The sequence below is a fragment of the Streptosporangium brasiliense genome (assembly GCF_030811595.1).
Lineage (GTDB): Bacteria > Actinomycetota > Actinomycetes > Streptosporangiales > Streptosporangiaceae > Streptosporangium > Streptosporangium brasiliense.
In genome coordinates this window covers 1,474,116-1,529,586 of record NZ_JAUSRB010000002.1, presented here as the reverse complement: position 1 = coordinate 1,529,586, position 55,471 = coordinate 1,474,116, and the positions used below count along the sequence as shown (strand labels likewise).

59 protein-coding genes, 1 tRNA gene and 1 pseudogene (2 of these 61 only partly in view) are annotated in these 55,471 nt (G+C 69.7%); 34 read left to right on the top strand and 27 right to left on the bottom strand.

The features are described 5' to 3' along the window. The 12 genes and pseudogenes from J2S55_RS15585 to J2S55_RS15530 all read left to right on the top strand — a co-directional run. Positions 1–314, top strand: the final stretch of a protein-coding gene (locus tag J2S55_RS15585; protein WP_306861177.1) for a DNA polymerase III subunit delta'. The gene continues 868 nt to the left of window position 1, outside the view; only the last 314 of its 1,182 coding nucleotides appear in the window; its start codon lies off the left edge, out of view; the stop codon is at positions 312–314. Between the two features lie 102 nt (positions 315–416). Then, positions 417–923, top strand: a complete 507-nt coding sequence (locus J2S55_RS15580; RefSeq protein ID WP_306861175.1) for a SigE family RNA polymerase sigma factor — start codon at positions 417–419, stop codon at positions 921–923. Then, positions 920–2,503 (top strand): WD40 repeat domain-containing protein, encoded by a 1,584-nt coding sequence (locus J2S55_RS15575; RefSeq protein WP_306861173.1) that lies wholly within the window; start codon positions 920–922, stop codon positions 2,501–2,503. The genes J2S55_RS15580 and J2S55_RS15575 overlap by 4 nt, the downstream gene beginning before the upstream one ends. Before the next feature lie 257 nt (positions 2,504–2,760). Beyond that, positions 2,761–3,450 carry a hypothetical protein gene (locus J2S55_RS15570; RefSeq protein ID WP_306861171.1) on the top strand — a complete coding sequence of 230 codons (690 nt, stop codon included), beginning with the start codon at positions 2,761–2,763 and terminating at the stop codon, positions 3,448–3,450. Continuing rightward, entirely contained in the window at positions 3,447–4,601 is a 1,155-nt protein-coding gene (locus tag J2S55_RS15565; protein WP_306861168.1) for a glycosyltransferase family 4 protein, read from the top strand. The genes J2S55_RS15570 and J2S55_RS15565 overlap by 4 nt, the downstream gene beginning before the upstream one ends. A 74-nt stretch (positions 4,602–4,675) precedes the next feature. Then, complete coding sequence (locus J2S55_RS15560) at positions 4,676–5,203, top strand: SigE family RNA polymerase sigma factor (protein ID WP_306861166.1); 528 nt, start codon at positions 4,676–4,678, stop codon at positions 5,201–5,203. Next, a complete protein-coding gene (locus J2S55_RS15555) occupies positions 5,200–5,862 on the top strand; it encodes a permease-like cell division protein FtsX (protein WP_306861164.1) in 663 nt (220 codons plus the stop codon). Before J2S55_RS15560 ends, J2S55_RS15555 begins: the two co-directional genes overlap by 4 nt. Before the next feature lie 279 nt (positions 5,863–6,141). Then, on the top strand, positions 6,142–7,002 hold the full coding sequence (locus J2S55_RS15550) for a PSP1 domain-containing protein (protein WP_306875435.1): 861 nt from the start codon (positions 6,142–6,144) through the stop codon (positions 7,000–7,002). A gap of 94 nt (positions 7,003–7,096) precedes the next feature. Next, a complete protein-coding gene (locus tag J2S55_RS15545; RefSeq protein ID WP_306861162.1) occupies positions 7,097–7,948 on the top strand; it encodes an alpha/beta fold hydrolase in 852 nt (283 codons plus the stop codon). A gap of 256 nt (positions 7,949–8,204) precedes the next feature. Beyond that, positions 8,205–9,647: an alpha/beta hydrolase gene (locus J2S55_RS15540; protein WP_306861160.1), complete on the top strand. Its 1,443-nt coding sequence runs from the start codon at positions 8,205–8,207 to the stop codon at positions 9,645–9,647. Positions 9,648–9,713: 66 nt separating this feature from the next. Continuing rightward, positions 9,714–9,790: transfer RNA gene (locus J2S55_RS15535), tRNA-Thr, on the top strand. 366 nt (positions 9,791–10,156) lie between these two features. Then, positions 10,157–10,414 (top strand): annotated as a pseudogene (locus tag J2S55_RS15530) (IS5-like element IS4811 family transposase); the annotation flags it as partial. A gap of 40 nt (positions 10,415–10,454) precedes the next feature. Here the strand turns inward: J2S55_RS15530 and J2S55_RS15525 are convergent. From J2S55_RS15525 to J2S55_RS15510, 4 genes are all read right to left on the bottom strand, one after another. Further along, on the bottom strand, positions 10,455–11,324 hold the full coding sequence (locus J2S55_RS15525) for a hypothetical protein (RefSeq protein WP_306861158.1): 870 nt from the start codon (positions 11,322–11,324) through the stop codon (positions 10,455–10,457). A 558-nt stretch (positions 11,325–11,882) separates the two neighbouring features. Beyond that, positions 11,883–12,482, bottom strand: a complete 600-nt coding sequence (locus J2S55_RS15520) for a hypothetical protein (RefSeq protein ID WP_306861156.1) — start codon at positions 12,480–12,482, stop codon at positions 11,883–11,885. 359 nt (positions 12,483–12,841) lie between these two features. Beyond that, a complete protein-coding gene (locus J2S55_RS15515; protein WP_306861154.1) occupies positions 12,842–13,483 on the bottom strand; it encodes an early set domain-containing protein in 642 nt (213 codons plus the stop codon). Positions 13,484–14,191: 708 nt separating this feature from the next. Then, positions 14,192–15,118 carry a hypothetical protein gene (locus J2S55_RS15510; RefSeq protein WP_306861152.1) on the bottom strand — a complete coding sequence of 309 codons (927 nt, stop codon included), beginning with the start codon at positions 15,116–15,118 and terminating at the stop codon, positions 14,192–14,194. 431 nt (positions 15,119–15,549) lie between these two features. On the opposite strand from J2S55_RS15510, the gene J2S55_RS15505 reads away from it, so the two are divergent. After that, a complete protein-coding gene (locus tag J2S55_RS15505; protein ID WP_306861150.1) occupies positions 15,550–16,761 on the top strand; it encodes a cytochrome P450 in 1,212 nt (403 codons plus the stop codon). A 176-nt stretch (positions 16,762–16,937) separates the two neighbouring features. On the opposite strand, the gene J2S55_RS15500 is transcribed toward J2S55_RS15505, so the two are convergent. Continuing rightward, positions 16,938–17,435 carry a hypothetical protein gene (locus J2S55_RS15500; RefSeq protein WP_306861148.1) on the bottom strand — a complete coding sequence of 166 codons (498 nt, stop codon included), beginning with the start codon at positions 17,433–17,435 and terminating at the stop codon, positions 16,938–16,940. 140 nt (positions 17,436–17,575) lie between these two features. Between J2S55_RS15500 and J2S55_RS15495 the strand changes: the two genes are divergently transcribed. The 6 genes from J2S55_RS15495 (at position 17,576) to J2S55_RS15470 (ending at position 23,023) form a co-directional block, all read left to right on the top strand. Next, on the top strand, positions 17,576–18,250 hold the full coding sequence (locus J2S55_RS15495; RefSeq protein WP_306861146.1) for a response regulator: 675 nt from the start codon (positions 17,576–17,578) through the stop codon (positions 18,248–18,250). Next, positions 18,247–19,626, top strand: coding sequence for a sensor histidine kinase (locus tag J2S55_RS15490; RefSeq protein ID WP_306861143.1), 1,380 nt, complete (start codon positions 18,247–18,249; stop codon positions 19,624–19,626). Before J2S55_RS15495 ends, J2S55_RS15490 begins: the two co-directional genes overlap by 4 nt. A 23-nt stretch (positions 19,627–19,649) precedes the next feature. Beyond that, on the top strand, positions 19,650–20,132 hold the full coding sequence (locus tag J2S55_RS15485; protein ID WP_306861141.1) for a hypothetical protein: 483 nt from the start codon (positions 19,650–19,652) through the stop codon (positions 20,130–20,132). A 129-nt stretch (positions 20,133–20,261) separates the two neighbouring features. Beyond that, positions 20,262–21,449 (top strand): RtcB family protein, encoded by a 1,188-nt coding sequence (locus J2S55_RS15480; protein ID WP_306861139.1) that lies wholly within the window; start codon positions 20,262–20,264, stop codon positions 21,447–21,449. A gap of 233 nt (positions 21,450–21,682) precedes the next feature. Then, the gene (locus tag J2S55_RS15475) at positions 21,683–22,408 is read left to right on the top strand and encodes a helix-turn-helix transcriptional regulator (RefSeq protein ID WP_306861137.1); all 726 of its coding nucleotides are present in this window, start codon (positions 21,683–21,685) and stop codon (positions 22,406–22,408) included. Between the two features lie 78 nt (positions 22,409–22,486). Beyond that, positions 22,487–23,023, top strand: coding sequence for a hypothetical protein (locus J2S55_RS15470; RefSeq protein ID WP_306861135.1), 537 nt, complete (start codon positions 22,487–22,489; stop codon positions 23,021–23,023). A gap of 385 nt (positions 23,024–23,408) precedes the next feature. On the opposite strand, the gene J2S55_RS15465 is transcribed toward J2S55_RS15470, so the two are convergent. From J2S55_RS15465 to J2S55_RS15450, 4 genes are all read right to left on the bottom strand, one after another. Further along, positions 23,409–23,864 carry a pyridoxamine 5'-phosphate oxidase family protein gene (locus J2S55_RS15465; protein ID WP_306861133.1) on the bottom strand — a complete coding sequence of 152 codons (456 nt, stop codon included), beginning with the start codon at positions 23,862–23,864 and terminating at the stop codon, positions 23,409–23,411. Positions 23,865–24,120: 256 nt separating this feature from the next. Next, positions 24,121–24,399, bottom strand: a complete 279-nt coding sequence (locus tag J2S55_RS15460) for a VOC family protein (RefSeq protein ID WP_306861131.1) — start codon at positions 24,397–24,399, stop codon at positions 24,121–24,123. A 5-nt stretch (positions 24,400–24,404) separates the two neighbouring features. Next, entirely contained in the window at positions 24,405–24,869 is a 465-nt protein-coding gene (locus tag J2S55_RS15455; protein ID WP_306861129.1) for a helix-turn-helix transcriptional regulator, read from the bottom strand. A 188-nt stretch (positions 24,870–25,057) separates the two neighbouring features. Next, a complete protein-coding gene (locus J2S55_RS15450; protein ID WP_306861127.1) occupies positions 25,058–25,468 on the bottom strand; it encodes a VOC family protein in 411 nt (136 codons plus the stop codon). Between the two features lie 255 nt (positions 25,469–25,723). Between J2S55_RS15450 and J2S55_RS15445 the strand changes: the two genes are divergently transcribed. The 4 genes from J2S55_RS15445 to J2S55_RS15425 all read left to right on the top strand — a co-directional run bounded on the left by J2S55_RS15445 (position 25,724) and on the right by J2S55_RS15425 (position 29,185). Then, positions 25,724–26,329 (top strand): RNA polymerase sigma factor, encoded by a 606-nt coding sequence (locus J2S55_RS15445; protein ID WP_306861124.1) that lies wholly within the window; start codon positions 25,724–25,726, stop codon positions 26,327–26,329. Then, positions 26,322–27,512: a CU044_5270 family protein gene (locus tag J2S55_RS15440; RefSeq protein ID WP_306861122.1), complete on the top strand. Its 1,191-nt coding sequence runs from the start codon at positions 26,322–26,324 to the stop codon at positions 27,510–27,512. The genes J2S55_RS15445 and J2S55_RS15440 overlap by 8 nt, the downstream gene beginning before the upstream one ends. A 255-nt stretch (positions 27,513–27,767) precedes the next feature. Then, a protein-coding gene (locus J2S55_RS48620; protein ID WP_442480352.1) for an IS630 family transposase occupies positions 27,768–28,837 on the top strand; the annotation gives its coding sequence in 2 pieces (ribosomal slippage) (positions 27,768–28,266 and positions 28,266–28,837; 1,071 coding nt in all). 57 nt (positions 28,838–28,894) lie between these two features. Continuing rightward, positions 28,895–29,185, top strand: a complete 291-nt coding sequence (locus tag J2S55_RS15425; protein ID WP_306861121.1) for a YiaA/YiaB family inner membrane protein — start codon at positions 28,895–28,897, stop codon at positions 29,183–29,185. 18 nt (positions 29,186–29,203) lie between these two features. Here J2S55_RS15425 and J2S55_RS15420 read toward each other — a convergent pair whose 3' ends face one another. From J2S55_RS15420 to J2S55_RS15400, 5 genes are all read right to left on the bottom strand, one after another. Next, entirely contained in the window at positions 29,204–29,854 is a 651-nt protein-coding gene (locus J2S55_RS15420; protein WP_306861119.1) for a response regulator, read from the bottom strand. 31 nt (positions 29,855–29,885) lie between these two features. Next, positions 29,886–31,040 carry a MacS family sensor histidine kinase gene (macS, locus tag J2S55_RS15415; protein WP_306861116.1) on the bottom strand — a complete coding sequence of 385 codons (1,155 nt, stop codon included), beginning with the start codon at positions 31,038–31,040 and terminating at the stop codon, positions 29,886–29,888. Between the two features lie 134 nt (positions 31,041–31,174). Then, complete coding sequence (locus J2S55_RS15410; RefSeq protein ID WP_306861114.1) at positions 31,175–32,380, bottom strand: 50S ribosomal protein L11 methyltransferase; 1,206 nt, start codon at positions 32,378–32,380, stop codon at positions 31,175–31,177. Continuing rightward, positions 32,374–32,982 (bottom strand): flavoprotein, encoded by a 609-nt coding sequence (locus J2S55_RS15405; RefSeq protein ID WP_306861113.1) that lies wholly within the window; start codon positions 32,980–32,982, stop codon positions 32,374–32,376. The genes J2S55_RS15410 and J2S55_RS15405 overlap by 7 nt, the downstream gene beginning before the upstream one ends. After that, entirely contained in the window at positions 32,979–33,788 is an 810-nt protein-coding gene (locus J2S55_RS15400; protein ID WP_306861111.1) for a protein kinase family protein, read from the bottom strand. Before J2S55_RS15400 ends, J2S55_RS15405 begins: the two co-directional genes overlap by 4 nt. A gap of 340 nt (positions 33,789–34,128) precedes the next feature. Here J2S55_RS15400 and tvaA point away from each other — a divergent pair, with 340 nt between their 5' ends. Genes tvaA through J2S55_RS15355 form a run of 9 tightly spaced genes read left to right on the top strand, consistent with a single transcriptional unit; the run spans position 34,129 to position 41,449 of the window. After that, positions 34,129–34,362 carry a thioviridamide family RiPP peptide gene (tvaA, locus tag J2S55_RS15395; protein ID WP_306861109.1) on the top strand — a complete coding sequence of 78 codons (234 nt, stop codon included), beginning with the start codon at positions 34,129–34,131 and terminating at the stop codon, positions 34,360–34,362. A gap of 25 nt (positions 34,363–34,387) precedes the next feature. Further along, positions 34,388–35,527, top strand: coding sequence for a phosphotransferase family protein (locus tag J2S55_RS15390; protein ID WP_306861108.1), 1,140 nt, complete (start codon positions 34,388–34,390; stop codon positions 35,525–35,527). Then, positions 35,524–36,543 carry a T3SS effector HopA1 family protein gene (locus J2S55_RS15385; RefSeq protein WP_306861105.1) on the top strand — a complete coding sequence of 340 codons (1,020 nt, stop codon included), beginning with the start codon at positions 35,524–35,526 and terminating at the stop codon, positions 36,541–36,543. Before J2S55_RS15390 ends, J2S55_RS15385 begins: the two co-directional genes overlap by 4 nt. 20 nt (positions 36,544–36,563) lie before the next feature. Next, complete coding sequence (locus J2S55_RS15380; RefSeq protein ID WP_306861104.1) at positions 36,564–37,910, top strand: YcaO-like family protein; 1,347 nt, start codon at positions 36,564–36,566, stop codon at positions 37,908–37,910. Positions 37,911–37,926: 16 nt separating this feature from the next. Then, positions 37,927–38,613: a TfuA-like protein gene (locus J2S55_RS15375; protein ID WP_306861102.1), complete on the top strand. Its 687-nt coding sequence runs from the start codon at positions 37,927–37,929 to the stop codon at positions 38,611–38,613. Further along, positions 38,610–39,479, top strand: coding sequence for a phytanoyl-CoA dioxygenase family protein (locus J2S55_RS15370; protein ID WP_306861100.1), 870 nt, complete (start codon positions 38,610–38,612; stop codon positions 39,477–39,479). The genes J2S55_RS15375 and J2S55_RS15370 overlap by 4 nt, the downstream gene beginning before the upstream one ends. A 6-nt stretch (positions 39,480–39,485) precedes the next feature. Next, the gene (locus J2S55_RS15365; RefSeq protein ID WP_306861098.1) at positions 39,486–40,268 is read left to right on the top strand and encodes a C1 family peptidase; all 783 of its coding nucleotides are present in this window, start codon (positions 39,486–39,488) and stop codon (positions 40,266–40,268) included. A 25-nt stretch (positions 40,269–40,293) separates the two neighbouring features. Beyond that, a complete protein-coding gene (locus J2S55_RS15360) occupies positions 40,294–41,130 on the top strand; it encodes a hypothetical protein (RefSeq protein ID WP_306861096.1) in 837 nt (278 codons plus the stop codon). Between the two features lie 16 nt (positions 41,131–41,146). Further along, a complete protein-coding gene (locus J2S55_RS15355; protein WP_306861093.1) occupies positions 41,147–41,449 on the top strand; it encodes a MoaD/ThiS family protein in 303 nt (100 codons plus the stop codon). A 121-nt stretch (positions 41,450–41,570) separates the two neighbouring features. Here the strand turns inward: J2S55_RS15355 and J2S55_RS15350 are convergent, their stop codons facing one another. The 8 genes from J2S55_RS15350 to J2S55_RS15315 all read right to left on the bottom strand — a co-directional run bounded on the left by J2S55_RS15350 (position 41,571) and on the right by J2S55_RS15315 (position 48,815). Further along, a complete protein-coding gene (locus J2S55_RS15350) occupies positions 41,571–42,092 on the bottom strand; it encodes a TetR/AcrR family transcriptional regulator (protein WP_306861091.1) in 522 nt (173 codons plus the stop codon). Positions 42,093–42,573: 481 nt separating this feature from the next. Continuing rightward, on the bottom strand, positions 42,574–44,286 hold the full coding sequence (locus tag J2S55_RS15345; protein ID WP_306861089.1) for a serine/threonine-protein kinase: 1,713 nt from the start codon (positions 44,284–44,286) through the stop codon (positions 42,574–42,576). 231 nt (positions 44,287–44,517) lie between these two features. After that, on the bottom strand, positions 44,518–44,871 hold the full coding sequence (gene frdD, locus J2S55_RS15340; protein ID WP_306861087.1) for a fumarate reductase subunit FrdD: 354 nt from the start codon (positions 44,869–44,871) through the stop codon (positions 44,518–44,520). Positions 44,872–44,874: 3 nt separating this feature from the next. Beyond that, positions 44,875–45,291 carry a succinate dehydrogenase/fumarate reductase transmembrane subunit gene (locus J2S55_RS15335; protein ID WP_306861085.1) on the bottom strand — a complete coding sequence of 139 codons (417 nt, stop codon included), beginning with the start codon at positions 45,289–45,291 and terminating at the stop codon, positions 44,875–44,877. Next, positions 45,291–46,031, bottom strand: a complete 741-nt coding sequence (locus tag J2S55_RS15330) for a succinate dehydrogenase/fumarate reductase iron-sulfur subunit (protein ID WP_306861083.1) — start codon at positions 46,029–46,031, stop codon at positions 45,291–45,293. Before J2S55_RS15330 ends, J2S55_RS15335 begins: the two co-directional genes overlap by 1 nt. Positions 46,032–46,036: 5 nt before the next feature. Then, positions 46,037–47,788 (bottom strand): fumarate reductase (quinol) flavoprotein subunit, encoded by a 1,752-nt coding sequence (gene frdA / locus J2S55_RS15325; protein WP_306861081.1) that lies wholly within the window; start codon positions 47,786–47,788, stop codon positions 46,037–46,039. 65 nt (positions 47,789–47,853) lie between these two features. Further along, complete coding sequence (locus J2S55_RS15320; RefSeq protein ID WP_306861079.1) at positions 47,854–48,087, bottom strand: hypothetical protein; 234 nt, start codon at positions 48,085–48,087, stop codon at positions 47,854–47,856. Positions 48,088–48,338: 251 nt separating this feature from the next. Further along, positions 48,339–48,815, bottom strand: a complete 477-nt coding sequence (locus J2S55_RS15315) for a DnaJ family domain-containing protein (RefSeq protein ID WP_306861077.1) — start codon at positions 48,813–48,815, stop codon at positions 48,339–48,341. Between the two features lie 129 nt (positions 48,816–48,944). Here J2S55_RS15315 and J2S55_RS15310 point away from each other — a divergent pair, with 129 nt between their 5' ends. Beyond that, positions 48,945–50,024 (top strand): DUF6745 domain-containing protein, encoded by a 1,080-nt coding sequence (locus tag J2S55_RS15310; protein ID WP_306861075.1) that lies wholly within the window; start codon positions 48,945–48,947, stop codon positions 50,022–50,024. Positions 50,025–50,034: 10 nt separating this feature from the next. Continuing rightward, the gene (locus J2S55_RS15305; RefSeq protein WP_306861073.1) at positions 50,035–50,493 is read left to right on the top strand and encodes a DUF8820 family protein; all 459 of its coding nucleotides are present in this window, start codon (positions 50,035–50,037) and stop codon (positions 50,491–50,493) included. A gap of 170 nt (positions 50,494–50,663) precedes the next feature. On the opposite strand, the gene J2S55_RS15300 is transcribed toward J2S55_RS15305, so the two are convergent. From J2S55_RS15300 to J2S55_RS15280, 5 genes are all read right to left on the bottom strand, one after another. Further along, positions 50,664–51,242, bottom strand: a complete 579-nt coding sequence (locus J2S55_RS15300; RefSeq protein ID WP_306861071.1) for a hypothetical protein — start codon at positions 51,240–51,242, stop codon at positions 50,664–50,666. A 185-nt stretch (positions 51,243–51,427) separates the two neighbouring features. After that, positions 51,428–51,700: a hypothetical protein gene (locus tag J2S55_RS15295; protein ID WP_306861069.1), complete on the bottom strand. Its 273-nt coding sequence runs from the start codon at positions 51,698–51,700 to the stop codon at positions 51,428–51,430. Between the two features lie 106 nt (positions 51,701–51,806). Beyond that, positions 51,807–52,319, bottom strand: a complete 513-nt coding sequence (locus tag J2S55_RS15290; protein ID WP_306861067.1) for a DinB family protein — start codon at positions 52,317–52,319, stop codon at positions 51,807–51,809. A gap of 152 nt (positions 52,320–52,471) precedes the next feature. Then, positions 52,472–53,626, bottom strand: a complete 1,155-nt coding sequence (locus tag J2S55_RS15285; protein WP_306861065.1) for a glycosyltransferase family 4 protein — start codon at positions 53,624–53,626, stop codon at positions 52,472–52,474. 271 nt (positions 53,627–53,897) lie between these two features. Then, positions 53,898–55,471: the 3' portion of an MMPL family transporter gene (locus J2S55_RS15280; RefSeq protein WP_306861063.1), read on the bottom strand. 649 nt of this gene lie beyond the right edge of the window; the window shows 1,574 of its 2,223 coding nt (coding positions 650–2,223); its start codon lies off the right edge, out of view; the stop codon is at positions 53,898–53,900.

Sequence of the window (55,471 nt, the reverse complement as noted above, 5' to 3'; positions counted from 1 at the left end):
GAGCGCTCAAGGAGCTGGAGGACCGGCAGAAGTCCCGGGCCACCCGGACCAAGCGCGACGTCATCGACGCGGCGCTGCTCGACCTGGTGGCGTTCTACCGCGACGTGCTGGCGGTGCAGTTCGGCGCGCACGTGGAGCTGGCCACCGAGGACCGCCGGGCCGACCTGGAGGGTCTGGCCCGCGCCTCCACCCCGGAAGACACCCTGCGCAGGATCGACGCGATCATGAACTGCCGCGAGCGGCTGGCGGCCAACGTCAACCCGCAGATGGCCGTCGAGGCGATGACCATCTCGCTGCACCGGCCCCGGCTCTGATCCGGCCGGTGACCCGGTCGGTGATCTGGCTGATGATCTGGTCGGTGTCTCCGAGCAACCTGGAGGCGGTTCTGGCGTCTCCTGGTCATGCAGGCCGAAACCTTGGACCTAGGGAGACCGGAGCCCGCTGAGACGATCAGCGGGCTCTATGCCGAGCACGCGCTCGGGCTGACCCGGCTGGCCCTGGTCATGATCGGGGACCGTGAGTCCGCCGAGGACGTGGTGCAGGAGGCGTTCCTCGGCCTCCACCGCCGGTTCGACCGGCTGAGGGACCCGGACCGGGCACTCGTCTACCTGCGCAGTTCCGTGCTGAACAACGCGCGCAGCGTGCTGCGGCGCAGGCGGCTGCCCTCATGGTTCGCCGGGACCTACGCGCCGCCCGTCTGGTCGGCCGAGTCCGAGGTGATGCTCGGGGCCGAGCGCCGGGCCGTCATGGAGGCCCTTCAGCGGCTGCCGAGGCGCCGCCGTGAGGTGCTGCTGCTGCGTTTCTACGCCGAACTGTCGGAGGAGGAGACCGCCCAGGCGATGGGGGTCAGCCGCGGCACCGTCAAGTCCACCACCCACCGGGCGCTGGACGCGCTCGGCCGTCTGCTGGGGGAGAACCAGTGAACGAGATCGTCAACCGGCTGCGGGACGCGGCCGGGGCCGTCGGGGAGACCGTCCGCGACGTCCCCGCCTTCCGGCCGGAGGCACGCCGTAGCCGTAGGAGAAGACCGTGGCTGGTGCCGCTGGTGGCCGCGGCGGCGGTGACCGGGGTGATCGCCGGAGGGGTCGTGGCCGTCAAGGGGGGACCGGGCGAGGACGTCGCCGGGTCGACGGCCGCGGGAGCGGCTCCGGAGTATTACGCGGTGACCGGCGGTGACGGGATCACCTTCTACCGGGCGGACACCGGCCGGACGGTGGGGAGCCTCCCGGGGAGGGACCCGGACAGGCGTTTCTCGCTGGTGGACTCCGCGCGGGGCGCGTTCTACGCCACGGTCAAGTTGGGCGCCTGCGAGGCGCTGTTCATGCGGGTGACGCTCGGCCGGGAGGGCGAGGTCCTGCGGGCCGACACGCTGCCGATCGCCGTGCCGGACGGCATGACGCCCACCTCGCTCGCGGTCAGCGCGGACGGCGTCAAGCTGGCCTACGGCCTGCAGACGTGCGAGGCCCCGGCCTCCGTCACCGGGCAGCTCGGGGTGACCGACCTGACCACCGGCAAGAGCCGGACGTTCGTCTCGCGCCACAACAGCGACGTCACGAGCGTGTCGATCACCGCGGACGGCCGGACGGTCGCCTTCCAGCGCGGTCCCGCCTGGTCCGACCCGGATGGGAGCGTCACGGTCACGGCCACGCGGGCCCCCGATCCGGTGGCCTCCCCCACGGGGCCGGTCCCCACGGCGACGGGGACGGAGCCGGTGTATGTGACCCCCTCGCGGATACCCACGGGGCCGGGGGCCGCGCAGCCCGATGCGCAGCCCGAGAGGAAGCCGTCACAGACGCCCACCGCGCCGATGACCGCGCCCCCCGACCAGCCGGCGGGCCCGGTGCCCACGGTGACCGTGACGGTCACGCCGGAAGCCCTCCCCCCGGGTAAGAAGGGGGCCGTCGCCTCCGCGGCTCCCACGGAGCCCGCCAAGCCGTGGCCCTCGGAGACCGTCAGGCCAGATCCGTCGGAGCTCGCCGAGCCGTGGCCCTCGGAGACCGTGACGGCCCTGCCGGTGCCGGTCCCCACGATGCCCGAGGAGCTCCCCTCCGCCACGTCCGGGCCGGTGCCGCCCGGAGCCGAACCGTTCGAGGTGTGGGTGCTCGACACCGAGGCGGCCGGGGAGGATCTGGACAGCGCGCGGAGGGTCGAGTTCAAGGCGGCTCCCGGCACGCCCACCGGCCTGCACGGGGTGCGGATCAGCGCGGACGGCCGGTCGTTCGTCGCCGCGCTGACCCGGACCGTCCAGGAGAACACCGATCAGTCCACGGGCGGGGCGGGGTCGGCCGCGATCGCGCTGTTCGACGCCGGGGACGGCCGTCAGACGGACGTGATCTACCAGGACGACCGGGGTGATCTGCGGCTCGTCGACGGGGACGCCTCGGGCGAGCACCTCGTCGTCCAGCGGGGGCCGGAGCTCGGGGTGATCAGCTCGGGCCATTATCGGGCGCTCCCCGGCGCTGCGGAGCTCGGTGACGCGGGAAATCTGAGAATCGGCTGGTGAGGAGATGGGGGCCGTCATGACCCCACGGCCCTCATCCCCCTTTTTCATCTCGAAGGGAACCAATCACAGCTAATGCCACTCAAAGGATGAGTGTGGATCGTTAGAATTCCCAGCGAATTTCCATACATTCGTTACGAATCTATTGGACAGTGTCCTGCTCTACGGGGATGAGCAGGAAGACCGGGGGACTTTTGAGGAGTATCGAAGCACGTCTAGAGGTGATGTCGCCGGGGGGCAGGCGGGCTGTCACCAGTCGAGTGGGCAACGACGACGTGCTGCGGATCGAGTGGCCGGAGCCGGTGGACGGAGAGACCGTCCTACGGCACGTGGAGACAGGGGAGGAGCGCGAGGGGACCGATCTCGCCGGGCTGCGGCCGGGCATCTGGATGGCGTCACACCAGGGCGGACCCCTCGCCACCGATGATCCGGGATTCTCGCTGGACGGGCTGCTCGCCTACGCCGAGACGCCCCGCGACCGGGAGATCCGGGCATTCAGAACATCCATCGGCACCCTCGCCCTCACCGTGCGCATGGTCGAACCGTACGTCGAGGTGGCCACCGTGGTCTCCGACGACGGTGTGATCGAGGTCGAGGGCACGATCGCCTACGGCGAGCCGATCGAGGGATCGGCCAGGCTCCTGGCCGTGGCCAGGAAGGGGCCGGAGCCGGTGGGCGGACCGGCGCTCTTCCGGGGACGGCGCTTCGAGGGGGTCCTCCAGGTCGCGCCGATGGCCGAGACGCAGACGCGGCGGCGGGTCTTCTGGGACCTGCATGCCGAGGTCGCCGGAGTACGGCTGCCGCTGGCGGCCCGCCTCGACGACGTCACCGACAAGAAGGCCAAGGTGCGCTTCCCCGCCCAGCGCGTGGGACAGATCAGGGCGCGGCCCTACTACACCGACACCGACAGCCTCGCCGTCGCGCTCACGGTCGAGGAGGAGACCTCGTGAAGATCTCCTTCCTGATCCTCAACGCCTACGGCATGGGGGGCACGATCCGGGCCACCTTCGACCTGGCCACCGAGCTGTCGGAGCGGCACGACGTCGAGGTGATCAGCGTCTTCCAGCACACCGACCTGCCCTTCCTGCCGCTGGGGTCCAGGGTCCGGCTGCGCTCGCTGGTGGACCTGCGGGAGGGGGCCAGGGTCCGCTGGCCGTACACCAAGCGGGCGGAGCGGCTGAGCGAGCAGCCGAGCGAGCTCATCCACCCCGAGGAGCGCGCCTACGCCTCCTTCAGCGCGTGGAGCGACGACGTGCTCAGGCGCGAACTGCGGCGGCTCCGCACCGACGTGCTGATCACCACCCGGGCCGGGCTGAACATCATGGCCGCCAGGTTCGCCCGGCGGCGGACCGTCACGATCGCCCAGGAGCACCTGCACTTCGCGGCCCACCAGCCCGGCATCTTCGAGGAGATCCGGCAGTGGTATCCGAAACTCGACGCGGTCGTCACCCTCACCGAGGCCGACGAGCACGACTACCGGACCATGCTCGACCGGGCTCGGACCCGGGTCTACACCATCGGCAACGGGCTGGCCGGAGGGCCGCGCCCCCGGTCCAGGCAGGACAACCGGATCGTGCTGGCCGCCGGGCGGCTGGTGCCGGTCAAGGGGTACGACCGGCTGCTGAGGGCGTTCGCCCAGGTGGTCCGGGAACGCCCGGACTGGAAGCTGCGGATCTACGGCGAGGGCCGGATCAGCGACAAGCTGGTCAGGCTGGCCGTCAAGCTGCGCCTGCACAACAACGTCACGTTCATGGGCCCCACCGGAGACATCGAGGGCGAGCTGGCCAAAGCCTCGATCCACGCGGTCAGCTCCCGGTTCGAGGGCTTCGGCATGACCATCATCGAGGCGTTCGCGTGCGGGGTGCCGGTGGTCAGCTTCGACTGCCCCCGGGGGCCCCGGGAGATCATCACCTCGGGCCACGACGGGCTGCTGGTCCCGCCCGACGACGTGGACGCCCTGGCCGGAGGGCTGCTCAAGATGATCGAAGACGAGGAGGGCCGGCACCGGATGGCCCGCAATGCCCTGGAGACGGCCAAGGGCTACGACATCTCCATGATCGCGGAACGCTGGGAGAGATCCTTCACCGAACTCGTCCGCTGAGCGGCCCCTGCGGGCCGCGCGGAATCGGTGGGCCGGGCGGAGCAGCAGACGGCTCCGTCCGGCGTCTCTGTGATGTGAAAGCCGAACTGCTCTCCCACAGAGAGCCTCTGGCCGGCGACCGCGTCGACATCGCGACGCTGTTCGCCGAGCACCATCTCGGGCTGGTACGGCTGGCGCTCCTCATGGTGGGCGACCAGGCCACGGCCGAAGACGTGGTGCAGGAGGCGTTCGCCCGTACCCACGCGGGACGGCGCCGCCTGCGCGATCCCGGGCGCGCGCTGACCTACATCCGCTCGGCGGTGCTCAACGGCGCCCGTTCGGTGCTGCGCCGCCGGGCGGTGGCCTTCCGGCGGGCCGTGCCGTACGAGCCGCCCGTCTGGTCGGCCGAGCACGCGGCGCTGCTCGGCGAGGAGCGCTGCGAGGTGCTGGTGGCGCTGCGTGGGCTGCCCAGACGGCAGCGGGAGGCGCTGACGCTGCGCTACTACTTCGACCTGTCCGATCTGGAGATCGCCGAGACCATGGGGATCGGTGCCGGTACGGCCCGGTCGACGATCGCGCGCGGGCTGGCCGCCCTCGCCCGAGTGCTGGGGGACCAATCATGACCGTCACCGAGAACCGCCTGCGCGAGGCCCTGTCCGCCGCCGCCGCGACCGCCGTCGACGTCCGCCCGCTGACCGCCCCGGCCCGCCGTCGGTCCCGGGCCCCGTTCCGGACCGCAGCCGCCGCCCTGGCCGTCGCCGTGATCGCCTTCGGAGCCGTACGGCTCAGCGCCCCCTCCCCGGCCCCGGACGGTGAGATCGCCGCCATGGCGATGAGCGCCGTCGAGCCGTCCGGAGCGCCCGAGGTCTCGGTCTTCCTCTGCAAGGACGGCGACCCCCTCCCGAACTGCGCGGGCAGGGGGATCACCGAGACGGAGCGCGAGGATCTCCGGCGGACGCTGGAGGGCCGGCCCGAGGTGGAGAGCGTCCTGTTCGAGGACCGGCAGCGGGCCTGGGAGAAGTTCCGGCGCCAGTACGAGGACGATCCGCAGATGCTCGCGGCGATAGTCCCCGCGGACATGCCGGAGTCGTTCCGCGCCCGGATCAGGCCGGAGGCGGGTTCCAGGGCCGTGGCGCGGGCCGCGAGCGGGCTCCCCGGCGTGTCCGTCGTCGTCGACAGCGCCTGCCTGCTCAGAAAGGCCTCCCTGGTGTCGCTCGCCAGGCGCATCCTCCTGGGAGCGGACGACGAGGAGAGGTGCTCCTTCACGGACAAGGGGAGGTGACCGCTTCACCGACTTCACCGATTTCGCGGACTTCATGGACAGGGGGAGATGGCAGCGCGCGGGCAGGAGAGGCCATCGTGCACGGGCACCATCATCGTGCACGGGCGGGAGAGACGACCGTGCATGGCAGGAGAGGTGGCCGGCTCCTGCCGGGGCGGTGAGGGTACGGCGCACCCCCCGACAGGTCCCGCTGCCGGAGCCCACGGGGACGGACTCGGCGCGTAGGGTGGCGGGGTGGGCGCTTAGCCGTACCCCCAGCAGCTTTGGAGCCACATGAGCATGATCATGGCCGTGAGCTTCACCCGTTACGGCCGTCTTTACTATCTCGATCCAGGCGAGCACAGTCCCAAGGTCGGCGACAAGGTGCTCGTGCCCACCGATACCGGGCCGGAGGTGGCCGAGTGCGTGTGGGCGCCGCAGTGGACCAGCGAGGAGGTCGGCGGCCTGCCGGTGTGCGCGGGCATCGCGGATGAGGAGCACCTGGCGCGCGACGAGGGCAACAGGCGGCGGCGGGCGGAGGCCCGGAGCGTCTCCAAGCGCCTGATCAAGCGGCACACGCTGCCCATGAAGGTCGTCGGCGTCGACTACCTCGACTCCGACAACGTCTACACCGTCTACTTCTCGGCCCCTCACCGCGTCGACTTCCGCGCCTTGGTACGTGATCTGGCCCGCAACCTCCGCGCCCGGGTGGAGCTGCGCCAGATCGGCCCCCGTGACGAGGCCCGCCTCCAGGGCGGCATCGGCCCCTGCGGCCGTGACCTGTGCTGCGCGACCTTCCTCAAGGACTTCGAGCCGGTCTCCGTACGCATGGCCAAGGACCAGGACCTGCCGGTCAACCCGCTGCGTATCGCGGGGGCGTGCGGGCGGCTGATGTGCTGCCTCAAATACGAGCATCCGCTCTACGTCGAGGCCAACGCCAGGATGCCCCGCCTCGGGCTGAAGGTGGACACCCCCGAGGGGCCGGGGACCGTGGTGGGACGCAACGTCCCCTCCGACTCGGTGACGGTCCGGCTGGAGGAGGGCGGACGGCGCTGCGCCTGCCCCTCCGCCTCGGTCTGCTCCCCGCGTAAGCAGCACGACGCGATGTACGGCGAGGCGGCACCGGAGGCCAGGGGCGGCCCCGGCGACCCGAGAGATTGATCGTGAAGTGCCCGTGCGGTAGACCGAGGTGCGGGAACGAGAGATCAGGTGCCGGGGCACGGGAACGGGTGATGCAGGTAATGGGGGCGCGGGCATGGCGGTGATCCGGATCGGCGGCACGGAGTTCGGCTACGACGAGGCCGGCAGCGGGCCGGCGGTCGTGCTGGTGCACGCCGGCTGCGCGGACCGGCGGATGTGGGATCACCAGTTCCGGGCGCTGTCCGAGCACTACCGGGTGATCCGCTACGACTGGCGCGGATACGGCGAGTCCGGTGACGCGACCGGCGAGTTCGCCTACCACGAGGACCTGCTGGCGCTGCTGGACGCCTCCGGAGTGGACCGGGCCACGCTGGTGGGCAGCTCCGACGGCGGCAGGACCGCGCTTGACGCCGTGCTCACCGCCCCGGAACGGATCACCGCGCTGGTCCTGGTCGCCCCCGGCCTGTCCGGGCACGAGTGGCCGCCGTCGATGCTCGCGCGCTACCGGGAGCGGGTGCACGACGTGATCGGGATCGACCGGCTCCGGAGCTACCGCGCGGGCGAGGTGGAGACCATCGACGTGGCGGAGCTGGAGGCCTACTCCGCGGCGGAGACGGAGTTCCTGGTGGCCGGGCCGGGCCGTACCCGCGACGACCTTGAGCCCCAGGTCTGGGAGCTGGCACTGAAGATGGACCGCCTGCTGAACGAGCGGTCCTGGACCGGGCCGCACGGCAGCGTGCGCGGCCTGCGGCCGCCGGCGAAGGAACGGCTCGCCGAAGTCGAGGCGCCGACCCTGGTGGTCACAGGGCTGGCCGACGTGCCGGAGATCCTGGAGGTGTCCGACCTACTGGCCCGGGAGATCAGGAAGGTCCGCCGGGTCGACCTCCCGCAGACCGGCCACCTGCCGCCGCTGGAGCGCCCGGAGGAGTTCACCGCCATCCTGACCGACTTCCTGGTGACCCTCTAGAGCTTCCTGGTGACCCTTTGGAGCTTCCTGGCGACCCTCTGGAGACCTCCGCCCTCGCGGGTGAGCGTGACCAGGCCGTGGGGGAGCGCTCCAGGCGGCTGCGGCGAGAACCTCGGGCGCGACCGTCGCGCGGGCCCTGCCCGGTGCGGTGGCGACTCCGTCGAGGGGCAGGCCACCGGGGGTGTGCACGTAGTATTTCTCCGGAATGCGACCTGTCGCCGTCCCCTCCGAAAGGCACAGCGTGAGATTCCGCCGCATGGTCGCCGCCCTCACGGCGGTAGTGCTCTCCGCGACAGCCTGCACCGGCGCCGACCGGCCGGAGTCCGCCCTCGACTGGGCGGGCTGCGGCGACGGATTCGAGTGCGCGGAGCTGAGCGTGCCCCTCGATCACGACAGCCCCGGCGGTGAGCGGATCAAGATCAGCGTGATCCGGCTCCCCGCCTCAGGTGACCGGATCGGCTCGATCCTCGTCAACCCGGGCGGACCCGGCGGCTCCGGGGTCGAATACGCGCGCAGCGCGCGATCGGTGCTGAGCGAGGCCGTACGGGCCCGGTTCGACGTGGTGGGGTTCGACCCGCGCGGGGTCGGCGGCTCCTCGCCGGTCCGCTGCCTGTCGTCGAGCGACCTGGACGCCTATCTCGCGCTCGACACCTCGCCCGACTCTCCGGCCGAGGTCACCGCGCTGGAGGAGGGCTCGCGGCGGTTCGCCGCCGGGTGCCAGGCCCGCTCGGGCAAGCTCCTGCCGCACGTCGGCACGGCCGACGCGGCCCGGGACATGGACCTGCTGCGCGCGGCCCTCGGAGACGAGGGCCTCACCTACCTCGGCAAGTCGTACGGCACGCAGCTCGGCGCGGTCTACGCCGACCTCTTCCCCGGCCGGGTCCGCGCCCTCGTCCTGGACGGCGCCGTGGACCCCTCGCTCTCCCCGCTGGAGCTGAACGCCACCCAGGCGCACGGGTTCGAGGTCGCCCTCGACGCGTTCCTCGAAAACTGCTTCACCGCCGGGGACTGCCCGTTCGACGGCCCGGTGAAGTCGGCCCGCGAGGAGATCGCCGGCCTGCTCCGCAAGGTGGACCAGGAGACCCTGGCCAACCAGAACGGCGACGGCCGTCAGATCGGCGAGGCCTGGACCACCCTCGGCCTGATCACCCCGCTCTACGACCGGCAGTCATGGCCGGCCCTCCGCCGGGCGCTCAACGAGGCGCTGGAGGGTGACGGGACCACGCTCCTGCGCATGGCCGACCTGTTGATCGACCGTCGCGAGGGCGGCACGTACTCCAACCAGACCGAGGCGAACATGGCCGTCAACTGCGTCGACGGCCGCTTCCCCCGTGACTCCTCCGCCTTCGCCGCGGCGGCACGCGACGCCGCCGGCGACGCGCCGCTGTTCGGCCCGTCCGTCATGTGGTCGTCGTTGCCCTGCGCCTACTGGCCGGTCGGGGGAGAGTCCCGCGGGAAGGTCGACGCGCCCGGCGCCGCCCCCATCATGGTCGTCGGCACCGAACGCGACCCGGCCACGCCGTACGCCTGGTCGGAGGCGCTGGCCGACCAGCTCTCCTCAGGCGTGCTGGTCGGCTTCGACGGCGACGGCCACACCGCCTACCTGACCGGCTCGTCCTGCGTGGACCGGCTCGTCGACGACTACCTGATCAACCTGGCCGTCCCCAAGGACGGAACCTACTGTCCCAAGATCGGTTGATCCGGGAGGCGCGGGAAGCCCACGAAAGCCTGTAGACTGCCGTAGGCCACGTGAAACACGCGGCACGCCGCCTTAGCTCAGTCGGCCAGAGCACTTCACTCGTAATGAAGGGGTCTGGGGTTCGATTCCCCAAGGCGGCTCCAGCTCAGAGGCCCTCCCGGATGATCCGGGAGGGCCTTTTGCATGCCGTACAGCAGCGAAATACAGCAACGGCGTCAGCCGCCATGGCCATAGCGTCGAGTCCACCGCAGGTCGCTGATCACGGAACTGTCATGTCTGTCTGGTTGGGTGGCCAGAAAGGGACGGACTCCTGTCCGAGGTGACGCGCTTCCTGATCGCAGAGGGCGGGTTTCCATGGCAGAGCTTCTTGCAAGCGTGGTGGACGGGGCGCGTGAAGCCTTCTACCTGTTGGACGGCGAGATCCTCGAAGGCAACCAGCCGGACGGACCTGGTCCGTGGGCCAGGAGTCCCGCCCGCCGGGGCAGGACTGGTTGGATGTCGGCTCCAGCCTCAATCTGACGATCAAGCCGGTCAGCCGTCCCACGGACGCCTCCGGCTCCGTCGTCCTGCCCCGCCGCTGGGTCGTCGAACGCAGCCTTGCGCGGATGATGCATGCACGCCGCCACGCCCGGGACTGTGAACGGCTCGTCCAGCACTCCGAGACCCTTATCACCTGGGCCGCCATCACCCTCATGACCAGACGCCTGGCCCGCGAAGGCGCCACCCCAGCCGGCCAAGGAAATCGGCCTGAAGGAGACGCTGATTCCCTACTGAGGTGTTCTCAATGAGAGATATGAAGCGGCGTGTTCAGCGCGCTCCTGGTTTGTCTGGCAATCGCACGACGGCGGTACCGGCCTGGGACTCGCCGAACCCCCAGCCTGCGACAAGAGAGCAGCCGACCGCTTCCAGGACATCGGTCCACGGCCAGTAGGCGGTGCCGCAGTAGAAGCCGCCCTCGCTGCGCGCGTCGTCCTCGGTGAGGCAGAGCATGCGGAGATGGTCGCGGAGCGCGGGATGCGTGACCGCGCTCAGCCTTTCTTCCCAGGGCTCGCCGGCGGAGCAGGCGTCATCCATGTCGTGAATCGACACCAGGTGTTCGGGGCCACGCTCGGTGAACGTGGCGGCCCGCATCGCATCGGTGAGAGTGCCATCGGTGGCGACGCGCAGCAGCACGGTCAGCCAGCCGTTCAGTTTCTTGGATTTCTCCTTGGTCAGGTCGACGCCATGGAGGCCCAGGAGCGGCCCCAACTCCGCGCCGTGCACCAGCACTCCACCGGCTTCATCGACCGAGGAGACGGTCCGCAGGTCGGCGACGAAGGTGTCGTCGAACGGCCGGGGGCCTTTGTGCCCGCCGTCGCCCCACGGCCCCGTTCCTGCCAGGAGTTCGGCGTCGAAGCGGAACAGCGACTCGCTCAGGTTGAACTGCCATGTCCAAGGGGAGAAGGGATATTCACCGTCCGAATCCGGAAGGTGCCTCGGCTCCCGACCTGACAGCGCGTCAGAGGTGGCCCAGGGATTCGGGAACAGGAACTCGTCGAGGGGGTCCGAGGCGTAATACACCCCGTATCTGGCGGCGGGGTCGACGGTCGGCTTTCCACCGAGCAGTATCTCGAAGGCACTGGCCAGCGCGGCATCCCACCCGCTGAGGTCAGTCACCGGGTCCGTCTCGGGGGTCACGATGAGCGCTCCTTCATGTCGTGTCGCGTGGGTTGACGCAAGGTATCGCCCCCACTGGCACTTCCCGGGGCCAACGGCGAAGTCCGCCGCAAAGGCGGACGTGATACTTCCAGACTCGTTGCATATCGGCATCAGTAAATTACGCAACACGGATCCCGGCTTCGAAACACCACTAAGCCCGACACTGGCCTGTTCGGGATCGCTGCTCGACGATCTTGTACGGCGAGCGCTGCCCGAGAGGCCGCGCTGCGGCTTGCGGGGGAGTGCTGTACAGCAGCGCCGTACAGCAACACCGTCTTACGCGATCACATCCCATCGAACCGCATCAACCCTCTGACCAGGATGTGAGCCTCCCGACCTGGCCCCTGCCGTTGACTCGTAATGAAGGGGGCTGGGGTTCGATTCCCCAAGGCGGCTCCAGCTCAGGGGCCCTCATCGGACACCGGTGGGGCCTTTGCCGACATCCTTGCCAACAGGGCCGCGGATCCGGTGGCTTCGCCTGCGGCAGGGCGAATGTTCGGGAATCGATCAGCATTCAACGCCCGAAGACTACGGTGCTCAGGGACACGGCCTGCCCGAGGTGATGTGCCGTCCGCACAGTGAGCACCAAACCTCCCCCGGCTGCAGGAGTTCGGTCACCTCGTCGAGCAACGATTCCTTGATCCGGTTCAGGGTCGCGGCGTCTTGGCTGAAGCAACGGGCCACCCAGATGTCATGATTCCTTGTCCACCAGTTGTTGAGGCAAAGGTGCACGGCGGACGCTCCGTCGAACCACCACAGGTCCGCCGGCCCTGAGGACTCATCGATCCGTGGTGGTAGGTCCGTGCCTACCAGGGGCGGGATCGTTCCCTGCGGGATGGCCAGTTCCAGCGTCAGATGTGGCCAGTGGCGTACGGCCAGGAGCAACGCGTGTGCCTCAAGTCGCTGGTCGACACTCCGATGGAGGACCCTGAGCGGCTTGCCGGCGAGGGCCATCCCGGCGCGGCCGTCCAGCAGGACCTTCACGCTATCCGTCCAGTCGCCGTCCACGATCCCGTAAAACGCCCATCCCTGGGCCGTCGAGTGGACCCTCGTATCGCCATCCAGCCCGTAGTCCATTCCGTTGGGTCCCAAAGCCGGGCACCGCAGTCCGCCGTATCGCTGCTCGAAGGCGATCATCGCCTCAACGGCTTCAGCGGGAGCCTCGGCCTCGATCCCGGCATGATCAACGGTGCGGGCAGTCCGTTCGATCCAGTCCGCGGGCGTCGGTTCATGCCAGTGTGCGTTTTCGTGAAGGAAGGCATGGAGACGAGGTGATATCGAGCGGTCAGTCCGTATGTGCACACCTCAACGTAAAGTCCCTGAGCCTGCACTGGGCATCGACGCGTAGGGTGATCGCCGGCCGAGGACGGGCTGGTTGAGCGATCATCCACGCATGGCCACTCGTACTGTCTGAAGGACCACTCCGCGACCCGGGAAGGTCTCCGCTACTGGATCAACGTCTACACAAATCGGAGCAACGCAAGGTCGGCCGTGCCTCATGATCGAGCAGAAGCGGCCCTGGCCCGGGTCGGCGGATCGCGTCTGGCGTGGATCAGCAGGCGATAGGCGATCCAGGCGGCCCAGAAGACGAACGTAAGCCGGCTGACCTCGTTGAGTCCGGCGAGAACTGAGAGGAGAGCATCCGATCGGTCGGCGTCACCCCATAGGGTGCGCGTGTAGAGAAGGATGCTCAGCAGGGACCTGGAGCCGGTCATCAGGATGGCGAGCGCGGCAATCTTGGAATGACGCCAGGTCATGCAGCCGATGACGACGAACCAGACGCCCATGCTGCTGGAGACCATCTTTATCGGCGACCAGGAGTCCATGTAGACATATGAGCCATAGAGCTGCAGGCAGACGAGGCTCGCCAGCGGCCAGAGCGCTCCTGACGCGAGAACACATCGCTGCCATCGTGCCTGGGGGTGGAGGACACGCAGGAGCGCAGGAGTGATCAGGATGAGGGCGCTGAAGTACGTGATCTGGTCGAGGTAACCCCAGGAGATCAGCAGGAACCTCGCGTCGACAACAGCTGCTATGGCCGCGCACGCAGCTAGAACGCCGGATGCGGTTATCGTTGCGCGCATTAAAGGGTTTTCGGCGTCGATGATGCCGTTCTCGGCGCTAGGTGTGCCGACCACGAAGTGATCATGATGGTCGCCTGGTCAAGGAGTCAACCCACACAGTCCTGCCATGGTGTGCGCACTGAGCTTGTCCAGCAATCCCCACCGAACCCGCAGGTCCTCCCTGATTTCAACCACATCGGGCTCGTGTCCTTGGCGTACTCAACATCTGTGGTCATTACACCAGGACCGGTGGGTCAAGCGTGTCGCAGCCAGGACGAGGGCGCCGCCTCTACCGGATGAGAGCTCTCTCTACGCCTTAAAGAGGCGATCCGCCTGCGGCGTCTCGGCGCGCGTCGGGCGGTCGCCGGCCGCGCTGCGGGTCTCAGGCATGATCCCTGCCCAGTGGCGTGATCGAGTAGTTTCCGCAGGTGGTCGGATCCGGGGCCGGAGATCATCCGGATCTACGAGGGCACCGACCAGATCCAGCGCCTCGTCATGGCCAGGCAGCTCCTCAAGTAGACCCCTGCCAAGCTCCTCAAGTAGACCCCTGCCAAGCTCCTCAAGTAGACCCCCGCCAGGGGAAACCTGTTCGCACCGGGGAGTCTCCGGCCCTTGTCTTCCGTGCGGCCTGCGATCGGTCGCGCACGCCTTCTGCACCCTGGAACGGCTCCTCAAAGCGTCAGATACCGCTGGCTTGCTGGGGTGGGTCCTGCCCTGTCTGCCGTTGCGCGCTACCCGGACACGCCCGGTCCGTCCCCACCCGGCCAAGCCTTACTGGCACGTTCATAAAGCCAGGACGCGGGCTGCGCCCTCGACGTCGATCTCGCCGGCCACGGAGAGGACCAGGTGGGCGAGAGCGGGGACCAGCCCGGCCAGCGCTTCCAAAGGGTCGCCGTCCGTCTCGTGTTCCTGGATCTGCAGGCTCTTGATCTTCAGGCTCTCCAGCTGGGGCAGGATCGGGGACCTGGCGAGCGCTTCGAGGGTGCCGAAGTCGCCGACGTCGAACTCCGCGCGGCTCAGGTCGAGGTGTCGCAGGGCGGGGTAGCCGGCCGGGTCGAGCTCGTCGAGCTGCTCGACCGGGCACTCGGTACCGAAGACGTCCGAGCGGATCTCCAGGGCCAGGGTGACGACGCTGGGCGCCTTGCGCGGGAAGACCGCGCCGTCGGCGAGCACCGCGCCGCGCAGCCGCAGCTCGGTCAGCGAGGTCAGCGCGTCGCCGTCGATCTCATCGAACAGCAGTCCGCCCTCGGCGGTCAGCTCCCGGAGCGCCGGCAGCGCATCCCACAGGCCGGTGCGAATGTCGTCCGTGAAGCCTTCGTGCAGTCGGCTCAGGGGGTCGATCGTGCCGCCGGTCGAGGTGGTGCTGTGCTCGTACAGATATGTGAAGTCGTGGCCGAAGTACAGGCTGGTCAGCCGCTCGCGCCGCTGCGTGGCGAGTGCCCGCGCGGCACGGTGCGCGGAGTGGTGGAAGTCGGTGAGGTGCAGCTCCAGCCGGCGCAGGTCGGCCGCGGCCGGGTCGGTGAGCAGCGCCTCGATCAGCGCGGCCTCCCACTGCTCCGGGTCGGTCGCATCCGCGCCGAGCCGCTCCGCCAGCGCGCGGCGGCCGGAGGCCGTGTCCGGCGTCAGCCGGAACACGGCCTCGTCGAGCCGGCCGCCGGACCAGGTGAGCTGCCAGGAGCGGTCGGCGCGCAGTCCGTCGAAGTCGATCACCACGGCATCGTAGGCAGCGGGTACGACACTTCAGCCGTCCCGGTCCTTCCCGCCCACGGCCCGAGCATGCCGATCGTGGCACAGAGCTCACGGTGCAGGGCTCGCGGCGCAGCGCGTCATAGTGCCGCACGTGGTCCGTACTTCCGTAGTGGACCACCCGTTCCGGGATCACCGCGACAGCATGTCCTGCCGGGATCACCGCGACAGCGTGGGGCACGGCGACTGGGTGACCCGTGAACGGGGGAGGCGTGGTGCCGGGGCTGGGTCCAGGGCCATTTCCGGGGCACGAAGGTGTCCGGAACAAGCTGTTGACCGTGGGCAGTCTCCTGCGTACGTTCCGCTTGGGCCGCCTGCGTGGCACCCGGACAGGAAGTGCGCCTGCGCGGTGCCAGGAACGGAACCTGCGCGGTGCCAGGAACGGAAGGGGTGCGATGACCGCCGAACTCGACCCGAAGAAGACCTGGCCCGACATCGTCCCCGGACCGCTGGGCACGCCGCCGCCGGAGTTCGCCCGCCGCCGCCAGGAGGGGCCGCTGGACCCGGCCGCGATGCCGAGCGGGGACCTGGTGCCGGTGGCCGTCAGGTACGAGGACGTGCGGACCCTGCTGGGTTCGGCGGCCTCCAGCCGCAACCTGCGTCTGCCGGGCCTGCCACGGCTGGTGAGCGGCATGGGCATCGACGACGACCCGGACGCGCTGATCAATCAGGATCCGCCGGAGCACACCCGCTACCGGCGGATCATGCACGGGGCCTTCACGCCCCGCCAGACCGAGCCGTGGCGGCCGTGGATCGCGGCGATCGCCGGTGAGCTGCTCGACGGGCTGGGGGAGGAGTTCGACCTGGTGGACGCGTTCGCGGTGCGGCTGCCGGGCCAGGTCATCTGCCGGCTGCTCGGCGTGCCGTACGACGACTACGGTCAGTTCGTGGCCTGGACGGACATGTTCCTCACCACCTCCACCGCGACCGAGCAGGTCCGCTACCAGGGCTACACCGAATTCATGGCCTACGCCCGCGACCTGGTGGCCCGTCATCGCGCGGAACCCGGCGACGACCTCATCGACCTGCTCGTGCAGGCCCGCGACGACGAGGACCGGCTGAGCGAGGGCGAACTGGTCAACACCGTGTTCTCGCTGATCACCGCGGGGCACGAGACGACCACCTCGATGGTGTCCAGGGGCGCCTTCCGCCTCATGCTCCATCGCGGGCAGTGGGACGAGCTGGTCGCTCAGCCGGATCTGGCGCCCGCCGCGGCCGAGGAGATCCTGCGCTACGACGGGCCGCCGGCCAGTGCGTTCATGCGCCGGATGACCAAGGACGTTGAGCTGTCGGGCGGCACCCTGAAAGCCGGGACGGTCGTGATGCCCAACCTCAACGCCGCCAACCACGACCCCAGCGCCTTCCCCGAGCCGGAGCGCTTCGACATCCACCGCTTCGGCGCGCAGCCGGCGCAGCCGCACCTGGCCTTCGGGTACGGCCCGCACCGCTGCCTGGCCGCCGCGCTGGCCAGGGTGGAGCTCACCGAAGCCGTCCGGGCGCTGGCGGTCAAACGGCCGGGGCTGCGGCTGGCCGTTCCGGCAGAGGAGGTCGAGTGGAGCGACGGTCTGACGCACCGTCCCGTCGCGCTTCCGGTCACCTCGGCCTGACCCACGGTCCCGTCGCGCTTCCGGTCACCTCGGTCTGACGCACCGTCCCGTCGGGCTGCCGGTCACCTCGGCCGGTCCCGGCTCCTGATGCGAGGAGCTGGGACCGGCCCGTGTCCCGCCAACCCTCCCCTTGTCCCCGCGGAGGGAAGGGCATGGCCTGGCGGGAGCGCCGGTGGCTAGTTCTCCTCGTACGGCGCGGGCGGCTCCAGGGAGGCGCACCCCTCGAAGACCCGCTTCTCGGCAGCCGAGCCAGGCTTGACCTGCTTGAATCCGGCCGGCTTCTCCTCCTTGCCGTTGGGCTGCCAGACACCGCCCGCGCGCAGGCACTCGGCCCACGCGGCGAACTTGGCCTCGTCCTCGGGCGAGGACGGTTCGGAGCTGCCGAGGATCACCGAGTCCCACTCCTTGCACGCCTTCATGGCGGCGTCGAGCCTGGCCTGGGTGACCTTGGTGACGGCACTGGTGTCGAGGTCCTGTCCCTTGACCGGGTCCGGGATGTCGATCCCGTTCTGCCGCATGCATTGGGCGAACTTCACCGCCGTCTCATGCCAACTGGGCTTGGCCGAGGCGGAAGGGCTCGACGCGCTGGCGAAGCTCTGGGCTCCGCACGCCGCGCTCAGCGCCAGGGTGGGAAGGGCGGCCAGGACGGCGAGACGCCGCTTGGTGATCAACACGGTCTCCTCCAACAGGTCGGGACTGACTGTCCAACACCCTGGCCCGCCCCTGTGAGCGGCCTGTCCGCGCCATGTCATGAACGTGTAATAGCTTTCGAGTCCGGGCAAACCGCATGTCAGGGCGGCAGATACTGGAACGCATGGCTCGCGTGTTGCTGATCGAGGACGACCCGAACGTCAGGGACGCTCTGACGCTCGCCCTCAAGGGCAGGGCCCACGAGGTCGAATCGGCGGCATCCGGGGAGGAAGGGCTGGAGCGGCTGGCGCGCTTCGCCGCCGACGTGGTGGTGCTCGACCTCATGCTGCCCGGCATCGACGGGTTCGAGGTCTGCCGCCGCATCCGCGCGACCACCGCTACCTCCATCGTGATGCTGAGCGCGCGGGGCGACGACTTCGACGTGGTCGGCGGGCTGGAGGCCGGCGCGGACGACTACGTGGTCAAGCCGGTGCGCCCGCAGGTGCTGGAGGCCCGGATCAGGGCGGTGCTGCGCCGTACCGACAGCGTGCCCTCGCCCGTGGAGACCTATGGCGCGCTGTGCGTGGACCGCGCCTCCCTGACCGTGAGCAGGGGCGGGCGGCAGGTCGCGCTGCCGCCGATGGAGCTGCGGCTGCTGCTGTATCTGTCGGCCGCGCCGGGACAGGTCTTCAACAGGCAGCAGTTGCTGGAGTCGGTGTGGGAGCACGACTACCTGGGCGACTCGCGGCTGGTGGACGCGTGCGTGCAGCGACTGCGCGCCAAGATCGAGGACGTGCCGGCCGAGCCGAGATACGTGCAGACCGTGCGCGGGTTCGGCTACCGCTTCGGGCCGGTATGACCTGGCTGCGGGGGTTGCGGGCCCGGCTGGTGATCACGTTCGTGCTGGTGGGTGGGCTGAGCGCGGTGGGGGCCGCCGGGCTGACCTACTACAAGGCACGGACCAACCTGCTGGCCGGGGTGCAGGACCGGTCGCTGAAGGACTTCAAGAACCGGGTGCTGCTGCTGTCGCGCGACGTCGCGCTGCCCGCCGCCGACGACGAGCTCGCCCGGCTCGCCGAGGACCTCGAGGTGGGCGACCGCGAGGTGTACGTGGTCAGGGACGGCGCCGTCCCCAGCGACGCCCGTATCACCGCCGAACTGCGCCGGACCGTCCTGCGGCGGCCGGAGCTGGCCTGGCAGCGGGTGACCCGCGACGGCGTGCCGTACCTCGTGGGCGGCAGCAGGGTCATGCTCCTCGCGGGCGGCGCGCCGTCGGGGATCACCGTCTATCTCGTCGAGTCGCTCGCGCAGGCCGCCGACGACGAGGCGGCCGTGCTGCGCGCCGCGCAGGCGGCGGCCCTGCCGGTCGTGCTGCTGGCGGTGCTGGCCGGGCTGCTGGCCGCGCGCGGCGTGCTGCGCCCGGTCGCCGATCTGGACCGCGCGGCCCGGCGGCTGGGCGAAGGGCGGCTGGAGACCCGCCTGCCCGTGCGCGGCGGCGACGAGCTGGCACGGCTGGCGGGACGGTTCAACGAGACCGCCGCCGCGCTGGAACGCTCGGTCGACGAACTGCGCGAGATGGAGGCCAGGTCGCGGCGGTTCGTCGCCGACGTCTCCCACGAACTGCGCACCCCGCTGGCCGCCGCCACCGCCGTCACCGACGTCCTCGAAGCCGGTGCCGACCGGCTGGACGCCGATGCCGGGACCGCCGCCCGGCTGGTCACCGCCGAGGTCGCCCGGCTCACCAAGCTCGTCGACGATCTGATGGAGATCTCCCGCTTCGACGCCGGAGCCGCCGTGCTCAACCTCAACGAGGTGGACGTCGGCGCCGCCGTCGCCGCCTGCCTGCGCTCGCGCGGCTGGAGCGACCGTGTCACCGCCGACCTGCCGCCGGACATCCGTGTCGCGCTCGACCCACGCCGCCTGGACGTCATCGTCGCCAACCTCGTCGGCAACGCGCTGCGGCACGGCGCGCCGCCCGTCACGGTCCGGGTGCGCGCCGGAGGCCAGGCCGTCGTCGTCGAGATCGCCGACCACGGGCCGGGTCTGCCCGCCGACGTCCTCCCGCACGTCTTCGAGCGCTTCTACAAGGCCGACGCCGCCCGCGCCCGCTCCGAAGGCAGCGGTCTGGGCCTGGCCATCGCCCGCGAGAACGCCCTGCTGCACGGCGGTGACCTCACCGTCGCCGCCGGTCCCGGAGCCGTCTTCACCCTCGCCCTGCCGAGGGAACGCCCGTGAGACGCCCTGCCGAGGGAGCGTCCGTGAGAACCTGGCTCCTCGTCCTGCTCCTGACAGCCTGTACGGCCTGCGGAGTCGGCCCCACCCCCGTGATCGGCGCCGGAGAGGCGGCCCGCGGCTTCGTCCAGGGCACCCGCCTGTACTTCGTGCAGCAGGACCGCCTCGTCTCCGTCGGCCGCCCCGAGGGCCCGCTGGAGGCCGCCGAAGCCGTCGAGCTGCTGACCGGTGGGCCCACCTCGAAGGAGAGCGAGCGCGCTCTGGACACCCGCCTGCCCAGGAACCTGGCCGTCCGGGCGAGCGAGGACGGGTTCACGATGGAAAAGGGCGCGCCGATGCTGGTGGGCGGCCGATGGCTGCCGCCGGTCTCCCGCCTGTCGCGGACGGCGACCGGGCAGCTCGTCTGCACGATCGCCGCCGCCACCGCCGCCAAACGCGGCATGGACGTGGACGACGTCCGGGTGACCGTACCGGACGGGGGGCGGGTCCGCTGTGGTGACTTCAGCTGAGCGCTGTGATGGCTTAAATGAGCTGTGACTTCAAATGAGCTGTGATGGCTTAAATGAGTTGCCCGGGACGGCCGGTGTCTGGCGTCATTGATCGCGTTCGGGATGTAGCCGGAAGGAGGCGACATAACAATGACGTACAACGAGGTGGCCGGCACCCGCCACCCGCTCAGGATGTGGACGGACCCGGAGACGGTCGAGCCGCAGGCGATGCAGCAACTGCGTAACGTGGCGGACCTGCCGTGGGTGCACGGTGTCGCCGTCATGCCGGACGTGCACCACGGCAAGGGCGCGACGGTGGGCTCGGTCATCGCGATGAAGGACGCCGTCTCCCCGGCGGCGGTCGGGGTGGACATCGGCTGCGGGATGACCGCGATCAAGACGTCCTACAAGAGCTCGCAGCTCCCGGACGATCTCGCCTACCTGCGCTCGAAGCTGGAGCAGGCGGTCCCGGTCGGGTTCGGCCACCACAAGCGGGCCGTGGACCCGTCCGAGATCCACGATTTCAAGATCACGGGCTGGGAGAAGTTCTGGAAGGGCTTCGACGAGCTGGCGCCGGCCGTGCACGCGCGGCGTGAGCGGGCCGAGGTGCAGATGGGCACCCTGGGCGGCGGCAACCACTTCCTGGAGATCTGCGCCGACGACGAGCAGAACGTGTGGGTCGTGCTGCACTCCGGGTCGCGCAACATCGGCAAGGAACTGGCCGAGCACCACATCGGGATCGCGCGCGGGCTCTCGCACAACCAGGGACTGGTCGACCGGGACCTGGCGGTCTTCCTCGGCAAGACGCCGGAGATGGACGCCTACCGGCGCGACCTGTTCTGGGCGCAGGACTACGCGCGGCGCAACCGGGCGGTCATGATGGGCCTGGTCTGCGACGTGCTGCGGCGCCATCTCCAGGGCATCGCCTTCGACGAGCCGATCTCCTGCCACCACAACTACGTCGCGGAGGAGCGTTACGACGGCGTGGACGTGCTCGTCACCCGCAAGGGCGCGATCCGCGCGGGATCCGGCGAGTTCGGCATCATCCCCGGCTCGATGGCGACCGGCACCTACATCGTGAAGGGCCTGGGGAACGCCGCCGCGTTCAACTCGGCCTCGCACGGCGCGGGCCGCAGGATGAGCCGGACCAAGGCGAAGAAGACCTTCACGCTGGCGGACCTCAAGGCGCAGACCGACGGCGTCGAGTGCCGCAAGGACACCGGGGTGATCGACGAGATCCCCGGCGCCTACAAGGACATCCGGTCGGTCATGGCGGCGCAGACCGACCTCGTCGAGGTGGTCGCCCACCTCCGGCAGCTCGTCTGCGTCAAGGGCTGACCCGCCGGGGCGGCCGTCCACCGTCCGCCGTCCACCGACCGCCGACCGCCGACCGCCGGCCCCACCGCATCCAGCCGATCCGCCGCCTCGGGGAGCATCTGCCGGGCGGCCGGCGAGCGGCTCGTGAAGGATACGGGCGTCATCCGCTGGCACTGTGCGGATCGCACCGGTCAGAATCTGCGAGTGGTACCCGCGTCGGCTGTGAGGGGTGACGCGGTCGGCGAAGGAGACGTGTGGACGAGAGCGTGTCGTTGGCTCAACTTGCCCATCGGCTGGAAGAGGTGGTCGGTGAGCTGCGCGGCATCCCCGTCGACGTCGAGCGGCTGGAGGACAGTGAGCTCGTCCGGCAGCAGATCGCGCAGGCCACCCGCTCGGCGAGGGAGCTGCGCGCCATGCACCCGGTGGGCTCGCCGGAGCAGGGCCGCCAGGAGCAGAAGAGCAGGCGCAGCGTGCTCGACGCCCTGCAGCACGGCATGGCGATGCGCACGATCGTCCACGCGAGTGTGTTGGACGACCCTCGCAAGGCGGCCCGGATCGGGGAGCTGCATGCCGCCGGTAACCTGCACCGGGTCATCGACGAGCCGATCCAGCAGCTGCTCGTCTTCGACCGCGCGGTGGCGTTCATCCGGATCACCCCCGTCGCCTACTCGCCGGGCGCCTTGATGATCAGGCAGCAGAGTCTGATCACCATCCTCATCGACCTGTTCGAGCAGACCTGGGCCAGGGCCAGGGAGGTCACCGAGCCGACGCACCGGCTGACCCCACGCGAGCGCGAGGTGCTCGCCCTGATCGCCGAAGGGCGCTCCAACAGCGCCATCGCCCGCGCGCTGTCGATCACGGAGGCGGCCGTCGGTAAGCACGTGGCCAGCGTGTTCGTCAAGCTTGAGCTACCCGCGACCCAGGACGACAACCGGCGGGTGCTGGCGGTGCTCGCCTATCTGCGCGGTGCGGCACGGTAGTGCCAGGCATACCCGGTCCTCGTCCCAGCCCCAATGCAGCCGGAATCCGTTACGGATTTCAATGACGTCATGCAACGAATGACTGGACTACTGGTTGGCGCGATCTTCGGCGCGGTCTTCATCGTCGTCAACGCGCAGAGCCCGCTGAACGCCGTGGCCGTGAATTTTCTGCGGGTGGCCGCCTTTTTGGGGGCCGCGAGCGTTGTCGCCATGTGGTTCGCCACGGCCCGGAAGGACCGGAAGGAACAGCCCACCGCGGGCCCGCGACGGAACATGTTCGGCCGCGGCTATCTGATCATCGTCGCCGCCGAGGTGATCCTGCTGTTCGGCGGAGTGCGGGTGCTCACCGCCTGGGAACGTCCTGAGCAGACCAACGTGGCCTGGGTGGCGTTCGTGGTCGGTGTGCACTTCGTCGCGTTGGCGCCTGTCTGGAAGGACTGGAGCATCGCCGTACCCGGTGTGGTCCTCACCCTGCTCGGCGCCGCCGGCCTCGTTCTGGCGTCGACGACCGCTGTCGCCTGGGTGCCGCTTGTCAGCGGTGTGCTGTCCGGGGTGGTGCTCCTGACCGGCACCGCCACCTTCGGCTGGCGTACTGTGACAGCTCGGACGGCCTAGCCAGATCGCGGCCGGGCTGCCCGGGTTGAAGGCGGTGATGGACGGGACCGGCCGAGGCCGTCGACATGAGCATCCGATTGGGTGATCTCGTCGGCGTGGGCGCCGGCGACAGTTCTGGACGGTCCCGGACGGCCACGGACCGAGACACCCCGTGGAGCCCGCCTCGCCAGGCCCGGAAGACAGCCGTGGACGGCCCCGGGCGGTCGTGTCCTGACTCGTGGCGGAGGGGGCTGGGGGCCGACCCCTCAAGGCGGCTCCGGGTCACAGGTCCTCCCGGAGGAAGGACCCTCCGCGTGGCTTCCGGTCCGTGGGCCTGGCGGCCCTGTGATACGGACCCGACCGGCGGCCGGCCGCCGGGTGGGGCGGGTGTGTTCCCGGGCGGCGGTCAGCCGAGCCAGCGGCCGTCGCGCATGAGGTCGCGTCCCCGCAGCTCGTTCTCCTCACGCCAGGCCTGGATGCGCCGTGGCCGGATCAGGAAGTACTGGTAGGGCTCGTCGAGCCCGCGCGGGTCGAAACCGGTCCTGGCCGCGAACGCGTCGCCCGTCTCGGGGGCGAGGGCGGCGATGTCCACCGGCTCGGCGGTGCCGTCGACGACGACGACGTCGCGGGTCGGCCCGAGGCTGAGTCGCACCCGGCCGTCCGCCAGGAGGTTGCGGCCGGTGATCGAGGCGCGCGGTGTCGAGATGAGGAACGCGGTCCCGTCCCAGAGGTACGAGAGCGGGATGAGGTGGACACCGGCCGGGGAGCCCGACGTCGCGATCCAGAGATCGACGCTGCTCTCCAGCCTCGCGCGAGTGTCCCGCAGCCTCTCCTCAAGCCCACGCGGCGGCGCGCCCGTCATGCTTCCTCCAGTCACTTCGTGGAGAGCCCTTCCTCCGGGGACGGGCTCCGTCGGTCATCGGTCGGTTCGCCGGGGCCGCGGGCTTGGCGGACGCCACGGCCTCCAGCGCCCTTGGCTTCGCGTGCACCGCTCTCTCGTGGGCCCTGGGGACCACGGAGCACGCGTATGTACGTATCCGCTCGGCGGCGACAGTACCCCACCCCCATGGCCGGCGAGGCGCGCGGTGCACCCGGTCCGGACGACGGCGGTGGTGTACTCAGTCCGGGCGACGGCGGTGGTCGGCCGCGGCGGGCGCGCCCGCTCGGCGCCCGGCACCGCCACAGATCATGAGCCGGTGCGATCCGGTGCCGTCGGGGGAGACGCCGGCGTCCTTGGCCAGGGCGCGGCGCCTGTGGAGCGCCGGCTTGACCGGACCCGGCCCGGCGGCGAACTCGACGTACATGCGGCTGAAGCTCTTCGCCACGGCAAGGCCGCGGTCGACGTAGAACTTCCTGCTCGCGGCCACGTCGAGGGTGACGGATTCGATGGATGTCATGGTCGTCACGCTGTTTGTGGCTCGGCGACCGGCGCTTCTCGATTCCTGACCGGTCGGGTCACCTGCTTGGCCACGCACGACGGCAGCCCCGCCGTCGCGCGCGCCGCCTGGCGCCGGTAGGCGCTGGGCGACATGCCGACCAGCTCGGTGAAGCGGGTGCTGAAGGTGCCCAGCGACGAGCAGCCGACCGCGAAGCAGACCTCGGTGACGCTCAGGTCGCCACGGCGCAGCAGCGCCATCGCGCGCTCGACACGCCGCGTCATCAGATAGGCGTACGGCGACTCGCCGTAGGCACGCCGGAACTCGCGGCTGAGGTGCCCGGCCGACATGTGCGCGCCGCGGGCGAGCGCCTCGACGTCCAGCGGCTGCGCGTACTCCCGGTCGATCCGGTCGCGGACACGGCGCAGCCGCGCCAGGTCGTTCAGGCGCTGCGCCGCGGTGAGTGCGCGCCCCCACGAGGGGTGACACATATGAGAACTCCTTTCGTCGATGTCCGCGAGCACCCGGGTCGCATGCCGGGTCAGGCGGCGAGGCGCTTCTGCGACGGTGCGGCCGCCGGAGGAGTGATCGAGGACAGCGGCCTGGAAGCGCCGGCCGCCGTATTCCTGGCGGGTGGTCGCGGATCCGGCCGCCATGGCCGGATCGATGACCGGACGGCTCAGCGGAGCTGCTGGATGCGGACCAGGTTGCCCGCGGGGTCGCGGAAGGCGCAGTCGCGGACGCCGTACGGCTGCTCGGTCGGCTCCTGGACGACCTCGGTGTCGCCGGCCTGCACCTTCTCGAAAGTGCCGTCGAGGTCGCGGGTGGCCAGCAGGATCCAGCCGTAGGTGCCCTTGGCCATCATCTCGGCGATGGTGCGGCGCTCGTCGTCGGTGATACCGGGGTCGACGGCCGGCGGCGCCAGGAGGATGGAGGTGTCGGGCTGCCCGGCGGGGCCGACCGTGATCCAGCGCATCTTGCCCTGCCCGACGTCGTTGCGGACCTCGAAGCCGAGGACGTCGCGGTAGAAGGCCAGGGAGGCGTCCGGGTCGTCGTGCGGGAGGAAGCTCGTGTGAATGGTGATTTCCATGGCAAGCAGGCTATGCGCGGCTCCGTGACCGGCGCTTCTCGATTCCTGACCGGTCTGGCCACTTCACGCCGGCGCGGGCCTTCGAGATCCGCACCGCCGCGAGTGCGCCGCCGGCGGCCGTGAAGGCGGGCGTGAAGGCGGGCGTGAAGAAGGATCCGTGGATCCGCCAAGTAGGGGTGTGACCTACCGAGAAGCGACCATGACCACCGTACGGCCGCGCGGAGCGTTCCCGCGGGGAGGGGTGGAAGAGATCACATGAGCGCGTTGCAGGATGTGAGCGATCTCCCGCGCGGAGCCGGGGACGCGGACCTGATCGAGGAGTCCCTCCGCTTCCCCGAACGGTTCGCGGTGCTCTACAACCGCTACGTCTCGGAGATCCACCGCTACGTCGCCGGACGGCTGGGCACGCAGATCGCCGACGACCTGACCGCGGAGATCTTCCTCGCGGCCTTCCACGGGCGGGCCGGCTTCGACGCGCGCCGCGGGGTCGTCCGGGGCTGGCTGTACGGCATCGCCGTCAACACCGTCGCGGGGCGCCGCAGGAGCGAGTTCCGGCGGCTGCAGGCTCTGCAGCGGGCACCGGTGGAGGGCGTGGCCGACGCTGGGCACGAGGACCTGGTGGCCCGCCGGCTGACGGCCGCGGGCGTGCAGGGAAGGCTCGCCTCGGCCCTGGCCACGATCCCGGACGCCGACCGTGACGTGTTGCTGCTCGTCGCGCTGGCGGAGCTCAGCTACGAGGAGATCGCCCAGGCCCTCGACATACCGGCGGGAACCGTCGGCTCCCGGCTCAACCGGGCCCGCAAGAAGCTGCGCGCCGCGCTCGGCGGCGTCAACCCCATGTTCGGAGGAGCAGATGGATGACCTGACCGCGATCCGGGAGCTGCTCTCGGAACCGCCCATCTCCCCGGAAGCGGCCGCGGCCGGCCGGGATCGGCTCGCCGCCGCCTTCTCCGATACTTCCCGGCAGACCCCTTTGAGGAGCGTTCAGATGACCGACGAGACGCCCCCCGGCCCCGTGCGCAAGGACAGACGTGCGGCGACGCGGACCGCGCGGCGGACCGCCCTCGGCGTGGGCCTGCTCGGCGCCGCGGCGGCCGTGACCCTGCTGATCACGTCGGGGACCTTGGCGGGGGGGCCGGGGACGGGGCCCGCCACCGTGGTGGCCTCCGACCGGCCCGTCAGGGCGCTGACCGCCCAGCAGGTGCTCCTGGCGGCCGCGACCTCGGCCGCGCGGACGCCCGCGGAGGGGGCGAACTGGGTCCGCGGTGCTGTCTCCGGAAACCAGAGAGTCGAACCCGGCGGCCGATACACCCTTGAACTGACCTCCTCGACCGAGATGTGGGTCTCGCCGGTGCCCGGCAAGCCCATCTGGTTCATCCGCCAGGACCTGGGGACCAGGCCGGCGACGCCGCGGGACGAGGAGGTGTGGCGCGCGGCCGGCTCCCCCACGAGCTGGGTCTACCCCGGTCCGGGCGGCAAGCCTGACAAGGCCGGGAGCGTGACGCTGCGGAGCGGGCCGGGCGAGCCCGTGGCCACCCGGGACGGCACCGGCAAGCTGTCGGTCGCGCTGCTCGGCAAGCCCATGTCCCGGGCCACGCTCAGCAAGCTGCCGACGACCCCGGACGGCCTGCGTGACTACCTGAAGCCGGTCATCACCAAGCGGTACGGCGCGGAGGCCGCCGACGTGGACATGGACGCCGAGCTCTACGAGACCGGCGTGCGCGTCATCATGGACCTCCCGGTCCCGCCCGAGGTGCGGGCGGCGGCGTACCGCATGCTCGCCTCGCTGCCCGGTGTGACCGCGGACGGCGAGGTCACCGACCCGCTCGGCCGCACCGGTCAGGCGGTCAGCCTCCGGCACTCCACCGGGGAGTACCGGCTCATCATGGACACGGTCACCGGGCAGCCGCTTGCGTCCGTGTCGACCATCAAGGACAAGGGCGGGGAGGCCCGTTCCTACACGGCGATCAAGAGGGCCGGCTGGACCGACGACGAGCCCGAGCTGCCCGCCCGCCGGCGCGGTTCGGAGGCCCCGCCGGCCTGACGCCTCAGGCCGCCTTGCCCGCCTCTCCGGGGCGAGGCGGGCAGGGCGGCCCGCTGCCGTCCTGATCATGGTTTGCCGTGCCGGCCGTGCTCTGCCGGCGGCCCTGTGGTCCGGGTCCGCTTGCCGTCGGACGCCGACGAGGGCTCACTCCGGTCCGTTTACTCAGGCGGAGTAGGTACGCGTACTCACTGATCTTTAATTCGTGGTGTTAAGCGATCATGTGACACTGCCGGTTTCTGGCGGTATGTCCAGGTCATGCGGTACGCGCAAGGCGGCGGGCTGACCGCCGCACAACGAGCCAAGCGCGAACAGGTACGGCTGTGCGCGGCCGAACTGTTCGCCCGCGGATACACCGACCTGCAGATAGCCAAGGAACTGCGCGTCAGCCGGATGTCGGCCAACCGATGGCGCCGCGCCTGGGCGCACGGCGGCGGCGCGGCCCTGACCTCCAGGGGACCGGCGTCCCTGCCGCGGCTGAGCGAGGCGCAGTTCGCCCGGCTGGAGGCCGCGCTGCTGCGAGGCCCGGCCGCGCACGGCTGGAACGACCAGTACTGGACGCTGACCCGGGTCCGGCGGGTGATCGGCCGGATGTTCCACGTGTCGTACTCCCTGCCCGGGGTGTGGAAACTGCTGACCCGCCATGGCTGGTCGTGCCAGGTGCCCGCGCGCCGGGCCCGCGAACGCGACGAGAAGGCGATCGAGGTATGGAAGGAGCAGGTGTGGCCGGCCGTGGAAAGACCGCGGCGGACCTGGGCGCGTGGGTCTGCTTCGAAGACGAGTGCGGGCGCACTTTGAGGCCGCCGATCGCCCGCACCTGGGCGGTGCGCGGCGCCACCCCGGTGGTGCGGGTACCGGGCCACCGCACGGGCAGGGTCTCCGTCGCGGCACTGGCCTGCTATCGGCCCGGCCGGCGCTCCCGGCTGATCTACCGGGTGCACGTTTACCGGCGGCGCAAGAACGAGGCAGCGAGCTTCACCTGGCGCGACTACCGGGACCTGATCACCATGGCGCATCTGCAGCTCGGCGCGCCGATCGTGCTCATCTGGGACAACCTCAACCGGCACACCTGCCCGCAGATGCGGCAATTCATCGCCGACAACGCCGACTGGCTACGGGTTGTCCGGTTGCCGGCCTATGCTCCCGATCTCAATCCGGTGGAGGGCCTGTGGTCGCTGCTGAACCGTGACGGGCTGGCCAACCTCGCCGCCACGGGCCTGGACCACCTAACGCGCGTGATCAAGCGAGGCCTGAAGAAGATCCAGTATCGGCCGTATCTGATCGACGGCTGCCTGGCCGGGACCGGCCTGCTTCTCAAGCCGCCGTAACTTCACGCATTAAAGATCAGCAGGCGTCCGGCTGACCGGTGCCAGACCCTTGATGGCATGGACAAACCACTCCAGCCTGTCATGACCGCCGCCTACTTCGCGCAGTGCGTCATCTCCTTCGGCATGGCGATCGGCAGCGTGGCGGTCGGCATCGTCTTCCTGCCGATCGACCCCTGGATCCGCGCGTTCCTCGCGGTCGCCGTGCTGTACACGGTGACGTCGGCCTTCAGCCTGGCCAAGTGCGTGCGCGACCGGCAGGAACTCGTCAGCGTGTCAAGCCGCGTCGACCAGGCGCGCCTCGACAAACTGCTCGCCGAGCACGACCCCTACAAGGTCGACAATCTCTGAGCCGTCCCTCCGGCCGCCCTACTCCTCGTCGAGTCCCCGCTCGATCGCGTAACGGACGAGCTCGACCCGGTTGTGGAGCTGGAGCTTGTTCAAGGTGTTCTGCACGTGGTTCTGCACGGTCCGGTGGCTGAGCACCAGCCGTTCGGCGATCTGCCTGTAGGAGAGGCCCTTGGCGACCAGGCGCAGCACCTCGGTCTCCCGGTCGGTGAGGCGTGGCCCGTCGTCGGAGGGGCGCTGCGTGGCGAGGCGGCGATACTCGCCGAGCACCAGCCCGGCCAGGCCGGGGGTGAAGACCGGTTCCCCTTCGGCGGTGCGCCGGACGGCGTCGAGGAACTCCTCCCGGCCGGTCGACTTGACCAGGTAGCCGGAGGCCCCGGCCTTGACCGCCTCAAGGACGTCCTCGTGCTCGCCGCTCGCCGACAGCACCAGTACGCGGGGCGGGTGGTCGGACGCGGCCAGCCCTCTGGCCACCTCCACACCGGGCAGATCGGGAAGCCGCAGGTCGAGGATGACCACATCGGGGCGTATGGTGGCGGCGACGCGGAGCGCCTGGCGGCCCTCGCCCAGGGCCGCCACCACCTCGTACATGGCGTTCTCCAGGTCGCGGGCGACCGCGTCCCGCCACATCGGGTGGTCGTCCACCACCATCACCCGCAGCGCGCTGGTCATGCCGCAACTGTAAACCGGTCCGTGTCCCCGCCTAAGGCGTGCGGGGCCGCCCGCCGGCGGGAGGCCGTGCGAGGACGGGGATGACCAGCTCGACCTCGGTCCCCTGGCCGGGCACGGAGGTGAGACCGACGGTACCGCCGAGGCCGGCGATCCGGCCCCGGATGGACTGCGCGATGCCGAGCCTGCCCTCCGCCTCCGCCTCGGAGAGGCGCCCCGCGGGGATGCCGGGGCCCTCGTCGCGCACCGTGATGGTCATCGAGACGCCGTCGTCCTCGGCGAAGACCCAGGCCCTCGTGTCCTCGCCGCAGTGCCGGCGGACGTTGTCGAGCGCCGCGCCCACGGCCGCGACGACCTCGCGAGCCTGACCGGCGGGGAGCGGCAGAGGGGTCGCGGGCGTCGACACGGTGACCGTCGCCGTGGTGTACCGGCGTAAATGGGCCCCCACGTCGACGAGGCCCGAGCCGTCCTGCTCCGCCACGGCCGGCCCGCCGCGGATCAGCTCGCGCACCGCCGCCTCCTGCTCTCCGGCGAGCCGTCCCAGTTCGGCGGCCTCCCCGCCGATCTCCAGCCCGCGGCGCTGCACCAGCGCCAGCACCTGAAGAACGGAGTCATGGATGCCGCGAGCGAGCCGCTCGCGTTCCCGGCCGGCCGCCTCTATCTCGACGGCCCGTTGCAGCCGTTCTTCCGCCTGTTCGGTGAGCCGGGCCACGTGGCCGACGACGGTTCCGGCGAGGATCATCAGCACGGTTCCGGTGGCGGGGACGGGCACGGGGTGATCGAATCCGCGCAGACCGCGCAGCCACAGGTCACCGAGCGACAGCACGACCGCCGCGACCGCGCCCGCCCGCCGCCCGCCGTACACGGCCCAGGCGAGGACAGGCCCTCCGATCCAGGTCGCCGTGACCGGCATGACACCTGCCGGTCCGGCGTCAGGCCCCTGGACGTACGGCGAAGCCAGCAGGCAGCCGAGGGTGACGAGAACGTCCATCACCAGCAGCCGGCGGCTCCTCGCGGTCGAGTAGGCGACGGTGGTGGCCACGGTCCAGGCCGTCATCACGCCGAGGACGAGCCAGCCCGCGACGGGGCGCTGGTAGCCGCCGGCGCCCGCCAGCAACAGTGCGGCGTAGCCCAGGGAGGCGACGCGGTAGACCGCGACAGCGCGCCAGAACGACCCCTCGATCCCCATACGGCCCCATCACGCTCGATCGGCGCTGCTCCCGGTGACCCGACTATATGGCGGCCCGCGCCGGAGGCGCGTTCCGCCGGGTGGACCGGCGGCGGAGCGGCTCATGAATCCTCCTGTCGCGGTCAACGGTCGAGTCAGTCGCCGGCCGGCGCCAGGCTCGCGCGCCCATCGCCCTCGTAGCGGTAACGGAGACGGACCTCGTCGCCCGGGACGACCTCGATCTCGGAGTCCAGGGCCCAGCAGGCGGTGAACCAGTGGCTCAGCTCGTCCCCGTCCCAGGGAGCGGTCGACATCGACACGCCGGGAGACATCCGCGCCTCGAAATAGAGCACGGCTCCTGACACGGTCCCGTGCCGGGAGGCGGCGAGGGTGACCTCGCCTTCGAACACCCGGGCGTCCTGCCGGAGGTCGATCCTGCTCAGCGGCTGCGCGGTCGACATCCGCCGCCACCGCTGGACGGTCTCCGGCCTCTCGTAGAACCCCGCCACTCGCCCCCGGTCGGCGTCCAGCATGGGGGAGAAGTCGATGCCGTAGCGGCTCTGCCACCGCTTGATCTGCTGGGGGAGGATGCGCTGCTGACCCACGGCGCTCTCGGGCATGTCCACGAGGTAGAGGTAGGTCTCGAACGACGAGGGGATGAGCCGGGCATCCGGGGTGAGCAGTCTCTTCCGGGCGTCCTGCACCGACTCCCAGATGACCATGTCCAGAGCGTCGTTGCCGACGATGTCGGTTGTCAGGACGGTGGCGAGCTCGGGCAGCTCGGTCGTGCTGGACCAGCCCTTGACGAAGCTGATGCGGTCCGCCACCCCGTTGGCCTTGGCCACCTCCGCGGCGAGGTCACCGCTTCTCGCCGGTTCCACGGCGTAGACGTGCCTGGCGCCGGCCTTGGCGGCGGCGACGGCCAGGATCCCCGAGCCGGTGCCGAGGTCGAGCACGACATCGTCAGGGGTCACCACCTCGTTGATCGCCCGGATGAAGGTGGCCTTCCTGATCGGGTCTTCCAGGATGCGGATGTTCAAGTGGGCCAGCCCGTACCCCCCGGTCGGGAACATCAGATCGGTGAAGCCCGTCGGCGGTTCCTCGGTGAGGATGCCCGCGCTCACCAGCATGCTCAGTGTCGTCAGTGCCTCCTCCATCGCACGCCGGCCCTTGAGCCGTGGTCCGAGGCGTTGCAGGCATTCGGCGATGGAGGTGGGGGTGTAGAAAGCGTCGAGCAACGCGAGCGTGTGCTGACCGAATTCCCACACGCGTCGATCGTGATGGATCCGGACCAGATTGGCGCTCTCCAACTCCATGAAGAGTTCGGGGACACGCCGCAGTGAGGTGTCGGCCTTCAACATGACTCGGCTCCTTGTTCGGATGATGTTCTGTCGCGATTGGCCAGCGCCTGCGCGACCGCCGTGACCAGCGGGCGCCGGAAGTCCCCGAGGGACCCGGGCTCCGCCTCACCGGTCGCGAAGGCGACGCCGTTGCCGGGTTCCACGACCTGGTAGCCGTCGTCGCGCAGTCGTGCGACGTTCCTTCTGACAGCGGGCTTCTCCCACATGGCCCTGCTCGTGGCCGGGACGAGGATGACCGGGCAGGAGGCCGCCAGGAGGATCGAGGTGAGCAGGTCGTCGGCGATGCCGTTGGCCACCTTCCCGAGGAAGTTCGCGGTGGCGGGGAGGACGGCGATGACCTCCGCCCAGTTGGCCATCGTCACGTGCGAATCCCGGCCGGGAGGCAGGTCGTCCCAGCCGGAGAACGTCTCGCACGCCGCGACCGCTCTCAGCGACTCCTCGGTGACGAACCGCCGAGCCATCGTGGTCAGCACCACGCGGACGTCGGTCACGCCCAGTTTCAGACCGAGCCAGGGAAGAAGGTGCGGGACGGTCAAGGACGAAACCGATCCACAGACGCCGAGCAGCAGCCTCAACCGTTCCGGCTCCGCGGGAGATGTCATGAGCCCGTCACCTCGCTGAGGACCAGCCATTGTCTTTCCACCTCCGGCAGCACCTCACGCAAGGTGTCGTCCGGCCCGAGGGCCCATGTCGCCTGCGCGTAGTGATCGATCACCCTCCGGGCCGTGAGCACGCCCAGCCAGTCACCCTCGGCGGTGTTCAGCGGGCGGCCCAACGAGGTCTCGTACCGGGTGAGGAACGTCTCGATGCGGAGACGGAGCGCCCGGGGCGCGACTCCCGTCAGGGCGGCCGCCTCAAGGACCTCTCCCATGAGATACGCGACGTCGCCCAGTGGATCGCCGATGCCCGCCTCGCGCCATCCGAGGATCGCCACCGGTGAGGTCGGGGCGCATACTCCCGTCGAGAACCTGCCGTGGACGAGGGCGATGTTCCGGGGCGGTGTCCCGGGCCACCGCGCCTGCTCCGCCATCGAGGGCGCCAGGTGCGACGGCAGCAGGTCTCTGGCACGCCGTATGCCGGCCGCGGCTCCGTCGTCCGAGGCGAGCCAGGCGCTCCCGGAGCTCCGGTCCGGAAGGACGTCCACGAGGTCGTCCACCGGGAGCCGGTGCAGAGCGCCCAGGAAACGGGCCAGGCCGCCGAGGACGCCGTGCCACCAGCCGTCGTCCCCGACGGACGCCGCGTCGAAGACCCGGTCGCACAGCAGCGCGGGGGTGGGCACGGGGTTCCAGGCCGCCAGGACGTGATTCCGAACGCGGACAGGAACGGCGACCGCGCCGGCTTCCGGCATGACGCGGAAGACATCGGCGAGACGGGCGTTGTCCAGATATATCCCGCCGGGTCGCTGCAAGTGCTCGATCCATCGATATCCGTGCGCCGTCCGTATGCAGATCCTGTTCACGAAAGGGCCGCGCATCGATCGCACCACGCTTCTGTCGGCCGTATCCATCAGGGTTTCGACCGGGGATTTCGATGAGATATCCGGATCCCGGTCAACTTCTGACGGCACTGCGCCTCGCTCTTTCCGCCTTCGACATGGCGCCAGGCTAAATGGACTGCGACGACGTGATCAAGCGACATGTTCCGAAAAGTGTTGCATATGCGACTGGCCCGGCTTAATGCCTGTTGTGGGCTCTTTCATGGCTAATTAACCTGGCTCCGAGTCCGTACACCGAAAGAGGAGGAAAGCAATGCAAGAAGCGCCAGTCGACGACGCTCTCATCGCGGAGCTCATGGACCGGGTCAAGGAGGACGACTTCCAGGACGTCGACCTGGGATCGATCGACGTCTCCTTCTCCGAGCTCGCCGGGATCAGCGCCGAGGAGCTGCAGCAGTTCCTCGAGGAGAAGGTCGGGGTCTCTCCCGACGAGAGCATCCAAGGCACCTTCACCGGTGTCCTCGTCACACCCGCGACGCACTGCTGAGTCGAGTGCGACGGTTGAACGCGCGATGAGACATTCGCCAGAAGATCTACTGCGTGCCCGGACGCTGGGATTCCTGATCCCGCGTCCGGGCGCGCGCCCCTCCCCGCGTGCGGAGGACGAGGAGCTGGTCTCCAGCGAGTCGGTCGGCCGGATCCTCCGCGCCGTGGGACACCGCGTTCACGAGGTGATCTCCGTGACGCGGTGCGTCTCCCGGCGACGCGTGGTCCTGGTGCGGCTGGTGGACGGCTCCTTCGTTCTCCTCAAGTGGCCGGATGAAGACATCGATGTCGAGAACAACTATGAGATCGCCATGCTCGGGCTGCTCGACGGAGTAGCGCTCCCTCCCGAGATCAGAGCGGCCATACCGCGCATCCTGGCGGTGGACCCGGAGACACGCGTGGTCGTCGTCGACGCGATCCCTCCGTGTCTCAGCCTGCACGACCTGCTCAAGAACGAAAGGCTGGTCCCGGAGCCCCACCTGCGGGCACTGGCCCGGATCCTCGCGGCGCTGCACGGTGTCCCGGTGGAGGGGATCAGGGACAGGCACCCCGACCGGATGTTGGGGCCCCCGGTGCCGCGGGACACGCTGGTGAGCACGAGGGAATACGCCAACGGCTGCGGTCTGGACTTCGACGACTACCTGCGGTCCATGCAGGAGCTGGAACCGAGGTTCCGGGAGCTCCATGAGCGGTGGGCCCCGGACAGCCTGATCCACTTCGACCTGGGAGGAGACAACGTCCTCTTCCCGGTGGCACCGCCGGCCGGCGCCTTGCCGGTCAGGCTCATCGACTGGGAGCTGGCGGGGTTCGGCGACCCGATGTACGACGTCGGTTTCCTGGTCGGCCAGCTGTTCCTCGGCGAGATGCGGCGGGTGCGGTCCGCCGTCGGGGCCACCGACTGGATGTCGCAGCTACAGGCCAATGCGCACAATTTCATGAACGCTTATTCGGAGGCCAGACCCGTCTCCGAAGAGGATACGAGGCGGTTGGTGCAGTACGCCGGTATAGCGCTTCTCGTCCATTCCACCGTCCGGCTTCAGCAGATCGGGGCACTGGGCAGGATCGGTCACCTCTGCCTGCATTTCGGCAAGCGCTTCGTTCAGCGTCCCGACATCGTGTCCACGCTCCTCCTGGGCGGGCACCGGAGAGAGGGGCGGGCCGGTTGAACAGCTACGAAAGAATCTTCTGGCGGATCGCGGAAGAGATCGAGATCCTGGACTCCGCCACTTTCCGCCACCCGGAGCTCGGCACCCTGGAGCCGCCGAGGGACCTGGACGTCGATCCGGAGCGTCCAGTCCTGGCGTATCTGCACCGCGTGCTCTACCTCACTTACTACGCCGGAGACTACTTCGCCGCGGAGCTCTTCCTCCGTGGCGGCCGCCGCGCGGCGTCCCTGCAAGGGCACGAGGACTTCGACCTGGTCAACCGCATCCAGGCGGCCGGCGTGGGGCGGGGACAGCTGAGGCACGGCTGGATCATCCAGGGGAAACGGGATGACGACTACCTCGTCACCAAGGACGGCCTGACCCTGCGGGCCTCGGAGGAGGAGCTGTCCGCCGACGGGCCGCTGGTCAAGGGGAGGGCGGTGGCACTACGCCTGCCACCCGACCGGCCCTACCTCCTGCTGGGCTGGTACACGATCTTCGGTGATCATGGCGTGCTGGACGGGGGGGACGGTGGGCTCGTCCGCCTCTATCTCACGCTGGCCGGCGCCGACGCGGCGCCTGGGCTGGTCCGCTCCACCACTCGGGCACTGAACGCGTTGAAGGTCCCCTTCCAGCTCAAAGTCGTCAACCATCCGGAGGCGTTCAAGCGCCGGGACGCCTTTGTGATCTACATGAGCGCCGGGGCGTGGGAACGGCACCGCGCGGTGCTGGAGGCGATCCACCGCGGTCAGGCGGACCGGTTCAGGGACGACCATCCCTGCTTCGCGCTCAGGTTGGCGCCGGGTCTCTCCTTCGCGCAGGAACCCGAGATCAAGGGGCAGCGTACGAGCTTCGGCCTGCACCGGTGCCAGCTCGTGGCCGAAGGCCTCGTGCGTGCTCACGAAGCAGGGGCCGACTCGCCACGCGAACGGTTTCTGGCGATCAGGAGCAGATACCGCGAGGAGGGCCTCGACATCCGTCACCCCTACCTGAACGCGCCGGCGGGGTGGACGTCATCCGGCCTCGTCGGCACGTAGGACGACTCAGAGGAGGAACCATGCACCTTCGGCAGCACGTTCCGAAGATCAACGGGACAGGCGCTCACCGTGAAGTGAGTTCGGAAGTCACGTGGGAGCGCGTACGGCCGCACCTTCGGCGGGCCGGCATCACGCGAGTGGCGGACATCACGTGGCTGGACCGCATAGGGATACCGGTCTACAACGCCATCTCCCCGCGCTCGCATGACGTGATCTCGGTGTACAACGGGAAGGGCGCCCGGCCGATCGACGCCATGACGTCAGCGGTCATGGAGGGCATCGAGCGGTTCTCCGGCTGGCTGCCGGTCCGTCCCGCGGCCATCGCCTCCTACGAGGAGCTCCTGTCCCAGGGGCGGACGGTGCTCAACCCGCGGGACTACAACCTGGAGCTCTCCCGCCATTACCGGGACGACGCGCCCATCTCCTGGGTGGAGGGCTTCGACCTCCTCAACGAGGAACCGATCCTCGTGGCGCAGGACTGCGCGGTCTACAACATCAAGATGCATGAGCCGCCCACCTACGAAATCTCCACCACCAACGGTCTGGCGTCGGGCAACAGCCTGGAGGAGGCCATCTGCCACGCGCTCTGCGAAGTGATCGAACGGGATTCGATCACCATCGCCGAGCTGCTGAGCAGCCAGCTGTCCCAGGTGCTGGAGAAGGGCCTGCACGTCGAACGCCAGCCGGTGGCGCTCTCCGAGCGGCTCAAGGAACTGCATCCCCACATCGATCTGGAGAGCCTGCCGCAGCGCGCGCAGGCCCTCGTCCAGCAGGTCCGTACGGCCGGCATCGAAATGCGGGTGATCAACATCACCACCGACCTCGGCGTCCCCAGTTTCATGGCGGCGACCGCCGAAGACCTTGGACCGACCGTTTCGAAGGGGCACGGTGGGTTCGGGACGCACCCCGACGCGGAGGTCGCGCTGCTGAGAGCCATCTCGGAGTGCGCGCAGGGAAGGGCCGTGGACATCCAGGCCATGCGGGAGGACATCAGCCTCCCCGGCGAGGACGTCCCGAAGAACCAGTACCACGTGCGGAGATCCTCAACCCTTGACAAGGGAGGCTGGGCCTGGCGGCCGGTCGGCAAGCTGACCCGGATGTCCGAGGTCTCCTCCCGGCAGAGCGACGACATCGTCGCGGACATCCGGTTCATGCTGGACCGGCTCCGTTCCCGCGGGATCCAGCGCGCGGTGGCGGTGGACCTCTCACCGCCGGGCATTCCGGTGAACGTGGTCCGCGTGGTGGTGCCGCACCTTGAGTCGTGGGGAGTCGACTACAGCAAGCTCGGGCCCCGGGGCGCGCAGGCGTGGACGCGGGCGCTGACAGACCTGACGGCGAGAAAACGTGAGTCCGAGATTCCAGCCTGATGTGAGGAGCGATCCTGTGACAGCCGTGGTGTTCGCCGGCCCCAGCCTCGACCGGGAGTCGGTACCGCGCCGGCCGGACATCGAAGTCCTGCCGCCGATTCAGCGAGGTGACATCAACGCACTCATCGCCCGCGACAGACCCCCCACCGTGATCGGCATCATCGACGGCCGCTTCATGCAGAGCCTGTCGATCTCTCCGAAGGAGGTGCTGAAAGCCATCGATCTGGGGATCAAGGTGTTCGGTTCGTCGAGCATGGGCGCGCTCCGGGCCGTGGAGTGCGCACCGTACGGCATGGAGGGCGTCGGAAAGATCTTCGATGAATACCTGTCGGGGCGCATCGACGCCGATGACGAGGTGGCCATGGTCTATTCGGACGAGGACTTCCAGCCGATCTCCGAGCCTCTGGTCAACATGAGGTTCGCCGTCGCCGCGGGGCTGTCCGCCGGGGCGTTCGAAGAGTGCACGGGAGAATCCTTCCTGCGGACGGCCAAGCGGCTCTACTTCCCCGAGCGGACGGTCGCCCGAGTGCTCCGGCTGCTCACCGGGGAGGTCGCCGAGGCGGAACGCCGTCGCGTCGAGGAGTTCTTCGCCGCCTCCGCGCCCGACACCAAACGTGATGACGCGACCGAGCTGATGTCCAGGGTCGTGGCCTGCCTGGCCTCGGCCGGGCCGGTGACCCCGGGGGAGGGGCCCGCGGCATGACAGGTCTGCATCGTGAGGAGCTCTCGCGGCTCCACGGGGAAGGGTTCTGCTTCCCCGTGGAGCTCCTCAGCCGGGAGGAGGCCGCGGAAGTCCTCAGGGACGTGCGCCGGTACGAGGAGATCGCCACCAGGGTCGGCGGGGTCCTCGGCCATCACTGGACATACCCGAAAAGCCATCTGGTCGCCGGCTGGGCTGATCGCCTGGTGCACGACAGCCGCGTTCTGACCGTCGCGGAGAACGTGCTGGGACCCGACCTGCTCGTCTGGGCGACGAATCTGTTCTTCAGGAAGGCGGGGAGCCCCGGGGAACTCGCCTGGCACCAGGACGCTCCGTACTTCGGGTGGGAAGATTTCCACGGCAGGACCGTGCGCATGTGGATAGCGCTGACCGACACCGATCGGGACAACGGCACGATGCGCTATGCCCCGGGAACGCACCACGGCGGCATCATGCCGCACCGTTACCGGGGGTCCGGTGTCTCAGCCCTCCTGCGCGGGGAGGAGGTCGAGTTCGACGTGGACGACGAGACCGCCGTCGACGTCACGCTGGCCGCGGGGCAGTGCTCGCTGCATTTCCCCACGACGATTCACAGCTCCGGCCCCAGCGTGAGCCTGGCGGACCGCGTGTGTTTCGCCATCGATTTCATCCAGCCCGGGGTGCGGCCGCTGGCCGGTCCGGACAGTGCCCTCCTGGTGCGGGGCACCGACGGCTCCGGCCACTACGACCTCGAACCCCGGCTCGGCGAGGAGTTCGATCCGGCGGCGCTCAGGGCGTTCTCCCGGGCGACGAAAATCCGGCACGAGCGGTTGATGAACGTCATGCGCGCCGGTCGCACGGCCGGCGCCGCCGCGGGACAGGCGGTGTGACACGCCGTGATCCACCCCCGGACACCCTGGGCGGCCGAGCCCGTCGATGAACTCGGAGCGCCGGCCTCCTGGGATCTCACCCCCTGGTTCCCCCCGGTGGTGGACCAGGGAAACATTCCGCTGTGTACGGCCGCCGTCGTCGCCGGCATCGCCGGCTACTACGCGCGCCGGGGTGGGGAAGATGATTTCGCCGCCTCCGTTCTCTTCAACTACCGCACCTCCCGCCTGATAGCCGGGGAAAGGGACAGGGCCGGATCAAACCTGTTCCGGAGCTTCGAGGCCTGGGACACCTACGGGATGGTCGGAGAGGAGGACTGGCCGTTTACGGCAGGCCGGGAGAACAGAGATCCGCCGCCTTTCTGTTTCGCTCGGGCGGCGGACCGCAAAGGGATAATCTACGGCCGTATAATGCGCGGGGAAGGTAACATCGCAGCCCGCCTCCGTGCACTACGGCAGCACATTCTCAATGGAATTCCGGTGGCCGTCGACATACCGCTCCACCCCGTTCAGCTGTCCTCGTTCCGGAGTCATGTCCTCTCCCTCCCGCCGGTCGGTGCGGCGACATTCGGACGGCATGTGGTGATCATCGCCGGATACGACGATGATCGGACATGCGGTGAAGGGCAGGCGGCCGGCGCGTTTCTGGTGCGCAACAGCTGGGGATCCAGGTGGGCCGCGCAGGGTTACGGGTGGTTGCCGTACTCCTATTTTGAGAACCGCCTGATCCGGGAGGCCTGGATCGTGTTCGAGAAAAAATGGAAGGAGCGGGCCCTTGAGCCCCGGGGGTAAGCCCTTCGCCAGAAGGATCGCTTCAGTGGGGAGATGGCTGATCCCGGCCGTCATCGTGCTCGAACTGGCGCTTCTGGCGACCGGCGTCATCGATCTCGGCACCGGCGTTCAGATCGTGCTGGTCATCGAGCTGCTGCTCTTCGTGCTCGTGCTCGTGCAGGCGAGAGCGGCATGGGCCACCTACCGTGACGCACGCGCGGACGGTGACGACGAGGTCAGCGCGGCCGGAACCGCCCTGGACGCGGTCCTCCCCGCGCCGGCCGCCGCCGTCTTCAAGCAGGACCTGCTCCTGTGGCGTGCGCTTTTCCTGGCAGTCCGCCGTAAGAAGGACGCCAGCGCGGACGAGGCCGCCATCGCCTACGGCAAGGATGTCCGGCTGACCATGTGGCTGGTCCTCATCGCCGACGGTGTGCTGCTGGTGGTCGTCCACGCCGCGCTGCCCTGGCCCACGGCCCGGACGGTCATGTTGGTCCTGGGCGTCCTCGGGGTGCTCTGGCTGGCCGGCTTCGTGGCGACGCTCTACGTCTACCCCCACTGCGTCAGCCCGCGGAGGCTCCGGCTGCGCTTCGCTTCGTTCTACGACATCTCCATACCGACCTCCCTCATCAAATCCGCGCGGATCGAGAAGAAGAGCAGAGGGATGCGCAGGTCGGCAGAGGTGGTCGGGGACAACCTGGTGATGGAGGTCTCCAGCTCCACGAACGTGATCGTCGAACTCAGCGAGACGCACAGTGTGAAGCTGCGGAGGGCCGAGCACCCGATCACGACGATCCACTGGTACGCGGACGAACCCGCTCAAGCGGTCGAGCTCGTCCGCAGCTTCATCGGGAGACCGAACGACTCGGCGTCCATGGGCGTCTGACAGAGGAGGACAGCACATGGCACGCGTGGTCCTCGCCACCGCCCTGCGGCCGGTGGCGGCTGATGCGAAAGAGATTCAGGTTTCCCCGGGCACGCTGGAGGAGGTCCTCTCGGAAGTCGGGGCGACCTACCCTCAGCTCTACGAGCGGATCGTGGACTCGGCCGGGGTCAGGAGGTTCGTGAACATCTACCTCAATGATGAGGACATCAGGTCGATCAGTGGCCTGGCGACCGAGGTGGGGGAGGACGACGTTCTGATGGTCATCCCCGCCGTGGCCGGAGGATCGACCGATGACGGGAGCCCCCACCCCGAGTTCTAGGGGTTCCGGGGCCGTCTCCGGCCCGCCGGCCGTGACCAGCTCCGGGGCCGTCTCCGGTCCGCCGGCCGTGACCAGCCCGTCCCGCCGGCGGACCGGCCGCGATCGAGGATCCGGCGTGACGCTAGTGGGCGCCGGACGGGCAGGACATGGTGGTCCGGGCGAACCCGTTCAGCATGTGTCTCGCGTACCAGCACGCCAGCTGCTCGGCGGTCAGCGAGCAGTCACCCTGAACCCACCACTTCAGTGTGGCCAGGGAGGTCTCAACGGTGATCCGGGTCCTGAGCTCGACGAGGGCGCCGCTGGTCCCGGGCGGGGCCGACGGGGACGGGCCGTTGTACAGCTGGTGGATCGATTCGGTCCAGCGTGCATGGAGCCACTGTTCGAACCAGGTGCTTCTCCTGTGCACCAGGAGCGCATGATAAAGACGCTTGTACGCGGCGAAGTGCTCCAGTATCTCGACGAGGGCCGCTACGTACCGGTAGGGGGCGACCGGATGGCCTGTGGCCACGAGAAGCGAACTCAGGCCCTTTCGGGTGCCGTCCGCATGAAGAGTCTCGATCATATGGAACTTGTCGCGATAGTGCCGGTAGAAGGTGGAGCGGTGGACATCGGCTAGTTTCGTGATGTCCGACACCGTGATCATGTCGAATCCTACGGAGCAGCTGAGCTGCTCAAGTGACATATGAAGAGCTCTCAAGGAGCGGTTGGTCCGACGATCGCGAGAGTATCGAATCTCAACGTCTGATCGACTGGAATCCAGCGTCAACTTTTGGGCCTTCCGTTTAAATGAGCCGGCGGTCGGCGGATGCAGATGGTTCCGCGGGCCGGGGCGGGCAGGCCTTGACGCAGGCCGGGACGGCGTCGGAAGCGGACGTGCCGGCGTCCGGGCGGTGAGCTTTTTTCACCCCTGAGAACTTTCCGCCGCGTCTCCCATTTAAGGGGATTACGGCGTGCATGTATAAGGGGTTCGAACAGTGTCGCACGGTCCCGAACGGCGCCGAACAGCGCCGAACGGCGAGCGCTGATCGAGAGGCCGCGCCGCGGCTCGCAAGGGGAGTGCCGTACAGCAGCGCCGTCCGGCGACACCGGCTGGATCCTGCCGCCGAGCGGACCTGGGCGGAAGGTTATCCAGGTGCTCGGTAGTGGCGGAAATCGAAAGATCGAGAGATCTGATCGACCGTCGAGTTGTGACTGCGAGGAATCGCCGTCGTCGTCAGGGCGACGCTCGTCCGGGGGAGCCACCAGACGCGGGGACTGAATGTGTAGCCGGTCGGGCAACGGACGCTGAATTCGCGATACAGGGCGGTCTTGTTTCCGAAACTCCGGGTAGCGGTGCTGACCGTCCTGGTTGTGACATCGTCCTCTCCCCCCTGGGTCGATGTGAAGCATGCCTCCAGCTGCCCCATGTCCCCGTAAAGCGCCCAGGTGCTTCCAAAGTTCTGGGCGTCTTCCCCCAGGCCCTGGATGATGGCTATCCCGGACTCCATGCAGGTCGCATTGCCCAGCGATTTCGGCTGTACGCAGGTGCTGCCCGAACTGTCGGACTCGTCATATGAGACCTGCCATCCGGCGGGAAGTGTGAAACGGAGTCCGCTTTTCAGCGTGATGAGCTTACCTTTGAGGGCCGCCGGCTCCGGCTCCGGGGTCGGGGTCGGGGTCGGTTTTGGAGCAGGGGTTGGAGAGGTCTGCGGCGGAGACTCCGGACGGTCGCTCACCGAAGGCACGGCCTGCTTCATCGTTGATGATCCGTCCGGCAGCCCCTGCGCAGGCGAGGAGGTGGACTGGAAATAGTTCAACCACAGTGCGGCCGCCGCCCCCAGCGTCGCCACGCCGAAAGCAGCGATGGCCGATATGCGTTTCCGGCGGGTTCTGGCCAGTGATTCATCGTGTCGCTTCCACGCCGGATCTTCTCCGACCGGCATCCGCCAGGTGCCATCGATGAACGAGGTTATCGATGAGACGGCATCGGCCTCCGAAGGCGATCCTGCCGATTCCCCGTCGGTGGTACCGCGTAGCACCGATCCGATGATCTGGTCCACCGGCGGGCGCTCTTCCGGGTTCTTGGAGACCGCGCGCCCCACCAGGCCCGCCAGGCTCCGTGGAACCGATTCCGTATTTACTCGATTGTTTAGTATGCGGTGGGCCAGGAGCTCGGGACGCGCATTCCCGAAAGGGAGCTCTCCCGAAGAGGCGTATATCACTATCAGCCCCCAGGCATAAACATCGGTGGCCGGTCCCGCCTCGCCTCCCCCATACTGCTCGGGGCTCATCCACATCGGGGAACCGATCAGCACCCCGCTGCGCGTCAATTTGGTGCCGTCCACGGCGCGGGCTATGCCCAGGTCCACTATCCGTGGCCCCAGCGGAGACAGGATGATGTTGCCGGGCTTCAGGTCTCGATGGACCACTCCGGCGCGGTGCATGGCGTGAATGCCTTCGGCGAGTCCCGCCGCGAGACCGATCAGTCCGCCTCCGGACAGCGGCCCTCCGGCACTGATCCGCTGTTCCAGCGTCGGACCGGGAACATACTCGGTCGCGAGCCAGGGCCGGGCGTCATCGGTGTCCGCGCCGAGGATTTTCACGGTGCCCCGGCCCTGTATCCGCGAAAGCAGCTTTACTTCCCGGGCGAATCGCACGATGAATTCTGGATCGTGGGCGAGTTCGGGATGAACTGTTTTTACCGCGACTCGATGGTTGCTCTTGTCGGTGCCCGCGTAGACGATCCCCATCCCGCCGACTCCCAGCCGGCCCGCCAGCCGGTAGGGGCCGATCTGCTGCGGATCGTGCGGAAGGAGCGGCTGGATCCCGCCGTCGACCGTGTCAATTTCACCGGACATCGAAAATCCCCGCCTCGGCGACGTGGTCCACCACGTGCGTCTCCGTGTCGATCTGAACGGCAGGTGGAAATCCTATGGACGTGGACCGGAGAACTGTCAGAAAGATTCAAACATGTGACCCGGATGACCCCGGCTGGACGGGCCCGCGGGCCGTCGTAGGCGTCCGCCGCGCAGCTCTCACCAGGTGGACAGGCCGTGCAGCTCTCAGCAGGCGGACCTGCCGTGCAGCTCTCACCAGGCGGACAGCAGGAGATAGCCGGCCACCGCCGACCCGGCCAGCGCTCCGCCGTAGCAGGCCAGGCTGATCGCCCTTTCGAGGTGCCTGAGCTGCAGCCCGTGATGGAGGGCGTAGCGGAAGCGGTGGGCCCAGTGGAAGAGCGCGAGCACGCAGAGACCGAGAAGAACGACCCGCGTGACCGGATGGCCCAGCACGGCGGTCAGCCGTCCGTGATCGGGCGGCGACATCCAGCCCAGCGGGAACGCGACGCCGAAGAGGAACAGCAGGGCCGGGATCAGCAGCGCCGACAGCACGCCGCCGGCGCTGAACAGCAGCCACAGGAACGGCTCCACCGGACGCCTGGCCATCGTTCACCCCAGGACCAGGAGAGCCACGAGCGCCGACGCGAGCATCCACGCCACGAGGTTGCCCACGCCGATCACGGCCGGCGGCAGGCGCCTGCCGCGCAGCCGTACGGCCATCGCGTGCGGCGAGAGCGTGAACAGCCAGGTGACGGCGTGGAGCAGGACGAAGCACAGCGCGACCACGTTCAGCAGGACCATCCCCGGTGCGGCGCTCCAGGCCAGGAACCGCCCGTAGCGCTCCGGCCCCTGGGCGACCGCGTTCACCAGCAGCAACAGGAACACCACCGACCACGCCACCCAGACGCTGCTCAGCTCGCGGAGCACGAACAGCAGATACGAGCGGCGTCGCAGCCACCAGAAGACCGGCACGCGGGGCCGGTACCACCGGGGGTGGAACCGCGTGTAGTGGACCTTCTCGCTCATCACGCCCCCCGTGGTAAGAGGAAGGACCTGAGCGACTCCATGGCCGCCGTGAACTTGTAGCGCTGGATGGCCCCCGCCGGATCGACGTCCTTCGGGCAGACCGCGCTGCACTCGCCCACGAAAGTGCAGGCCCAGATGCCTTCGGCCGCCGACAGGACGTCCATCCGTTCCGAGGCGCCTTGGTCACGCGAGTCGAGGTTGTAGCGCTGGGCGAGGGCGATGGCCGCCGGGCCGAGGAACTCCTGGTCGAGCCCGTAGACGGGGCAGGCGGCGTAACAGAGCATGCAGTTGATGCACATGCTGAACTGCTCGTACTCCGCGCGCTCCGCCGGTAGCTGGGGATACTCTCCCTCGGCCGGCGGTTCCTGCTCCGAGCGGATGAGCCACGGTCTGACCTGCGGCAGCTTGCGCATGAAGTCGCCGATGTCCACAACGAGATCGCGCACGACGGGGAAGTTGGACAGCGGCTCGACGCGTACCGGGCCCGGCGCGTAGTCCTCCAGGAAGGTGGCGCAGGTCAGCTTCGGCTCGCTGTTGACGGTCATGCCGCAGCTCCCGCAGACGCCCATCCGGCAGGACCAGCGGTAGGAGAGCGTGCCGTCCAGGTGGTCCTTGATGTGGTTCAGGCCGTCGAGGACCGACCACTCCTTGCGCAGCGGTATCTCGTACTCCTGAGCCACCGGCTCGGTGTCGCTCTCCGGCCGGTAGCGGGTCACCCGCAGGGTGATGTGATCCGCCATGAGCGTCACCTCCCGTACACCCGCTCCCCCGGGGGCCACCGGGTGATCGTCACCGGTAGATACTCCACCCGCCGTGTCCCGTCGGCGTCGCGGTAGATCAGCGTGTTGGCGAGGAACCTGTGGTCGTCGCGGGCCGGGAAGTCGACGCGCTGGTGCGCTCCACGCGACTCCTCACGCCGCAGCGCGCAGTGGACGATGCTCTCGGCCACGTCCAGCATGAACGACAGTTCGAGGGCGGCGACCAGCTCGGTGTTGAAGGTCCGGCTGCGGTCCTCGAGGCGGGCGGAGCGGAAGCGGTCCTGCAGGACGCTCAGCCGGTCGGCGGCCCTGGCCAGCGAGCCGCCCGAACGGTAGATCCCCGTGCTCTCCTCCATGGTCGCCCGCATCTCCTCGCGGATGGCGGAGATCGGTTCCTTCCCGTCGTCGCGGTTGAGCAGCCCGTGTTCCAGCCGCCGCCGCTCGTCCTCCACCTGCGCCCGTACGGCCGGCCGTACGGCGGTGCGGGCGTCTTGCGCGCCTGAGGCGAACGAGGCGGCGGCCCGCCCGGCGCGGGCGCCGAACACGAGCAGCTCGGGCAGCGAGTTGGAACCCAGGCGGTTCGCGCCGTTGATGCTGACGCAGGCGGCCTCGCCGGCGGCGAACAGCCCCTCCAGGGGGGTGGCGCCGTGGATGTCGGTGTGGATCCCGCCCATCATGTAGTGCACGACCGGCCGCACCGGGATCAGCTCGCGGACCGGGTCGATGTTCTCGTAGCTCCGGCAGAGCTCGCGCACGAAGGGGAGCCTGGCGTCGATGACCGCCTTCCCGAGGTGGCGCAGGTCCAGGTGCACGATGGGCCCGTACGGGGTGTCGACGGTCCGGCCCTTGTCGACCTCCTTGACGAACGCCTGCGACAGGCGGTCACGTGGCCCCAGCTCCATGCTGCGCAGCACGGGCCCGGGCGAGGGCGTGCCGAGGTCGTAGTCCTGCAGGTAGCGGTAGCCGTCCTTGTTGACCAGCCAGCCGCCCTCGGCCCGGGCCGCCTCGGTGATGAGGATGCCGGTGAACGGCAGGCCGGTCGGGTGGTACTGGACGAACTCCATGTCCTTGAGCGGAGCCCCCGCCCGGTAGGCCAGGCCCATGCCGTCGCCGGTCTTGATGGCGGCGTTGGTGGTGAACGGGTAGACCTGGCCGCACCCGCCGGTGCACAGGACGACCGCCCTGGCGGTGATGGCCTCGATCCGGCCCGACATCAGCTCGATGGCGACGACGCCGGCCACCCGGCCGTCGTCGACCAGCAGCTTCGTCACGTACCACTCGTCGTAGCGGATGATGCGTCCGTATCGGAGGGAGGTCTGGAACAGCGTGTGGAGCAGGTGGAAGCCCGTCTTGTCGGCGGCGAACCACGTGCGCATCTTCTTCATCCCGCCGAACGGCCGCACGGCCACGCGCCCGTCGGGCTCGCGGCTCCACGGGCAGCCCCAGTGCTCCAGCCGGAGCAGCTCCTCGGGGGCCTCCTTGACGAAGACCTCGACGGCGTCCTGGGCGCACAGCCAGTCCCCGCCGGAGACGGTGTCGTAGGCGTGCTCGTCGAAGCTGTCATCGGACCGGACGACCCCCGCGGCCCCACCCTCGGCCGAGACCGTGTGGCTGCGCATCGGATACACCTTGGAGACGATCGCCACGCTCAGCCGTGGATCGCGCTCCGCGACGGCGATCGCGGCGCGCACCCCGGCGCCACCGCCGCCCACGATCAGGACGTCATGCGGGAGCGTCATGCCGCGCGGCCAACTCACGGGCGACGCCGTCCCCGGCTCCGTGCGCCGGCCGCGGGTCCACGCCCTCAGGTCCCATGGTCGGCTCCGAACTCCTCCCGGACCACCTTCCCGTCGTGCCGGACGGCCGTCACCTGGATGCTGCCGTCGTGATATTCATGACGGATCCGGCGGCAGCCGCAGGAAAAGTATTCGTCCCTGATGACCAGGCCCTGTCCGTCGTCGTCCAGGTAGTGCTCGCCGTCCACGGTCCTCCCGCACGGGGCCTTCGCACCTGTGAAACGGATCTTCGTGCCAACCATCGTCCGCTCCCCTGCAGACGGCCGGGCGTCGCAGACAGCCGGGAGCTCCCGGCTCCGCACGCCGCGGTGGACCGGGACACGGCCCCGGACCGCACCGCGGACGCGTCTGGTCCGCCCTATACAACCCCAGCCTCTCACCCCCCAGACGCTGGGAGAAGACCCGCGATCAAGATTCCCGGGCCGGGCGGCGCCACGGGGGAACCCCGGGTTCTCCCGTGACGGTTCAGCCGTGTCCGAGCCGCTGGAGGGGGTCAGCCGCGTCTGAGCCGCTGGAAGAACGAGCGCTTCTCGCGGGGCGGCGGCCCGGCGGCGGCGGGCTTCTCCTCGGCGGGATGGCGGGCCCGCCAGTCGCCGACGACCTCCTCCACGTCGATGAGCGGTTGGAGGAGCGGCGGGCCGGACAGGGGCTTCCCGTAGCTCTCACGGATCTTGTCGTTGATGGCGCCGATGATCCTGCGGGCCTCGGCCTCCGTCCGCGCGCCCACCGCCACCGCCCGGGACTCCTCGGCCTCCTTGCGCAGCGCGAGCGTCCCCGGCAGCGGGAACGACAGGTTCTCCGCCTGCATCTTCTGCCTGATCCACCACATCTCGTCGTACGGCCTGCCCTCGCCGGGGAGGGGTCTGCCCGCGCCCGGCAGGTCGTCGAACTCCCCGCGCTCGGTGGCCTCACGGATCTGCCGGTCGATCCACGTCTCGAAGCTGACTCCGGGTGGTTTGCGTTCCGTCACACTTTCACCTCCCATGCCGCGATCAGCATCACTTTCGAGGATAGCCAGGGCACATGGTGGACATCCGTCGCGTCGATCTGTCACTATTCCGGACATGATCGTAGGAAAGGACAGCGCCACCTTCATCCGGTGAGCGTTCTCGTGCAGCGGGAAGCTGCCGAAATCCGCGAAGAATGGCTGGGCTGGGCGTCGTCGACGCTGCCCGCCGACCGTCCGGCCGCAGAGGCCGCCATCTCCGGGCTCTACCGCCTGATCGGGCTCCCTCCGCCACGTTTCCACTGGGTCTCCTCGCCGGCCGCGGCCCTGGCCACCGTCCCCCCCGGCGTGCGCCTACGGCCTTCGGAGGCCGTCGAGCGCATGTCCGAATGGCCACTGCCACCGCGGCTCGCCGCTGTGATGAGAGAGCTGTGCCGCGGACTCGACGCCCAGGTCAGATGGGTTCATCAGCCGATGGACCAGCTGATCCGCCGGGAGGTCCGCGGCTCGCTCTCGCAGTCCACCAGATCGCTCCGCATGCCGCTCCAGGCGGCGCACGGCTCGCAGCCCCATCCGGGGAGCGGCTGGCACGACGTGCGGTGCGTCTCCTGGGTCGCCCACTACGACGCCCTCCGCCGGGCGGCCGGCGTGGTCTTCACCCCCGAGCAGACCCGGCAGTTCGACCTGTGGGCGGCGGTGGCCCGGTCATGCGGCTGGTGGTGGCCCCGCGAAGGCGTGTGCGTCGTCTCCGAGCGGCCCGTCGCCATGCACACGGAGGTGTGGGGCGATGACGGCGAAGTGCGGCTGCACCGCGCGGACGGCCCCGCGGCACGTTACGCGGACGGGTGGGAGGTGTACGCCTGGCACGGGACGCAGGTGCCCTCCTGGGTGATCACGGATCCGAGCGTCCCGCGGATCGCGCGGGAGGCCAACGTCGAGGTCAGGCGGTGCGCGATCGAGCACATCGGCTGGGCGTCCTACATCGACCGGGCCGGGCTGCGGCTGGTCGCCTCCGCGCCTGACCCCGGCAACCCCGGCTCGGAACTGCGGCTCTACGACATGCGGAAGGAGACCAGGGTGCTCCTCGCGGTCAACGGGTCCGTCGAACGCGACGGACACCGCCGCCGGTACGGGCTGACCGTGCCGGGCTCCCTCGACGATCCGATCGCCGCCGCCGGCTGGACCTACGGGCTGTCCGCCGAGCAGTACTCCCTTCTCGTCCGCCGAACCTGAGGTGACCTCCATGACTGTGACTCTCGCTTCGCTCTCCCGGCAGACCGGACTCGCCGTGCTCGACCACCTTGAGCAGTCGGTGAGCATCCCCGTCGTCGACGGGCTCCAGGCCCAGGGCGACCTCATCGTCATCCCGCTCCCCGTCGTCGCACCGTCCGTGCGGCCCTGGTGCGACGCCGACCGGCCCTGGCGTGCCGCCGGCTGGACGGACGTGCCTCCCGAGGGGGTCGAACTGCTCCGCGGCGCGGCCGGGGGCAACCCGCACACGCTCGTCGCCGACCCCGGCACCTGCCGGTGGACGACCGACGTGCTGGACTCCGACGGGCTGGCGATCGGCATCTTCGAGACCTCGGCCGTCGCCTACCTGCTGCATCCCGAGCACGGAGCCACGGGCTGCACACCGGGCGCCTATGCCGTCCGGCGGCAGCGCGAGTACGAAGGGCGCCGGGCGCGCCTCGTCGCGGACTGATCCCGGCGCCTGCCTCCTCCGGACGCGCGCCGGGCGTGTGCAGGATCTTCTCGACCGCACAGGGCGCAAGCCCAGGTCGTCATCACGACGGCCTGGGCTTCCCCGGTGTCCGCGGCGCGGCCTCCGGCCTGCTCGGTCCCACCCGGCGCAGCGCCCGCCACCGTCAGGGGCTAGGCGCCGCTAGCGGGAGTGCTCCCTGAGCGGTCCGTCGACTGCCAGTGGTGCGGGTAGGGCGGCTGCTGCTGCACCGGATAGGGCTGCTGCACCGGGTAAGGCTGCTGCACCGGGTAGGGGGGCCGCCACTGCCCCGGGTAACCTCCCGGGTGGTAGGGGGGCCGCCACTGGCCGGGGTAGCCGCCCGGGTAAGGGGGCCGCCAGCCCGGATAGGGGGGCCGCCAGCCCGGGTAGGGCGGATGCCAGCCCGGGTAGGGTGGCCGCCACTGGCCCGGGTAGGGAGGCCAGTGGCCCTGGCCGGGCACCGACGACGCGGGCACGCAGTCGTACTGCGGGCAGGGCGTGGTGAAGCACTGCTTGGGCGAGGGCACGCAGACGCGGCCCGGACCGCAGTTGACCGCCGCGCACGGAGATCCGGGACTGCACGAACCGGCCGCCTGCACGGCCGGCGCGGCGGCGGCGACCGTCCGTACCGCCGCGGTGGCCGACGACCCGTCCGCCCACGCTGTGGTCGTCGCGGCCGGTGATCCGGCCGCGATGACCACAGCCAGGACAGGGATCAGTTTTCGGAGCATTTTTCCCCCAGTTGTCATGATCGCTTCTGACTTCTTCGGCGATGCTCGCACCGGGCGTTCCTGCTGACGGCAAAATGACTCTCAGCAAGTCGGATGGCTTGCCGAGAGTCAGGCGGCGACGCCGCCGCGCCGGGTCCGGATCAGGGCCGGGGGGACGGCCCGCCCGCGGAGTGCCACCTCATCGGTCACTCCGTGGGGCCGGTCTCCAGATGCGTCGTCACGGGCGGTCCCGGGGTGCGGCCCACGGGGGGATACTCGCAGTCGAGCTGGCTGACATCCACGTCCCTGCTGCTGTTCCAGCTCTCGCCCTCCCGGGCGGTGTAGACGAACGTGCAGGCTCTGCCGTGCGAGTCGCTGAAGTTGGAGACGAAGATCTCGTCGTCGGCGGCGCATCCCGTCAGAGCCAGTGCGGCCGCTCCGAGTCCTGCGCACCATGCTGTGGCGCTCCGGCGGGTCATGCCCGGATCGTACGTCCGGAAAGCCCGGGTGATCCGTCTCCTCACGGGGAGATCGGCATACCTGCGGAGGGTCGTTCGCGGTCCTTCCACCACACGGAACGTGACGCTAGTAGTAGCCCTTCCCGCCGTCGAGGAGCTCCCGGATGACGTCCACGTGGCCGGCGTGCCGGGCGGTCTCCTCGATCATGTGGAGCAGGATCCAGCGCAGGGACGCGCCGGCCACCCGGAAGTCCGGGTGCTTGCCCACGTCATCCAGCGAATGGGCCGCGATGATCTCGTTCGACACCGCGCACTGCCTGTCGTACTCCTCGAGGAGCTGCGCGAGCGGGATGCCTTCGACCATCATGTCGGCATCCTCGGGCCCGTCGTCGAACTGCGGTCCCCTGGCCGGCCGGCCCAGCAGCATGACCTCGAACCAGGTGTTCTCCACCCAGCGCATATGGGAGACGACACCCGCCATCGTCATGAGGGGAGAGGCGGGAAGGACGGATCGATGCGCGTCCGCGTCGGACAGGCCTTCGCATTTCCAGTGAATTATCGCGCGCTGCATGTCGAGCCAGCCGACGAGCTGGGTCCGCTCGTCCGCCTCGAAAGGAGGACGATTACGAGGAGGAGTCATGAACGCCGACGCTACCCCAGCGGAGATGAGAGCGCACCGTGATTTCGGCCGGGGCGGCTCCCGCGGACTCAGCCGGCCGGTCCGGGCCGGACAGGTGCTCCGGCCGGTCCGGGCCGGACAGGTGCCTCCGGCGGAGGTGGAGCCGGCGGTGTTCACCTCTCGCGCCGGTGGTGGGGGTGGCGGTCCACCAGGTCGGACAGGAGCGCCTCCCACCTGGCCCCGATGGTGGCGAGCCGGTAGCCGGCCGCGGTCTCCAGGGCGCGGGCTCCGATCTCGCGGCGCAGCTCCTCGTCCTCGATGAGCGCGCAGATCGCGTCGGCCAGCGCCTGGATCTTCCCCGGCCTGACCAGCAGCCCGTCGGAGCCGTGGGTGATCAGCTCGGCAGGTCCGGTGGGGCAGTCGTAGCTGACCACCGGCAGTCCCTTGCTCATCGCCTCCAGGATGACCATCGGCATGCCCTCGCGGCGGGAGCTGAGCACGAACATCGAGGCGGCGCCGAGCTCCGCGCCGACGTCCTTGACGGAGCCTCCGAGGAGCACGTGCCCGGTCAGCCCGTGGCTGTCGATCGACGCCTGGAGCTTCTCCCGGCGCGGGCCGCCGCCGAAGACGCACAGGGTCCAGTCCGGATGCCTGGCGTGGACCTGGGCCCAGGCACGGATCAGCAGGTCGTGGCCCTTGACGTGGGTGAGGCGGCCCACGGTGACCGCGGTCCTGGCGGTGAGGGGGGAGACGCCGCCCTCCAGCCGGGTGACGGCGTTCGGGATCCGGGTCAGGGTCCGCGGGGCGCTCTTGCCCGCCCGCCGGTAGGCGCGCTGGTAGGCGAGGAGGTCGGTCCGGGTGAGTGTGACGAGGGCGTCGAGCCTGCCGTACCGGCGGAGGATCTGCCTGCGGACCGCCGGCCGGTGGCCCGAGAGGTTCGCGTGCTCCTGGGCGACCGTGATGACCTCGGGCGGGGCGGCGCGGGCGACGATCAGATTCAGGCCCGGCCGGGTGCCGATGAGGACGCCCCGGCGGCGGGAGCGGATGTAGCGGAGAAGTTCGAGGCCGGTCCGGAGGGTGAACCGGTGGTAGGCGGCCTCGTCCTTGGGCACCAGCACGCTGGGCAGGCGTGACAGCAGGCCCCTGCGCCGATGCAGCCGCTCGTCGAGGTAGCGGACGCGGACGCCGGCGGGCACGGGGAAGAAGGGCCGCTCGCGCTCCCTGACCACGCTCACGATCTCGACGTCGTGCGTCCGCGCGAGGTGCCCGGCGAGGTTGAGGACGGTTCTGATCGTGTCGGCTTCGAGTGGCTCAACTTCCTGGGCCACTACAACTTCTCCCTGCCCGAGGCTGTGCGCGAGGGCAACTTCCGGCCGCTGCGCACCCCCGGTCAGCGGTAATCGGGGGTGAACCTGCACCGGAACCGTTTGTACCGTAAGCGCTTTCTCTCGGGTCGGAACAGTCTCGGCGGGAGACCTCTGCCCGCATCACCTCCGAGCACGACGACACGGCTGCTGACACCAGGCGAGATACCTGCACCAAGCGGTGTGTTTCTGGCGTACTCCGGCCGTACCCCTTCCATGCCGTCAGGGGCGGCGGCTATGGCGAGCCCCAAGAGGCTGGGGCCCGGTCGGGTGCCGGGGCGGGTTCGGGCGCACGGTCCTGCGGGTTCGTGGTAGGTCGAGGGCGGACCGGCCACCAGACGGCCCGACCGAGCAGTGCGGTGAGTGCGGGGACCAGCACCAGCGACACCACAAGCGCGGAAACCATGATGCCCAGCGTCATCGCGAAGGCGATCTGTTCGTTGCCCGAGGATGTGGCGAGGCTGGCGAAGGAAGCGGCTAGCACCACGCCGGCCGTCGTGATGGCCGGTGTCGTGTGCCGTACGGCACGGGCCACGGCGGCGCGGGCCGGACCTGGTCGCCGCATCTCCTCCCGGATCCGGTCGGTGATCAGGATGTTGTAGTCGGTGCCCAGGGCGACGACGAACAGGAACAACACGAGCGGGAGGGTGAAGCTGACGCCCGGCTTGCCGAGTATGTGCTGGAACAACAGGGTGGCGGCGCCGAGGGTGGCGGCGAAGCCGAGCCCGACGGAGAGCATCAGGATCACCGGCGCGAGCAGGCTGCGCAGGAGCAGCAGGAGAATCAGCGCGATCAGCGCGGCCGCGACCGGGAACACGATCGTGAGGTCGTGCTCGACAGCCGTCGAGATGTCGGCGATGATCGCCGGGGTCCCGCCCACGTGTGCCGTCGTCCCGGCGGGCGTGTGCTGGGCGACCGCGGCCCTGATCGGTCCGGAGGCCAGGTCGCGGGCCTGCTGGCTCTGCGGGTCCGCGGTCGGATAGAGGTCGATCCTGGCGGCGCGGTGGTCCTTGTTCAGGACGGTCCGCGCGACCTGGCCCACACCCTTAACCTGGGTGAGCGCTCGCGATAGACCGTCCAGCCGGTCTGCGGTGAGGGCGCCGTCGTCCTTGGCGGTAACAAAGACGCTCGTCGGGTCCGACACGCCGGCCGGCAGCGTACGGGAGATCTCGGCCGCGGTGGCTGCGGCGGGGGTCTGGGTGCCGGGGCTGCCCTGGCCGTAGTCCATGCGGATGCCGATCAGCCCGGCGGCCAGTGCGGCGAGCAGGGCGACAGAGGCGGTCAGCATCATCAGCGGGCGTCGCGTGACCAGCTCACCCAAGCGGGCGGCACGGCCCTCGCGCGTCTCGCGGTGCAAGGCCGTGCTGGAGGGCCAGAACATCTTGCGGCCGGTGGCCGCGAGCAGCGCCGGCAGCAGGGTGAGGCTGCCGAGCAGCATCACCAGGATCGCGACGGCGATCGCGGGGCCCATCGAGCGAAACTGCCCGAAGGTCGCCAGTCCCAGCGTGGCGAAGGCGGCCACGATGGTCAGCGCCGCCGAGGTGATCGCGGTGCCCACCCGGCCGGAGACCTGCCCGGCCACCTCGCGGGCTGACTGCTCGGGCCTGGCCCGCAGTGCCTCGCGGAAGCGGAACAGCAGGAACAACAGGTAGTCGATGCCAATGCCGAACAAGACCACGTTGATCAGTCCGGGGGTGCTCGCGTCGAGCTTGAGCCCGGTGATCATCGCGGCGCCCGCGACGGCACCCGCGGCCACGAAGCCGATCAGGGCGACCGCGAGCAACGGCAGCAGGGCCGCCAGCACGCTGC

What these genes read in the sequence shown, in the direction of transcription:
- J2S55_RS15380 (WP_306861104.1), top strand. Translation starts at nt 36,564, where the DNA reads ATGCACCTTCGGCAGCACGTTCCGAAGATCAACGGGACAGGCGCTCAC.
- frdA (WP_306861081.1), bottom strand. Translation starts at nt 47,788, where the DNA reads ATGACGCTCCCGCATGACGTCCTGATCGTGGGCGGCGGTGGCGCCGGG.
- macS (WP_306861116.1), bottom strand. Translation starts at nt 31,040, where the DNA reads ATGGGGATCGAGGGGTCGTTCTGGCGCGCTGTCGCGGTCTACCGCGTC.
- J2S55_RS15545 (WP_306861162.1), top strand. Translation starts at nt 7,097, where the DNA reads ATGGCGGTGATCCGGATCGGCGGCACGGAGTTCGGCTACGACGAGGCC.
- J2S55_RS15440 (WP_306861122.1), top strand. Translation starts at nt 26,322, where the DNA reads ATGGATGACCTGACCGCGATCCGGGAGCTGCTCTCGGAACCGCCCATC.
- J2S55_RS15420 (WP_306861119.1), bottom strand. Translation starts at nt 29,854, where the DNA reads ATGACCAGCGCGCTGCGGGTGATGGTGGTGGACGACCACCCGATGTGG.
- J2S55_RS15450 (WP_306861127.1), bottom strand. Translation starts at nt 25,468, where the DNA reads ATGGAAATCACCATTCACACGAGCTTCCTCCCGCACGACGACCCGGAC.
- J2S55_RS15555 (WP_306861164.1), top strand. Translation starts at nt 5,200, where the DNA reads ATGACCGTCACCGAGAACCGCCTGCGCGAGGCCCTGTCCGCCGCCGCC.
- J2S55_RS15480 (WP_306861139.1), top strand. Translation starts at nt 20,262, where the DNA reads ATGACGTACAACGAGGTGGCCGGCACCCGCCACCCGCTCAGGATGTGG.
- J2S55_RS15335 (WP_306861085.1), bottom strand. Translation starts at nt 45,291, where the DNA reads ATGAGCGAGAAGGTCCACTACACGCGGTTCCACCCCCGGTGGTACCGG.
- J2S55_RS15290 (WP_306861067.1), bottom strand. Translation starts at nt 52,319, where the DNA reads ATGACTCCTCCTCGTAATCGTCCTCCTTTCGAGGCGGACGAGCGGACC.
- J2S55_RS15445 (WP_306861124.1), top strand. Translation starts at nt 25,724, where the DNA reads ATGAGCGCGTTGCAGGATGTGAGCGATCTCCCGCGCGGAGCCGGGGAC.
- J2S55_RS15495 (WP_306861146.1), top strand. Translation starts at nt 17,576, where the DNA reads ATGGCTCGCGTGTTGCTGATCGAGGACGACCCGAACGTCAGGGACGCT.
- J2S55_RS15455 (WP_306861129.1), bottom strand. Translation starts at nt 24,869, where the DNA reads ATGTGTCACCCCTCGTGGGGGCGCGCACTCACCGCGGCGCAGCGCCTG.
- J2S55_RS15295 (WP_306861069.1), bottom strand. Translation starts at nt 51,700, where the DNA reads ATGACCCGCCGGAGCGCCACAGCATGGTGCGCAGGACTCGGAGCGGCC.
- J2S55_RS15405 (WP_306861113.1), bottom strand. Translation starts at nt 32,982, where the DNA reads ATGACATCTCCCGCGGAGCCGGAACGGTTGAGGCTGCTGCTCGGCGTC.
- tvaA (WP_306861109.1), top strand. Translation starts at nt 34,129, where the DNA reads ATGCAAGAAGCGCCAGTCGACGACGCTCTCATCGCGGAGCTCATGGAC.
- J2S55_RS15505 (WP_306861150.1), top strand. Translation starts at nt 15,550, where the DNA reads ATGACCGCCGAACTCGACCCGAAGAAGACCTGGCCCGACATCGTCCCC.
- J2S55_RS15355 (WP_306861093.1), top strand. Translation starts at nt 41,147, where the DNA reads ATGGCACGCGTGGTCCTCGCCACCGCCCTGCGGCCGGTGGCGGCTGAT.
- J2S55_RS15305 (WP_306861073.1), top strand. Translation starts at nt 50,035, where the DNA reads ATGACTGTGACTCTCGCTTCGCTCTCCCGGCAGACCGGACTCGCCGTG.
- J2S55_RS15350 (WP_306861091.1), bottom strand. Translation starts at nt 42,092, where the DNA reads ATGATCACGGTGTCGGACATCACGAAACTAGCCGATGTCCACCGCTCC.
- J2S55_RS15390 (WP_306861108.1), top strand. Translation starts at nt 34,388, where the DNA reads ATGAGACATTCGCCAGAAGATCTACTGCGTGCCCGGACGCTGGGATTC.
- J2S55_RS15540 (WP_306861160.1), top strand. Translation starts at nt 8,205, where the DNA reads ATGGTCGCCGCCCTCACGGCGGTAGTGCTCTCCGCGACAGCCTGCACC.
- J2S55_RS15425 (WP_306861121.1), top strand. Translation starts at nt 28,895, where the DNA reads ATGGACAAACCACTCCAGCCTGTCATGACCGCCGCCTACTTCGCGCAG.
- J2S55_RS15300 (WP_306861071.1), bottom strand. Translation starts at nt 51,242, where the DNA reads ATGCTCCGAAAACTGATCCCTGTCCTGGCTGTGGTCATCGCGGCCGGA.
- J2S55_RS15410 (WP_306861114.1), bottom strand. Translation starts at nt 32,380, where the DNA reads ATGTTGAAGGCCGACACCTCACTGCGGCGTGTCCCCGAACTCTTCATG.
- J2S55_RS15520 (WP_306861156.1), bottom strand. Translation starts at nt 12,482, where the DNA reads ATGATCGCCTTCGAGCAGCGATACGGCGGACTGCGGTGCCCGGCTTTG.
- J2S55_RS15320 (WP_306861079.1), bottom strand. Translation starts at nt 48,087, where the DNA reads ATGGTTGGCACGAAGATCCGTTTCACAGGTGCGAAGGCCCCGTGCGGG.
- J2S55_RS15330 (WP_306861083.1), bottom strand. Translation starts at nt 46,031, where the DNA reads ATGGCGGATCACATCACCCTGCGGGTGACCCGCTACCGGCCGGAGAGC.
- J2S55_RS15465 (WP_306861133.1), bottom strand. Translation starts at nt 23,864, where the DNA reads ATGACGGGCGCGCCGCCGCGTGGGCTTGAGGAGAGGCTGCGGGACACT.
- J2S55_RS15550 (WP_306875435.1), top strand. Translation starts at nt 6,142, where the DNA reads ATGATCATGGCCGTGAGCTTCACCCGTTACGGCCGTCTTTACTATCTC.
- J2S55_RS15490 (WP_306861143.1), top strand. Translation starts at nt 18,247, where the DNA reads ATGACCTGGCTGCGGGGGTTGCGGGCCCGGCTGGTGATCACGTTCGTG.
- J2S55_RS15470 (WP_306861135.1), top strand. Translation starts at nt 22,487, where the DNA reads ATGACTGGACTACTGGTTGGCGCGATCTTCGGCGCGGTCTTCATCGTC.
- J2S55_RS15345 (WP_306861089.1), bottom strand. Translation starts at nt 44,286, where the DNA reads ATGTCCGGTGAAATTGACACGGTCGACGGCGGGATCCAGCCGCTCCTT.
- frdD (WP_306861087.1), bottom strand. Translation starts at nt 44,871, where the DNA reads ATGGCCAGGCGTCCGGTGGAGCCGTTCCTGTGGCTGCTGTTCAGCGCC.
- J2S55_RS15370 (WP_306861100.1), top strand. Translation starts at nt 38,610, where the DNA reads ATGACAGGTCTGCATCGTGAGGAGCTCTCGCGGCTCCACGGGGAAGGG.
- J2S55_RS15460 (WP_306861131.1), bottom strand. Translation starts at nt 24,399, where the DNA reads ATGACATCCATCGAATCCGTCACCCTCGACGTGGCCGCGAGCAGGAAG.